The 51270-nt window shown below is 42.5% G+C and carries 41 protein-coding genes, 1 tRNA gene and 1 pseudogene; 5 read left to right on the top strand and 38 right to left on the bottom strand.

Going from position 1 to position 51270, the window contains the following annotated elements:
* The 15 genes from QZZ41_RS14200 to QZZ41_RS14130 all read right to left on the bottom strand — a co-directional run.
* Positions 1-273 (bottom strand): ribosomal-processing cysteine protease Prp (locus tag QZZ41_RS14200; RefSeq protein ID WP_295073568.1); only part of this gene is annotated, 273 nt, incomplete at its 3' end.
* Positions 274-275: 2 nt separating this feature from the next.
* Complete coding sequence (rplU, locus tag QZZ41_RS14195; RefSeq protein ID WP_028515978.1) at positions 276-587, bottom strand: 50S ribosomal protein L21; 312 nt, start codon at positions 585-587, stop codon at positions 276-278.
* 241 nt (positions 588-828) lie between these two features.
* On the bottom strand, positions 829-2031 hold the full coding sequence (locus QZZ41_RS14190; protein ID WP_028515977.1) for a DUF6348 family protein: 1203 nt from the start codon (positions 2029-2031) through the stop codon (positions 829-831).
* A 48-nt stretch (positions 2032-2079) separates the two neighbouring features.
* Positions 2080-3045 (bottom strand): 50S ribosomal protein L11 methyltransferase, encoded by a 966-nt coding sequence (gene prmA, locus QZZ41_RS14185; protein WP_295073563.1) that lies wholly within the window; start codon positions 3043-3045, stop codon positions 2080-2082.
* A 15-nt stretch (positions 3046-3060) separates the two neighbouring features.
* Positions 3061-4263 carry a dockerin type I repeat-containing protein gene (locus QZZ41_RS14180; protein WP_295073560.1) on the bottom strand — a complete coding sequence of 401 codons (1203 nt, stop codon included), beginning with the start codon at positions 4261-4263 and terminating at the stop codon, positions 3061-3063.
* Between the two features lie 21 nt (positions 4264-4284).
* Positions 4285-6597 (bottom strand): transglutaminase domain-containing protein, encoded by a 2313-nt coding sequence (locus tag QZZ41_RS14175; RefSeq protein WP_295073557.1) that lies wholly within the window; start codon positions 6595-6597, stop codon positions 4285-4287.
* A 2-nt stretch (positions 6598-6599) separates the two neighbouring features.
* Entirely contained in the window at positions 6600-7769 is a 1170-nt protein-coding gene (locus QZZ41_RS14170) for a DUF58 domain-containing protein (RefSeq protein WP_295073554.1), read from the bottom strand.
* Between the two features lie 2 nt (positions 7770-7771).
* Positions 7772-8707: a MoxR family ATPase gene (locus QZZ41_RS14165; RefSeq protein WP_037325078.1), complete on the bottom strand. Its 936-nt coding sequence runs from the start codon at positions 8705-8707 to the stop codon at positions 7772-7774.
* Between the two features lie 248 nt (positions 8708-8955).
* The gene (tsf, locus tag QZZ41_RS14160) at positions 8956-9873 is read right to left on the bottom strand and encodes a translation elongation factor Ts (protein WP_072300142.1); all 918 of its coding nucleotides are present in this window, start codon (positions 9871-9873) and stop codon (positions 8956-8958) included.
* Between the two features lie 86 nt (positions 9874-9959).
* Positions 9960-10709: a 30S ribosomal protein S2 gene (rpsB, locus tag QZZ41_RS14155; RefSeq protein WP_295073549.1), complete on the bottom strand. Its 750-nt coding sequence runs from the start codon at positions 10707-10709 to the stop codon at positions 9960-9962.
* Between the two features lie 160 nt (positions 10710-10869).
* Entirely contained in the window at positions 10870-11169 is a 300-nt protein-coding gene (locus tag QZZ41_RS14150) for a YlmC/YmxH family sporulation protein (protein WP_295073546.1), read from the bottom strand.
* Between the two features lie 39 nt (positions 11170-11208).
* A complete protein-coding gene (locus QZZ41_RS14145; RefSeq protein ID WP_295073542.1) occupies positions 11209-12228 on the bottom strand; it encodes a leucine-rich repeat protein in 1020 nt (339 codons plus the stop codon).
* Positions 12209-12376, bottom strand: coding sequence for an LPXTG cell wall anchor domain-containing protein (locus QZZ41_RS14140; RefSeq protein ID WP_295073540.1), 168 nt, complete (start codon positions 12374-12376; stop codon positions 12209-12211). Before QZZ41_RS14140 ends, QZZ41_RS14145 begins: the two co-directional genes overlap by 20 nt.
* A gap of 101 nt (positions 12377-12477) precedes the next feature.
* Positions 12478-13929: a [FeFe] hydrogenase H-cluster radical SAM maturase HydG gene (hydG, locus tag QZZ41_RS14135; protein WP_295073537.1), complete on the bottom strand. Its 1452-nt coding sequence runs from the start codon at positions 13927-13929 to the stop codon at positions 12478-12480.
* Between the two features lie 25 nt (positions 13930-13954).
* Positions 13955-14203, bottom strand: a complete 249-nt coding sequence (locus QZZ41_RS14130; protein ID WP_295073534.1) for a TM1266 family iron-only hydrogenase system putative regulator — start codon at positions 14201-14203, stop codon at positions 13955-13957.
* A 432-nt stretch (positions 14204-14635) separates the two neighbouring features.
* Between QZZ41_RS14130 and QZZ41_RS14125 the strand changes: the two genes are divergently transcribed.
* Both QZZ41_RS14125 and QZZ41_RS14120 read left to right on the top strand, forming a co-directional pair.
* The gene (locus QZZ41_RS14125; RefSeq protein ID WP_295073531.1) at positions 14636-15283 is read left to right on the top strand and encodes a hypothetical protein; all 648 of its coding nucleotides are present in this window, start codon (positions 14636-14638) and stop codon (positions 15281-15283) included.
* Positions 15284-15404: 121 nt separating this feature from the next.
* Positions 15405-15486: transfer RNA gene (locus QZZ41_RS14120), tRNA-Leu, on the top strand.
* Positions 15487-15636: 150 nt separating this feature from the next.
* On the opposite strand, the gene QZZ41_RS14115 is transcribed toward QZZ41_RS14120, so the two are convergent.
* The 7 genes from QZZ41_RS14115 to QZZ41_RS14085 all read right to left on the bottom strand — a co-directional run bounded on the left by QZZ41_RS14115 (position 15637) and on the right by QZZ41_RS14085 (position 24004).
* A complete protein-coding gene (locus tag QZZ41_RS14115; RefSeq protein ID WP_295073528.1) occupies positions 15637-15948 on the bottom strand; it encodes a hypothetical protein in 312 nt (103 codons plus the stop codon).
* Positions 15949-15959: 11 nt separating this feature from the next.
* The gene (locus QZZ41_RS14110; protein ID WP_295073526.1) at positions 15960-16094 is read right to left on the bottom strand and encodes a hypothetical protein; all 135 of its coding nucleotides are present in this window, start codon (positions 16092-16094) and stop codon (positions 15960-15962) included.
* 125 nt (positions 16095-16219) lie between these two features.
* The gene (locus QZZ41_RS14105) at positions 16220-17869 is read right to left on the bottom strand and encodes a dockerin type I repeat-containing protein (RefSeq protein WP_295073523.1); all 1650 of its coding nucleotides are present in this window, start codon (positions 17867-17869) and stop codon (positions 16220-16222) included.
* 416 nt (positions 17870-18285) lie between these two features.
* Positions 18286-20778, bottom strand: coding sequence for a GDSL-type esterase/lipase family protein (locus QZZ41_RS14100; protein ID WP_295073520.1), 2493 nt, complete (start codon positions 20776-20778; stop codon positions 18286-18288).
* Between the two features lie 409 nt (positions 20779-21187).
* Positions 21188-22261, bottom strand: coding sequence for a dockerin type I domain-containing protein (locus QZZ41_RS14095; protein ID WP_295073517.1), 1074 nt, complete (start codon positions 22259-22261; stop codon positions 21188-21190).
* Positions 22262-22436: 175 nt separating this feature from the next.
* Positions 22437-23480, bottom strand: coding sequence for a hypothetical protein (locus tag QZZ41_RS14090; RefSeq protein ID WP_295073514.1), 1044 nt, complete (start codon positions 23478-23480; stop codon positions 22437-22439).
* Positions 23481-23545: 65 nt separating this feature from the next.
* On the bottom strand, positions 23546-24004 hold the full coding sequence (locus QZZ41_RS14085) for a hypothetical protein (protein WP_295073511.1): 459 nt from the start codon (positions 24002-24004) through the stop codon (positions 23546-23548).
* 490 nt (positions 24005-24494) lie between these two features.
* On the opposite strand from QZZ41_RS14085, the gene QZZ41_RS14080 reads away from it, so the two are divergent.
* A complete protein-coding gene (locus QZZ41_RS14080; protein ID WP_295073508.1) occupies positions 24495-25850 on the top strand; it encodes an MATE family efflux transporter in 1356 nt (451 codons plus the stop codon).
* A gap of 284 nt (positions 25851-26134) precedes the next feature.
* On the opposite strand, the gene QZZ41_RS15455 is transcribed toward QZZ41_RS14080, so the two are convergent.
* The 3 genes from QZZ41_RS15455 to QZZ41_RS14070 all read right to left on the bottom strand — a co-directional run bounded on the left by QZZ41_RS15455 (position 26135) and on the right by QZZ41_RS14070 (position 27265).
* Positions 26135-26473, bottom strand: coding sequence for an AAA family ATPase (locus tag QZZ41_RS15455; RefSeq protein WP_367267483.1), 339 nt, complete (start codon positions 26471-26473; stop codon positions 26135-26137).
* Positions 26386-26583 carry an AAA family ATPase gene (locus tag QZZ41_RS15450; RefSeq protein WP_367267482.1) on the bottom strand — a complete coding sequence of 66 codons (198 nt, stop codon included), beginning with the start codon at positions 26581-26583 and terminating at the stop codon, positions 26386-26388. Before QZZ41_RS15450 ends, QZZ41_RS15455 begins: the two co-directional genes overlap by 88 nt.
* Positions 26584-26809: 226 nt before the next feature.
* Complete coding sequence (locus tag QZZ41_RS14070; RefSeq protein ID WP_295073505.1) at positions 26810-27265, bottom strand: hypothetical protein; 456 nt, start codon at positions 27263-27265, stop codon at positions 26810-26812.
* A gap of 362 nt (positions 27266-27627) precedes the next feature.
* Between QZZ41_RS14070 and QZZ41_RS14065 the strand changes: the two genes are divergently transcribed.
* Positions 27628-28770, top strand: coding sequence for a glycosyl hydrolase family 18 protein (locus QZZ41_RS14065; RefSeq protein ID WP_295073502.1), 1143 nt, complete (start codon positions 27628-27630; stop codon positions 28768-28770).
* A gap of 64 nt (positions 28771-28834) precedes the next feature.
* Here QZZ41_RS14065 and recQ read toward each other — a convergent pair whose 3' ends face one another.
* The 13 genes from recQ to gltB all read right to left on the bottom strand — a co-directional run bounded on the left by recQ (position 28835) and on the right by gltB (position 50633).
* Positions 28835-30682: a DNA helicase RecQ gene (recQ, locus tag QZZ41_RS14060; RefSeq protein WP_295073500.1), complete on the bottom strand. Its 1848-nt coding sequence runs from the start codon at positions 30680-30682 to the stop codon at positions 28835-28837.
* 244 nt (positions 30683-30926) lie between these two features.
* Positions 30927-33269 (bottom strand): leucine-rich repeat protein, encoded by a 2343-nt coding sequence (locus tag QZZ41_RS14055; protein WP_295073497.1) that lies wholly within the window; start codon positions 33267-33269, stop codon positions 30927-30929.
* Positions 33270-33460: 191 nt separating this feature from the next.
* On the bottom strand, positions 33461-35323 hold the full coding sequence (locus tag QZZ41_RS14050; protein WP_295073495.1) for a dockerin type I repeat-containing protein: 1863 nt from the start codon (positions 35321-35323) through the stop codon (positions 33461-33463).
* A 26-nt stretch (positions 35324-35349) separates the two neighbouring features.
* On the bottom strand, positions 35350-36282 hold the full coding sequence (locus QZZ41_RS14045; RefSeq protein ID WP_295073492.1) for a hypothetical protein: 933 nt from the start codon (positions 36280-36282) through the stop codon (positions 35350-35352).
* Complete coding sequence (locus QZZ41_RS14040) at positions 36272-36823, bottom strand: sigma-70 family RNA polymerase sigma factor (protein WP_295073489.1); 552 nt, start codon at positions 36821-36823, stop codon at positions 36272-36274. Before QZZ41_RS14040 ends, QZZ41_RS14045 begins: the two co-directional genes overlap by 11 nt.
* A 196-nt stretch (positions 36824-37019) precedes the next feature.
* Positions 37020-38726 carry a dockerin type I repeat-containing protein gene (locus tag QZZ41_RS14035; RefSeq protein WP_295073486.1) on the bottom strand — a complete coding sequence of 569 codons (1707 nt, stop codon included), beginning with the start codon at positions 38724-38726 and terminating at the stop codon, positions 37020-37022.
* 393 nt (positions 38727-39119) lie between these two features.
* Entirely contained in the window at positions 39120-40700 is a 1581-nt protein-coding gene (asnB, locus tag QZZ41_RS14030; RefSeq protein ID WP_295073484.1) for an asparagine synthase B, read from the bottom strand.
* A 71-nt stretch (positions 40701-40771) separates the two neighbouring features.
* Positions 40772-41236 (bottom strand): GNAT family N-acetyltransferase, encoded by a 465-nt coding sequence (locus QZZ41_RS14025; protein ID WP_295073481.1) that lies wholly within the window; start codon positions 41234-41236, stop codon positions 40772-40774.
* A 52-nt stretch (positions 41237-41288) separates the two neighbouring features.
* Positions 41289-42710, bottom strand: a complete 1422-nt coding sequence (gene purF, locus QZZ41_RS14020; RefSeq protein WP_295073477.1) for an amidophosphoribosyltransferase — start codon at positions 42708-42710, stop codon at positions 41289-41291.
* A 14-nt stretch (positions 42711-42724) separates the two neighbouring features.
* Positions 42725-43306, bottom strand: a complete 582-nt coding sequence (locus tag QZZ41_RS14015; protein WP_295073475.1) for an ANTAR domain-containing response regulator — start codon at positions 43304-43306, stop codon at positions 42725-42727.
* A gap of 12 nt (positions 43307-43318) precedes the next feature.
* Positions 43319-44596: a glutamine synthetase family protein gene (locus QZZ41_RS14010; RefSeq protein WP_295073472.1), complete on the bottom strand. Its 1278-nt coding sequence runs from the start codon at positions 44594-44596 to the stop codon at positions 43319-43321.
* Positions 44597-44609: 13 nt separating this feature from the next.
* Positions 44610-46094, bottom strand: coding sequence for a glutamate synthase subunit beta (locus QZZ41_RS14005; protein WP_295073469.1), 1485 nt, complete (start codon positions 46092-46094; stop codon positions 44610-44612).
* Between the two features lie 3 nt (positions 46095-46097).
* Positions 46098-50633, bottom strand: a complete 4536-nt coding sequence (gene gltB / locus QZZ41_RS14000; RefSeq protein ID WP_295073466.1) for a glutamate synthase large subunit — start codon at positions 50631-50633, stop codon at positions 46098-46100.
* Between the two features lie 414 nt (positions 50634-51047).
* On the opposite strand from gltB, the pseudogene QZZ41_RS13995 reads away from it, so the two are divergent.
* Positions 51048-51270, top strand: a pseudogene (locus QZZ41_RS13995) (adenylate cyclase); the annotation flags it as partial.

Genomic DNA, 51270 nt, shown 5'->3' with positions numbered 1-51270 from the left:
CTCTTCCAGTATAGCCTCAAAGTGCTGTTTTAAAACACTCAGCAGACGCGAAGGTATCTCTCCCCCGTCACCGCAGATACATTCGATAACGTTATCCCCCACAGTCACCTGCGGCTTCAAACCGAATTCATCGAGGATATTTGCAGTAAGCTGTACCGCTGATGAAACAGCCGCACAGACAACGTCCTTTCCGCTCTCGGCATAGCCTGAGTGGCCGCTGAACTTAAAACCTGTCAGAAGTCCCTGCTTTTCATAAAATTCTGCGCGGATCATGATCAAGCCTTGATAGCTTCGATCTTGACCTGAGTGTAAGGCTGTCTGTGTCCCTGCTTTCTCTTTTCACCCTTCTTAGGCTTGTAAGTGAAAACAGTGATCTTCTTAGCCTTGCCGTTCTTCAGAACCTTTGCGCTTACAGCTGCACCGTCAACATAAGGTGTACCGATCTTGAGTCCATCGTCTGCTCCGAGAGCTACTACCTTGTCGAAAGTAACTGTCTCATCAGCCTCAGCTGCGAGCTTCTCGATGAAGATGATATCTCCCTCGTTTACCTGATACTGCTTTCCGCCGGTTTCAATAACTGCGTACATATTGTGGCACCTGCCTTTTCAATAAACTCGCTGTTACAGGCGTGTGAGCGCACAACTTTAAAGCCTGTTTACAAGCGGCAATAATATTTTATCACAAAGATACGGCTTTGTCAAGCTTTTTTTGCAATATTCCCTATACAAAATCATTTACTTTCAATATAGCCAAAAGATTTTGGGGCTTATATGTCATTCCCCCGCCTGCGGCGGGGGAAAATGCGTTTTTGCAGCGAAAATATTCAGCTTACCAGACTCTGTAGTTCTCCTCGCCTATCTTATAGCTTGTACCCGGAACATAGAGGTCGTTTGGCTTGATCTCCTTGCCCTGCTCCTTAGCAGTGTCGATAGCTCTCTTGAGTTCTCTGAAAGCGACGCTGTTTGTAACGATACGTGTTACGTTCTCCTGACTCGGGTTTGTGCTGAGATACTCAAGTATAGCCTGCTGGAGGTAGAAATAGGTACGGAGCTGTGTCTTCTTGAACTCGATGCTCTGCTGTGCATCGCCCTCGCCCTCAAGGAGGAAGAGGCTGTCGCCCTCACGGTAGCCCAGTGTGAACTTTGCAAATATCTCGGGGATAAATACTCTTATCTCGCCTGCAAGTCCCTTGTTGCCGCCGACCAGCTCCTCGAGCTTGTCAGCCATTGCAACATACTCGTCGTGGTTGTTTATCTTCTCCATCATGCTGATAGTCTCTCTTGCAGCGTTCATTACCAGCTCCTTGTCGAACGGGCACTGGTCGTCCTCACGCTGAACGAAGATAGCGTACTGCTTCTCTGAAACAAAGGTCTCATCAGCAAACATTTCTTCTTCAACATACTTCTCAAAGTACTTAGGAAGCTCTACAAGCACAGAGCCGTTCATACGCACCTCGATTATCTTCTTCTCCTTGTACTTTGCAAGGTATATTCTCAGCCAGTAGTACTTCTTTGAGCCCAGATACTTAGGTATCTCTGTACTGATGAAGTTAACCAGCATCGTTGGCGGCTTGTCCTTAACGCCTATTCTTACTACAGACTGGCAGTACATATCGAAATCGTAGTGCTGTCTGAGGAAATCAACAGGTACATACTGTGGATTTTTCTTTGCGATAGACTGGTCGAGCGGGTGCCATACGCCGCCGTAGAATATTTCTACAGCCATTTTAGCAGCCTCTGTCTCGTCCTTGCCCTGTGAGTCAACAGGCTCGATAAGGGGCTCGTCGAAGTCGTCATGCTTTACGATAAAGATAGTCTGAAGTATAAGTACACCATCGGTTTCGTCTGCCTTGCCTACCTGAACATCAATGGTAAAGCCCTTTGGCATAATGACACAGTCATCATAGAGAGTACCCTTCAGCTTCTCGTTGAGGTTTTCGAGCACCATGCTCTTTATGTCAGCTCTTATATCAGTATTCTGAACTTCCTCTGTCTTCTGATTATTGTTGTTTTTCTTCTTGAAAATTCCCATTTTCTATTCTCCTTAATTTGATGATATCAATATATGCTCTGCATAATATTAAACTGTGAATTTAACTGCTGCCCAGCCCTCGCGGACTTCGGGCTCAGGATCCTTGAAGCCAACGGACTTCAGCGCGTCTATGACCTCGTCCATACGCTCCTCGATGATACCCGAAACAATGAGGATACCGCCTTTTTTAAGGTAGCGCAGGAAGCTTTCCTTCATGGCGATAAGTACGTCCGCAACGATATTTGCTGCGATTATGTCATACTTGTCGTCTATCTCATCAGCAAGCTTCTCGTCTGTGAGGATATTGCCGAAGTAAGTCTTGTAAACATCGGGCGAAATGTGGTTCTTGACTGCATTTTCAAGGGCAGTTACCGCCGCATTTTCCTCGATATCCACTGCAACAGCGCTCTTTGCGCCTAAAAGCATAGCTCCGATAGAGAGTATACCGCTGCCGCAGCCCATATCCAGAAGCTTGTCGCCCTTATTCAGGTACTTTTCCAGCACCTCAAGACAAAGCCTTGTGGTATGGTGCTTGCCTGTGCCGAAGCTTGAAGCAGGATCAATTTCAAGGATTATCCTGCCGTCGGAGTTGTCATACTCCTCCCATGAGGGCTTGATGACCAGCTTTTCGCCTACTTTGAAGGGCTTGAAGTACTGCTTCCAGTTGTTAGCCCAGTCCTCCTCGCGGATACTTGACATTTCGGCTTCAAGTCTGCCGTAAGCGCCCTCGGTATCGGCTGCCTTCATCTCGGCAAGCATGGACTTGATAGCGATGAGCATTTCTGCTCCCTGACCGTTTGTCGGTATATAGACCGTGACGCAGGTCTCACACTCGGAAAGTCCCATAAGGTCGTCGTCGATATAGTCCCACTGACCGTTCTTGTTTTCAAGGAACTCCTTGAAATCCTCGGGATCCTTTATGGAAAAGCCCTTGATGCCGATGTCTCCCAGCTTTGAGCAGAGAAGCTCAATGCCCTCGGTAGTGGTATAAATGTTGACTTCTGTCCATTCCATTAGTTAAATTACTCCTTAATTGCAAATAAGCATAAGATATAAGAGCACATCATTGTTATCAACAATGCCGTCGCCGCTGATATCAGCAGCAGCTATCTCCGCAGTTGTAAGCACTGAGATACCCTCGGGCAGCTTGCCGAGACTGTTGAGGTACTCGTTTATAAGCGCTAAGTCATAGGTATCGAAGCTGCCGTCGTTATTAACGTCGCCTGCTTCATATTCTTCGGGCTCGCCTGCATATTCAAGCTTTGTCAGCTCAACATAGCCGTTTCTGCCGCCTATTTTCACCTCGCCCACTGTTCCGCTGACGCTGAGCACCCTGACAACGTTTCCGTATGAAAGCGAAGCTATAGCGTCCTTTTGAGCCTTAATGTCCGACCATACCTTTACAGGCACACTGTCGGAGCAGTAATACTCTCCTGCCTTATAAGTCACCGTAGTAACGGCAGGGCGCGGAGTGGTCTGCGCTTTTGTTGTTGTGACAGTTGTTGTTTTGGCTTTAGTCTGCACTGCTGTTGTAGTTGTCAGCGCAGCAGCCGCTGTAGTTGTTATAGAGGAAGTTACTGTAGAAGTTTCGGTATCTTTTTCCGGTATTTCAAGAGGTGTGAAGCCTTTATACGGATTCTTGCCCTTGATCGCCTGAAAAACTGTTATATTCTTGTTATCATATGCCTCAAACATGAGTATCTCGTCCTTGGCAGGATCAGCCATATACACGTCGTCACCGATGATACCGTCGATATACACCCAGTGTCCGCCCACATTGCATATAACGTAAAGTCCCTTGTCGAGATATTCCTTTATCTCAGAAGCCTTTCCGCTCTGAGTATCCGACTTGAAGTTCAGGTTTGCCGTAGCGATGCTTACCTCGGGGATAGCCTTGTTGACGGAGCCCCACGCACTGAGTCCGCCCCACTGATTGAAAGCCTTCATATCATTGAGAGTCTTTGCAAACACACCCGGATCAAAGCTTTCGGTATCCTTAGCTCCCGAAGCAACCGCAGCCATTGCGATAGAGGTTATGTAGCAGCCTGAGCTGCGCACTGTAGAACCGCCGATAGCATAGCTGCCCCAGCGCTCGTCATTCTGTCTCCAGAGTCTGAAGTCGTCGGCTGCATGAGCCTTGTTATTCGTCTGACACGCTCCCGCAAGCATTCCGATAAGGAAAAGAAATGCAAGCAGGACAGAAAATATTCCTTTTTCTTTTACAGTTCGCATAATCCAACCTCCGTATTTACGTTATCGGCTTTTTATGCGTCTCCTTTTTCTGGCTTCTCTGAACTCATCATATGCTCTGATATATTCGTTCATCGCCTTTTCTTTTTCTTGCTCACTCAGAGTTACACTGCCGTAGACCGACCTGTCGAATAACTCAGCAGTATCCGTGATATCTGCGCCCGACATCTCATGTACGAGAGCCGCCGCCTCATTTGAGGTATTGACGTTTTCGATACCATAGACCTTGCAAATCCTGTGCATTACAGCTCTGACAGCGTCATTCGGACTGCGTTTTTTTCCTCTGAAAATGAACCATTTATGTGACAGCATGGGATATACGAATGCAAACAGCAGTACCAGCATTGCGCCTGCCAGTATCATCAGGCCTGCATATGAAAGCATATCCGTAGCAGTCGAGGCTTTTTTATTGCCCGTTTCCACAATATCGGCAACGGTAGGCTCAAAGCTTGCCCAGCCATAGCCCCTTATATAAAGCTCGGGGAAGCCGTGCAAGTCCTTTGCGCGGATCGAATAATTGGTACTGCCCACAAATCTGCCGCCCTCATTATGAGTCATATTGTAGCCCTCGCAGTATCTTGCGGGGATACCTGCGGCACGTGCAAGAAGCACCATTGCAGTGGCGTATTCGTAGCAGACGCCTGTTTTTGTACTGAACAGGAAGTCTTCTGCGTTTTCGCCCTTTTCTTTTTTGTATTTAAGGTTATAGACGTAGTCGTTATTGTAAAAATACCGCTCTATCGCCTTAGCCTTTTCATATTCTGTCTGACAGCCCTTTGTTATCTCGTCGGAAAGAGCCTTTATGTCGCTTTTTCCGCCGTAATCAAGAAGATACTCCTGATAATCGTCATAGAGCATATAGTCTATGTCGATATATCTGCATTTCTGCACATAATCCTCTGAGCTTTCGTCAGTAAGGTTTTCGTCGAGGATAAAGCTTGCGTCAAGGAGTAGCTCCTCATAATCGCATTCTGCCAGCTTATTGATGAATTTGTTGTTTTCAGCGCTCATGAAGAAGGTATCATCATCATAAACAAATGAAAAAAATTCATCTGTGGCAAAATATTTATCGACAGCATAGACCGTACCGCCGCGAAGACGGACTACGTCATGCTTTCTTGTAGAATCAGTCATAGCTATGGCAAACTGCGGTACAGGAGCCATATCCGTGCCCTTGGTTATGCCTGCGCGTCCGAATAAGCTGTAGAATTCAGCCTCTCTGATATCAGGCTCGTCAAGTCCGTTCTCCACAAACTCTGTAAGCCCGTATTTCTCGGCAAACTCACTGTCGATAGAAGCCGCTTCGAGAACAGCGCCTGCGATTCCCATATGACAGCCGATATCAACAGGAACATCGCCTTTCTTGGTGCTGAATCTGCTGTCCATATCCTCAATGCTCCACTTATCGTCCTGATAGCTGTAGGTGGAATGAGTAGCAGTCTTGATCCTCAGAGGACCGTTTGCTCTTACCTCATAGATGAGAGTATCATCGTTATTTGAGCGGAACTGTTCTCCCGTAGTGGTATCACGGAAAATGTCTATCATCGCATTGAGCTTATCAGTGAACTGATCGGCGTCGATGAGAGTTTCGAGGACAGTTCTGTCCGCCACAACAGCAGGCTTCGGGAAAATAGCCGCCGCCGCCGCAAAGATCACGGCATAGACCGCAATTGGCTTCCATGATTTTCTTCTTTCCACGAATACCGTGCTTTCGGTATCCGTAAGCTGTCTGTAGTAGACCATGAGAAGTATATATCCCACAGCCAGAAGAATAATGAATACTGTGGGCATTTTTTCATATTCCTTACCGTAAATGGAGAAAGGAATGATGAATATCAGGAAATTCATGAATATCCTGTATCTTATGCGCGTAAAATAGTAAATTACCGAGCCCATGAAAAGCATGAACAACAGATAAAAGGCAGCCGCATACCAGAAGTTGAAGCTCATGGTATCCTGCGGTGTAAGGAACCAAAGTCCCCATAGGATAGAATAGTCCTTTTTACCTATGTTGATCGCCTCACGGACTCCCGCGCCGAATACGACAACAAGAGCCGCATACATGAAAAAGCCGAGGAAATTATGCTTTTTCATGAAATCAAATATTCTGAACATTATCCAGCCGAGGAAAAAACTGCACATTCCCCAGCCCAGCGCAAAGATATATCCCTGATTATCGGTCTTTGTGGTATCGCGGTTGCGGTAATGATACATGAGCGATGTCATTATCAGGATCGTGTACCACAGCACAGGGTCTGTGAGAGTTCTCAGCAGGAACGCTTTCAAATCGAAATTTTTGTTTTTGGTCTCATTCATATTTATACCAGTTTGAAATTATTATCTTCATCAAGATACCACATTTTAAAGGATGTGGAATTTACAGACGCAATGGAGAGTCCGATAATGCTTGTATTATCAGGCTCCTCGATATAACGGGTAACCTCTGAAAAGCCCGGACCTGCATCGGTAGTAGCAACTACACAGGCACAGAATGAACCTGTATTATAAGAAAGGTCGATACGCTTATCGGGTACAACCTTTATAGCAAGTATTTTCAGCAGGAGCTGATTCGGATAATCGGGATTATCCACGCTTTCGCAGGCAGTCTCGCCAGTGCTGGTGCGGTATACGAAATTGCAGGCGATACCCTGCTTTACCAACAGGTCAAGCAAGCCGAATACCGAGCGGATAAGCTGTTCCTCGCCTCTTACAGCGTTTACGGGCGGGATCGCGCCGTTTCTGTAAAGGTCGAGTATCAGAACAGGCTGTACCGAAGCGGCAGCCTCGTCCAGACGTACCATAAGCTTCTGCTTTTTCGATGAAAGCTTCCAGTTTATGCGTTTCAGCGGATCGCCCTGCTCGTATTCGCGGTGCTCATAGCCTGGAGAGGTATTTGCCGAGAACAGCATGGCTGTATCGTTTTCCTCATCGTCGTCGCTTGTGAGCACAACGTCCGCAATGGAACGGAAAAGCTGAGTTGAGGACTTGACCTCGGGAATTGGCGGTATAACGCCTACGGAAACAGGCTGAGGGAGCGGAGTTTTCACCGCAAACTTCATAAATCCGAGAAATCCGCAGGAATAAACCGCTTTTATACCTATCTCACCGTTTCCGCCCACAAGAGCGTCAACCTCAAATCTGAAGCGGCGTTTGTTCTCATTGAGCATACTTAGCTTGCGCTTTTTTATGTCCTGAGCAAAAATTTCAGTAGCATAGGGGCATATTTCCACTATTGAAACAGGAAATACACCTGTTTTCTCAACTTTTACATCGACAATGAGCTTGCTGCCCTTTGGCACATAGGCGTCACAGCTGAAGCTTACCTTGATGCGATTTCTTGCGTAAAGGGTGATAAAAAGCGACACAAGGGGCGCAAACGCCACGAATGCCAGCAGAATGATACCCATTTCGCCGTCGATATAGAAAGTGAAGATATAGACCAGAAAAGCAACCGCAAGTACGCTTATAATACTCTTGAAATGCTTCATATTCAGCTCATAGCAGGAACAGGACAGTTTTTGAGGACATTTTCCACATATGCCTCGCCTGAGCCAAAGGCAGTTTTGCCCTGCGGTGAAAGTATTATTCTGTGAGAGAGCACCGAAACAGCCGTATTCTTTACATCATCGGGAGTTACATAGTCTCTCTCGTAGATGTACGCATAAGCCTTTGCCGCCTTGAAAAGCGCTATGCTTCCGCGGGGACTTATGCCGAGAACGGTATTTCTGTCCGCTCTTGTTGCCGCAACGATATCAACGATGTACTCCTTGACAGCGTCGCTGACGCGGACCTGCTTTACCTCCTGCTGCATTGCGATGATATCTTCAACGTGCATTACAGGTTCTTCTATATTAACAATAGGATTGTTGAGCTCTGTTCTTTCAAGTATCTGTACTTCCTCCTCCATTGAGGGATAGCCCATAGACAGCTTCATGAAGAATCTGTCCATCTGAGCCTCGGGAAGGTGGAAAGTACCGTAGGTCTCTACAGGGTTCTGAGTTGCCATAACGAGGAACGGCTTCGGGAGCTTGTGGGTAACGCCGTCAAGACTTATCTGACGCTCCTCCATAGCCTCAAGCAGAGCCGACTGTACCTTCGGCGAGGCACGGTTTATCTCGTCCGCAAGGAGGAAATTACACATTACCGCACCGTCGCGGTAAACAAAGTCGCCCTTATTTGAATCGAGCATAGTAAAGCCAGCAATATCCGAGGGCATAACGTCGGGAGTAAGCTGGATACGGTTGAACTTTCCGCCTATGGAGCGTGAAAGAGCAGTTATGAGCTGTGTCTTGCCGACACCGGGAACGTCCTCAAGAAGAACGTGACCTTCACATAACAGCGCGGCTATCAGCTTGATTACCGTGTCCTTTTTACCTACAATGACTCTGCCGACAGAACCTGCGAGTTTACTAATTCTTTCATTCATATTACAGTACCTCATACTTTTGAGCATATTATCCAATTAAAACTATTATAACATATTTTCCAAATTACTTCAAGGGAAAACCATACGAAAAAAAACCTGTATTATTGTAACATCTCACAATAATACAGGTGTTATAATGTGGAAAATTTGTCCAATTAATCGCTATATCTATATAAAAAAGCTGTTTTTTCTGTTGATAAGTAAAAACAGCGGCAGGATTATTCCGCCGCTGTCTGTAAAAGCTTTGATTACTTGATCATGTTAGCGATCTCGTCAGCAAAGTTCTCTTCCTTCTTCTCAACGCCCTCGCCGCGCTCGTAACGAACAACGTCAACGACCTTGATAGAACCGCCGAGCTTCTTAGCCTCAGCGTCAACATAGCCCTGAACTGTGAGCTTGTCGTCCTTAACGAAAGCCTGCTCGAGGAGGCAGTTCTCGCTGTAGTACTTGCCAACCTTGCCTTCAACGATCTTTACGCGAACCTGCTCGGGCTTGGAAGCCATCTTAGGATCCTCAGCCATCTGAGCGAGCATGATCTTCTTCTCGTTCTCGATAACCTCAGCAGGAACGTCCTCTCTTCTTACGTATGGAGCGTTGAGAGCAGCAGACTGCATAGCAACGTCCTTACCGATAGCAGCTACCTGATCAGCAGAAAGGTCTGTGTCCATCTTTACCATAACACCGATGCTGCCGTTGTTGTGGATATAAGAAGCAAGCTTGCCCTCGAGTCTTACGAAACGACGGATAACGATGTTCTCTCTGATCTTCATGCCAGCGAGCTCTGTGAGAGCCTCGCCTACTGTGCCATTGCCGCCGCTGATAGGCATATTCTTGAGAGCCTCAACGTCAGCAGGATTCTTCTCAATGATTGTGTTTGCTACGTTAGCAACGAAGTTTCTGATATCGTCTGTGTTAGCAGCGAAGTCAGTCTCTGTGTTTACTTCGAGGAGAACGCCTACCTCGCCGTTTACAACAGCTGTAACTACGCCCTCAGCAGCAGCTCTGCCGCTCTTCTTAGCCTGTGTAGCAAGTCCTTTTTCTCTGAGGAACTCGATAGCCTTGTCCATATCGCCATCGTTCTCTTCGAGAGCCTTCTTACAGTCCATCATACCAACGCCTGTGGACTTCATGAGTTCTTTAATTTCAGCAACGGATACCTTACCCATTGTAATTACCTCCTATAATGTATTAATCCGCAAAAACCCGAAGGGTTAGTTCGGGTTTTTGATTGTTTTCAATGTTTGTATTATGATTATTCAGCGTCTGCCTCAGCAGCCTCAGCTGTTTCCTCTTCTGCCTCAACAGCAGCTATAGCGTCATCGCCCTGTCTGCCTTCGATAACAGCGTTAGCGATAGAACCAGCGATAAGCTTTACAGCTCTGATAGCGTCATCGTTACCTGGGATAACGTAATCAACTTCATCAGGATCGCAGTTTGTATCAACGATAGCAACGATCGGGATATTGAGCTTCTTAGCTTCTGCTACAGCGATCTTTTCCTTGCGTGGGTCAACGATGAAGAGTGCTGCGGGGAGCTTCTTCATTGTCTTGATACCGCCGAGGAACTTCTCGAGCTTTTCAATCTCGAGGTTGAGCTTAACAACTTCCTTCTTAGGGAGAAGTGCGAATGTACCGTCTTCTTCCATTGTGTGGAGCTGCTCAAGTCTCTTTATTCTTGTCTGGATTGTCTTGAAGTTTGTGAGCATACCACCGAGCCATCTTGCGTTTACATAGTGTGCGCCAGCTCTTGTAGCCTCTTCCTTAACAGAGTCTCCAGCCTGCTTCTTTGTACCTACAAAAAGAACTTCGCCGCCCTGAGCTGCAATGTCACGAACGAACATATAAGCTTCTTCAAGCTTCTTAACTGTCTTCTGAAGGTCGATGATGTAAATTCCGTTTCTTTCTGTGAAAATGTATGGTGCCATTTTCGGGTTCCATCTTCTTGTCTGGTGTCCGAAGTGTACGCCAGCTTCAAGAAGCTGCTTCATTGATACTACTCCCATGGTGTAGTCCTCCTTAAAAATTGGTTATTATTAATCCTCCGCCCTACTTAGCTCAGCAGCAACGCAGACATCTGCGCACCAACCACTGAAAGTACAGGCGTGCGAATTGCCTTAACATTATATCATTTTCTGTCAAATTTTGCAAGACTTTTTACAGCCGCTATTTCAACAAACTTAAAAAACTGTTTTTTCGAGATTTTGTTGATTTTGCACTTTCAGCCAACTTGTCACGTTCAACGAGCACTACATCTTCTCCGACAACCTTTATATCCTTACAGGAAATGATAGTATCATCTTCCCTGCCGAACAGTCCAAGAAGCCTTGCTCCGCCGTATATTACAAGCTTTTCCACGCTGCCGCTTTCCATATCGACTTCAATATCATCTATAAATCCCAGTCTTTCTCCTGTTGCGATATCTATGACTTCCTTCCTGCACAGCTCTTCAAAGCTCAGAAGCATATCGTCACCTCGTATAATCTATTTATACATTATATTATATCATGCAAGGAAAAAGTATTCCTCGGGAGTTCTCATATCACCGCTTGAAGCGTGTGAGTAATACGAAAGGATCAGTGATGCATCAACAGCATCAACAACAAGATCATCATTAACATCTGCTTTAACATCATCTGTTTTAGAAAATGTCGATTTTCCGTTTTCGGTAGATCTTTTTGAGTACTCGGAAAGTACTGCCGATGCATCAACAGAATCTACTTTTCCGTCACTATTCACATCACCGTACCCGAAATCAAATTCATTGAACGGGATACCGTTATCTTTTGCATATCGTTCCGCCTCAGTACCTTTTTTGCCATATATTTCCACATTTGAACAAAGGTTATAATCAGGTGAATAGTAACGATAGCCTACAGCGTATTCCTGTATTTCTTCAACAGAAGGAGGGATTATAATTCTCGAAATCTTATATGAATTCAACGCCGCAGTTTTTTCAATTTTTTTCACTCCATTACAGAAACGCATTACTTCAAGACTGTGCATTCCATGCAGAGCGTGATCACAAATCGTTTCAACAAGAGGCGGTATAGTAATTGTCTTTGCCGAAATACAGAGTTGAAAGGTGTCTCTGTTTATTTTCTTGAGCCCACTGTTAAGCTTTATATCATCAAGAGAATGATTGGTATTGAAAGCATATTCGCCAATATTTTCAAGTGACGATGGAAAATTGATGCTTTTAAGATTTTTGCATTCACTAAAAGCCGATTCACCTATTTTACTGATAGTTGAGGGTAAGGTTACATACTCGATATCAAGATTACCGCGAAACGCTTCCCTTTCAATACTTACAACTTTATATTTGCCAAAAGCAGCAGGGATTTCGACTTTTGAAGCATTACCGTTATATTTAGTGACGGAACAAGTGCCGCTTTCATCGTCCACATTATAAGATATATCATTATCAGTAATTACATCTGCATTAGCCCTTACAGGAACAGAACAGAACAAGGCTCCTATGACTGTAAAAATCGCTGTAATTTTCTTATTCATCATCATCTTCATCGTCATTGCCGCCTTTTTTCTTGGCAAATACAGCTGTACCTACTGCAAGGATAAGGGCTGCAATAATTATTATCAAAATAACGCCTCTTGGAAATGTATCTCCTGTTTGCGGAGAATTTGCTGCAATAAGCATTAATGCGTATGTCATTTTATTGTCCTCCTATAAAATAAGTAAAATACTTTCTTATTGTATCACAGTATCAATGCTTTGTCAAATGAAAAGCCCTGCTTTATGCAGGGCTTTTATCATCAGAATCTGAAATCGCGCTTGCCGTCGTTCTTTATCTCATCAAGATATTCGATAGCACGCTGTCTGCGCTTTTCATCAGGAACGTTCTGTATCTCCTTAGCGATAAGAGCTTCGCCCACCTTCTTAGTCTCGGGCGATGCGTAGTCTGTAAGGTACTCCTGAAGTGTCATAAGAGCATTTGGGTGACAGCAGTTCTGTATCTGTCCCACCTTACAGAGAGCCATGAAACGGTCGCCTGTACGTCCCTCACGGTAGCAGGCTGTACAGAATGACGGGATATGTCCCTGATCCATGAGCCACTTTACAACTTCATCAAGTGAACGCTGATCTGATACGTCAAACTGTTCTGTATCGTGTGGTCTTTCCTCTGGAGTATATCCTGCGTAGCCGCCTACAGATGTTCTTGAACCGCCCGATATCTGTGATACACCAAGTTCGAGTACCTTTGCACGACATTCCTCGCTCTCACGGGTAGAGATTATCATACCTGTATACGGAACAGCAATACGGATACAAGCTACGATCTTTGCAAATGTATCATCGTCAATACCGTTATCAAAAACGCTCGGGTCAATATCAGAAGCTCTTCTTATACGGGGAACACTTATAGTATGAGGTCCTACGCCGTGAACAGCTTCGAGGTGTTCAGCGTGCATAAGAAGTCCTGCAAACTCGTACTTGTACAGATCAAGTCCGAAGAGCACTCCGAGACCAACATCGTCTATACCACCCTCCATAGCTCTGTCCATTGCTTCTGTATGATATGCGTAGTTGTGCTTTGGCCCTGCGGGGTGGAGTCTCTCATAGCTCTCCCTGTGGTATGTCTCCTGGAAAAGGATATAAGTACCTATACCAGCTTCCTTGAGCTTACGGTAGTTCTCAACAGTAGTAGCTGCGATATTTACATTTACACGGCGGATAGCACCGTTCTTGTGCTTTATCGAATAGATAGTGTTGATACATTCAAGGATATACTCGATAGGATTGTTTACAGGATCCTCACCTGACTCGATAGCAAGTCTCTTGTGACCCATATCCTGAAGTGCGATAACTTCCTGGCGTACTTCTTCCTGTGTCAGCTTCTTACGCGGTATCTCCTTGTTCTGGAAATGATAAGGACAGTAAACGCACTTGTTTACGCAGTAGTTAGAGAGATAAAGAGGAGCAAACATAACTATTCTGTTTCCGTAGAAAGCTTCCTTTATCTCACGGGCAAGATCATACATCTTCTCAGTCATCTCAGGGATATCACAGGCGAGAAGCACACTTGCTTCGCGGTGCGAAAGACCTGCACATTCCACTCCCCTGCCTGTTTTTCTTGGCTTTGCCTTTTCGAGTATCTGCTCGATAAGTTCACGGTTGTGCTTATTCTGCTCGGCATATTCAAGAGTAGCCTTTATTTCCTCATCATTTATAAAATCGTCCGCATTCATAGACTTTACATCATACATATTTGTTTCCTCCTGTATCAATAATTCACTTTTTTGAAATAGCTGCTTTCACAGAAACGCCATTTATCTGTCCAAGCCTGCCTGTGAGACTGCTTATAACATCAGGCTCAGCATCAAGAGCAACAGATATAAGTGATATGCCGCGTTCCTTGTATGGGAGTCCCATACGACCGATAATAATATCGCTGTAGTCGTGAAGTACATTATTGACTTCTACTGCCGCCGACTGTTCATCAATAACTATCGCCGTCACCGCTATACGTTTGTTTTCCATTCTCTCCTCCTTTAAAGGCTGGAAAAGCAGTCAATAAAAAATCCGCCCAGCATGGACGGAGAATATCTGCATAGTATTATACAAACTGCCATCCGATAACAGAGTTTTCACCCTGATGCCCGAAAACAATAAATCATTTCACAGCCAAAACCAGAATAAATCCTGCTTTCCGCTTTTAATATCTTATCATATTGTTACATTATTGTCAATGTCACTTTGTTAGCACAAACTAAATGAATATATATATATGTGTTTTATGCTTTATATTTATTGATATTTTCTTCATATGTACTGCTGTAGCCTATTATTGTGCATTTCAAACAATCAAAACAGTATTATTTCAAAAAAATATATAATTTTTCAAAAATCACTGGACAAATTCTTTTATTTGTGATATACTTATTTATAGATTTATTTTTGAGGTGATTATTAATGGGTTTATTCTCATTTTTCCAGGGTGGAGCTAAATATTTCGATAAAAAGATCGACCCTAAATGCGATTACTGTACGTACGGAAAAAGAACAAAGGACGGAAACAGAGTCCTCTGTGAAAAAAGGGGTCTCGTTGAACAGAACTATTCATGTAAAGCTTTCATCTATTCTCCATTAAAGAGAATACCTGTTAAACAGCTTAGATTTGTCGGAAGCATCGCTGATGATGACCTTTACATAGAGTCAAAGGGCGATCGCAGTGAAAAGGAAGAAGCAGAAAAGCAGACTGCAAAAGACGATAAGGCAAAGAATGACAAGAAGCAGACTGCTCCTGCTAAACAGGCTGAACCCGAAAAGAAAGCAGAGCCTGCTAAAAACAATGAACCGGCTAAACAGCCAGAGTCTCCAAAGCCTCAGAATGCTGAAAAGCCAGCAGCTCCCCCTGCTGAAAACAATGAACAGCCTGCCAAGAAGGAAGAGGAAAAAGCTGCTCCAAATAATGAAAAGAAGGAAACACCTGCTCCTGCACAAGCTCCCAAGCAGCAGCCTCAGCCAACACCACAGACTCCGCAGACTGCACTTCAGGCAGCTCAGCAGGCAGCACAACAAGCTGCACAGCAAGCTCAGCAGACAATGCAGAAGAAATAATTCCGCGTATTATAAGAGGAGTGTTTACTGCACTCCTCTTTTTTATCATTTCTTTCATTTTTTTACTTGACAAAATCCAGTTTACAGGTTATAATATTACTTGCTTGTTTAAATATAATATGCGGATGTGGTGAAATTGGCAGACACGTCAGATTTAGGTTCTGATGCCGTAAGGTGTGCAGGTTCAAGTCCTGTCATCCGCACTAAAGCAAAAACGCCGATATTTCGTTTTAAAAGCGATTTATCGGCGTTATTTCGTTTATCTTTTCACAAATATTTGTGAACGATAACCATTGATTTTTGAAGTAAAAACAGTATTATTGAATGAAATTAGACACGAAATTAGACACGCATCATTCATTTTTATACTGAGTTATCATGTTTTTGATCTTAGCTGCCTTGTCAATCTGCTTCTTGTGTTCATAATTGTACACTGCAAGCATTTCGGCAGGCGGTTCGCCGTCTCTTTCACGGACTTGATCAATGAGCTTTGCTACTTCTTCATGTAGCGTTCTTACGTGCCCCATTTCAGCCTCTGCAAGGCTTGCGAATGTATCGGCAAGGCTTGGATGCTCTGTCCTCTCACGTCTTGCCATTTTGATATAATCTTTAGCTCCGCAAAGTTCATCATCAATGAGGTCAACGAGTTTCATAATGATTTTCATAAAAAATCACCTTATGCCGTTGTTGTTGCTGGCTGAAGCGGTGTGAAGTAACCGCCGTTAAAAGTCCACGCATTCGGGAACTTCATCATACCTGCGGTTGCAGCCTGAAGCTGAAGTGCGTTAATCTGTGACTGCATATCAGCCATACGATTACCCATAAAACCAGAGTTTTTTCAAGAAAAAAGATAATAAACAGAAAGAAGCCCCAAGACATATTGCCTCAGGGCTGAACTTCTATATGAGTTTCTTTCTTGGTACAAAAAATTCGTTGTTATTTGATATCAAAATATCCGAGAAGATATTTCTGTATTATGACTGCATCCATATTTGTAACGCCGTTTCCGTCAATATCGGCGCGAAGATTGCCTGCTTCTGTGATATGGTTTTCATCTGTGCCGCTAATACCGTATTTTGAAGGGTTGGCCAGAGACTGCATAATGAGGACGATATCGGACATATCAACTGTTCCGTCATTATTGCTGTCGCCGTTTCCGACATCTGCAAAATTCCAATTCTCAACGTTGTAATCAAGATTTGTTTCAGTTTTACCGTCTTTGACAGAGAAATTGATAGTTTCATCACTGAAGCACTTGTAATCCTTTGAGAATATGGATATGGTTGATGAATAATCACCGTCGGGAAGTTCAAAATCACGGTCAAGTGGGAAAAAGCCTATTGAGTTTCCGTCGCTGTCCTTTATTTCTGCAACACCTATATTATTAGAATCCTCACGTAATCCGCTGTATCTTTCATACAGTCTGAAATTAAAAGTACCGTCGGGCTTAGGCTCCTCTTTGTTGCGTTTAAGTTCAATAGTCCAGTCGGTATTATCATTTTCATTTTCAAATATGAAGAGCTTTAATTCACTGAATCTAAAACCATCTTTGGAACGTGAAATACTTTGTTTATACTCTTTCGGTACTTCCTCAAAACCTATATAATAGTCTTGATCAGGATCAAAATCCTTTTCTGTAAACAGTCTTTCAGAAACATTTGAAGTATCCCACATTGCGATAAGTTCGTCCGAATAAGGGGAGATGTCTCTGTTTTTTTTATCTTCTTTAAACAGTGCTGCCTTGATACCCTTGATACTTTCACCTGTATCCGCATCAACAATGGATATTTTTGCTGTAGCACCCTCAGGTCTCTCTGACTCCACTACAGTAACGGTGAATTCACTCGGGTTTGCAGTAATTCTGTCTTCATAATCGGTATTTGATCTTCGGGGGCTATATTTAATAACGTATTCGCCTGGTCTACTGTTATCGAATTCATAAGAATCCATTCTTTGCAAAGACAATGGAGTCCCAAAATCATCCCAAACACCATAATGTTCATTATCTAAATTACTTTCGATTACTCCACAGCCAATTGTCCAGCTTCCTGCAAGATCAAGCTCTTCACCGATCTTATATTCAAGCTTTTTAGGCGGAGTAAGAGTTAAGGAACCTTCAAATATATTTATTGTGTAATTATATCTTTCCAGTATCACATCATAGCTTTCGTTTTCTTCGCCTTTATAGTAAATATCTCCCGTATCGTCAACAAAACATTCGCCGCGAACATTAGTGGGTTCAATGTAAAAGCTTATTTCGTATCTTTTTTCGTCTGTGAATTTATTAAAAATATCCTTTGGGATCTCAACGCAGATACTGCTTTTATCTTCCGTGTCATAATGTCCGCAGTTAATATTCATATTTTTCTTTTTTTCTTTATCATAAACACCCGCAAACAGATTGAATTGCAGTCCTGTGAATTCTTTGTCAACTTCATTGTCTTTGATATTAAGTATCATCGTTGGATTTTTTTCTGCACTCGTATCTTCAGTTTCGGCGGCAAAAGCTGTAATGACAGGATTGAATAACATTCCTGCACATACAACAGCGGCAAGATTTCGTTTCAGTAATTTTTTTGCATTCATTGTAATTCCCTCATTTCTTTGATTTTATCATGCTTTTTAAGGTAATAAAAACCTTTCTGTAAATTAGACGTTTGAGACTGTAAAAACTCTCATATAATCGCCTTCAATTTTTTTGACATTTTGCAAAGAATTAAAGCTATGCATTCATTTGCATAGCTTTAAATGAATAAATATAGTGAGGTGGAGGGATTATTCAATCCATATTAAGTGTAACATAGTATGCTTAAAATATACTTAAATTGCATTTTTTATACTATATTTTCACCATCAGGAATAAAAAATGACGTGCAGGATTTGGTTTATGATTATTTTATCATTTATCTTCCGCTTATTTTTATATTTTATAAAATACAAAAAGCAGTTCACATTACAATGAACTGCTTTTTGCGACAATACAGATCTAAAAGATTTTTTATTTATTTAAAAGCATATCTCATGAATGTGTAGAGATGAGGCTTTACAGAATCAGCACCGTGTCCGCCGCCCGGAATCGACTGGTATACGTGGTCAACACCGTTTCTTGTGAGAATGTCACTGTAAGACTTAGGGAATGTACCAACAACAGAGTCATTAGTACCTCCTGTTATCATGAATACGTTAGGCTCCGGACCTACGTCTCTGAACTTCATTTCGCTCTCAGTCATACAGCCAGGGTGCTCCATGAACATATCCTTACCAGGTGTGATACCCGGTGCAGGGCAAGCTCCGCCAACGTAAGCGAAGAGGTCGGGACGCATAAGACCTATGTAGATAGCTTCACGTCCGCCCATTGAGAAACCTGTGATAGCGCGGTTCTCTCTGCCTGTCTTAACTGGGTAATTAGCTTCGATGAATGGAATAAGGCTGTCCGAGATATCATAGAGGAAGTTGTCATAAGCTTCGCAGGTTGCCTGATTGATACCGAATCCGCCACCCTGACTGCCGTTCTTGCTTGTGAACTGACTTGGGAGTACGATGATCATTTCCTCTGCCTTGCCGTTGCCAATAAGTCCTGCCATGAGCTCCTGAACACCCATACCGTTTACCATGCTTCCCTCGTCACCGCCGATGCCGTGGAGAACGTACATTACAGGATATTTCTTGCTTGGATCATAGTTAGGAGGAAGAACAACGTTACAGCTCTTCTGTCCGCCTGTGAATTTACAGTTATATGTTTTCTTTTCAACCTTGCAGCCCTTTGCCTCGTTGCCGCCCGGAACTGATGTAGGCATATCCTTGCGGATGTCAGCATTAAGGTTTCTGCCTGAATTTGAAGGAGTAGTAGTGGTTGTAGTACCTGATATTTCTGTGGTAGTTTTTGCTTTTGTTGTAGTAGTTGTCGCCTTAGATGTTGTCTGAGTTATTGTTGTGAAATTATTGGCTGTAATTTGTTCAGATGTATTGACATTCGATGAATAGCTCTCAGGAAGTGTCTTAACGAGACCTAAGAGATACTTCTGGATAGTTAGAGCGTCATTTGAAGTGATGCCGCTGCCAGCTTCATAAACATCTGCGTTATATATGCCTGAACCGTTGAGCTTATACTTATTGGGATTTGCAAGGGACTGCATGATAGCTACAACATCACTCATATCTAATGCGCCGTCATTATTTGCATCGCCCCACTTTGTTACCTTAGCATCGAGCTCTGATTTAAAATCAACAGATGTAGTGATCGCAGGTGTTGTTGTTTTTGTAGTAGTAGTTGTTGTCGAAGTTATAGTTGTAGTAGCTGTTGTTGTAATTGGTTTTGAAGTTTTCAGATATTCATCTATGACTCCTGCCCAGTATTTACCCATTTTTTCGTAGCCAACAGCATTAGGATGAACACCGTCACCAAGATCAGCTGTTCCATTGAGACAGCCGTGGATATCAGCGAATGTTACACGCTTTCCATTGCTTTTGTACTCTTCTGCAACCTTTTTTACGGCTGCGTTGTAGCTTGCGATCTGAGCTGATCTGTCTCCGCCACCGCCAAACATACCACCGCCAAGTTCGGGGATAGTTGAGAGGAATAACATACCGTCAGAAGGCATATCCGTAAGAATATAATCAACAAGATCACGCAGATCCTGCTCGCAGGCACTTGTAGCACGATTGCCGTTCATATCATTTGTTCCTATGATAAGAAGAACTATGTCAGGCTGCGCTTGCTTTATAGCATTCTTTTGTTTCAAAACATCATACAAACTGCCAAAGCCTGAGTTTTGCTTGATAGTATATCCGCTGTAGCCTGCGTGATTATCATCGTAAGTAACACTCTTTCCGTTGTAGTTGAAGCTTGCGCTGTTTTTTCCCTCAGGGCCGACAAAATCAAAATTGTTATAACCTTTTTCTTTCAGGAAATAATCAAGGTACTTTCTGTAACCGCCTGTATCGCCCATTCCGAAAGTAATGGAATCACCTGCAGGCATTATCTTTATAACGTTTTCATTCTTAGAAATGTTGTTTTCAGTATTATCAGAAGACTGCTGCTGTCCGTTGGTGTTGCCGAAGTCAAAGCCGCCGTTGTTTCCGCCCATGTTACCGAAGTCGAAGCCACCGTTGTTTCCGCCCATGTTGCCGAAGTCGAAACCGCCGTTGTTTCCGCCCATGTTGCCGAAATCGAAACCGCCGTTGTTTCCACCCATGTTGCCGAAATCGAAACCACCGTTGTTTCCACCCATGTTGCCGAAATCGAAACCGCCGTTGTTTCCGCCCATGTTGCCAAAGTCAAAGCCACCGTTGTTTCCGCCCATGTTGCCGAAGTCGAAGCCGCCGTTGTTTCCGCCCATGTTGCCAAAGTCAAAGCCACCGCCAACATTTCCGCCTGTAACACTGCCAAGATCGATGTCCCCCTCAGCTGCCACTGTTGAAAACGGTACACTTACAGCGATCATCAATACAGACATTGTAAGGCTGAGGATCTTCTTCATTTTTGAAATTTTCACTTCATTCACTCCTTTGTTTGTAATAGGCAAATTTATGATGTCAGTAATCCCCGTTACTTCTAAAACTATACCAATTTAAAGTATATACCTAATTAGTCTTTCAAAGTCGATCGTTTACTGTAACGAAAACGATACAAGCTAATTATAATTTATACGCGAATATATATTAGCTAATAGAGATCACTTAATCCACTATTAAATTAACATTATATACTTAAAATTATCTTAAAATTATCTTAAAATCAAAATTTTTTAGATAGCCTCTCCATAATAAGCTGCTTGCTCAAAAACACATATGGAAAGCACTGTACTTCTACAGACGTGCAGCACTTTGTCACTGAAGATTCGTTCCAAAGCTAAAAAAGTGGAAAATAAAATTCGAGGCACTAAGCCCCGAATTTATGTTAGCTTATTTTGTTTTTTTCTTCATGAATTCTTCCATAGACTTTGCTTCTTCATTTGTAGTCGAAACATATGCATAGTAGGCAAGAATTCTTGAAGCATCAACCGAGTCGATTATACCGTCAGAATTAACATCTGCAGCCAGTTCCTGTTTTTCTGTAAAACCACCCTCCTGATTTGTTGATATGCGCGCATAATACTTTAGCACAGCCGAAGCATCAACGGCATCTATTATTACGCTGTTATTCACATTACCAAGAGTATACTCAGGCTTACTTATTTCATTATCATTGACCGTTATTTTTAACTGCTTAACGTTATAGTTCTTATCAATTATGGTGATTACGGCGTCTCCTGCTCCGACAGCAGTAACTGTTCCATCACCCGAAACAACAACATCTGTATTACTTGATTTAAATGTTAGATCTCCACGATCTAACGGTATCTTGTATTGTTCACCGTTTTTTATAGATATAGATGTTACTTCCAAAGACAGCGGTATTGTTGTTGTAATCGATGTAGCAGCTGTCGTTGTATTTGTAGTTGTAGATGTTGTGGTAGTAGTTGTTATCGTACTTGTAGTTGTTGACGTTGTAGTAGTTGTCATCGTACTTGTAGTTGTTGAAGATGCAGCAGTAACTTTAATCTTTAAATATTTTTCTGCATTTCCAAAATATGATGTATTATAACCATCTGAAACCTCAAGATAGTATTGCAGTGTTCCCTGTCTGCTATCATCTGAAGGAATTACAGCAATATATTCCCAAGTACTCATATTTTGCATAGGTACACTTTTCCATTTGTTTTCATCTTCGTATTTATACTTCAGAACAGCGGTTATATCACCACTTACATAAATTTCTGCATATGCAAGGATTGTTTCATTAGCTTTAGCTTCTGGTATGAATAAGTTTAATATCTTAGGAACATTAACATTAGTGGTAGTGGTGGTCGTAGTTGCAATGGTAGTTGTTATTTGAGTAATTATTGCAGAAGAAGTAATTTTAATAATACATGGATTACTTCTGCTTCCGTAATTTGCCTTATTAAAACTATCAAAAGCCTCGATATAGTATTCCAAATTACCTTCTTTAACTTTATCTGACGGAATTACTGCTTCATATACATAACTGCCATTGTTTTGCATATTTATAACGTTCCACGTATAGCTTGCGTCATACTTATAATAAAGCGTCATATTTTTGAAATATGTATCATTATCAACGTCAGCTGTTATTTTAATATCATCGCCCGTTTTAGTTCCTGTTACAGTTACTTTGTTTATAACAGGCTTTTTTCATTTTCAATGGAACACATTCAATAATATTTGAAGGTTTTGACTCCGTAAAATCTGTATCAACAGAAGTAAAATAGTAATAATACTTCTGACCTGTAATTACATCAGTATCAACGTACTGTAAATCCTCATTTGAAATGAGCGACTTATTGATTTTCAAATAAACATTTGAATCGCCTATTGAACGATATAGATTATAGTCTGCGACGGTTTGGGTTACTCCTTGAGTTAATGTAAGCTTATTTCCGCCTGAAACACCTTCTCCTATTAATGTATAAGATTGAATTGTTGCAGGTTTTACAACATTAATACCAAATCTTCCTACGTCATTGCCCGTAACAAGCCATCGGTCATCAGCTGCAACGGCACCCTCAGAACGAATATATATCATCCCCTCTCCAGCTGAATCATCCAGTATAATTTTTCCTATCCACTCCCTTGGTGATACCCAACTGCCTAAAACTTTATAGTCCATATAACCGATTTCATCTGAATAATCTATAAAGACAGGGAAATCTAAACCATTTATTCTTTCAAAACTATCATAATACTTTACTGCTGTTACATCAGGCTGAATATCCGTTGCCATATCACGATTGAATTTCACATGAACCATTAATGTCTGCCCAGGATAAGCGTTTTCAATACGTTCGCCCTTTTCATCAGTAACATAAGCTTCTGTCATAAAAGGATACATTTTTTCAATTTCAGGCGAGACAAGTGTAAGGTATGAATCGCTTGATAATTGTTTCAAATCTTCCTCATCATAATTGGCACCAAACTGAGGATTATCTGTTCCATAATAATTCCTTATTCCTTTTTTACACATTTGATATATGTTGACATTCTGCGGCTCAACAAATAATATCGCATTATTATTTGATGTTCCATTTAAGCAAAAATTTCTATTAAAGGGATAAGAAAACATATCAAAAAACGAATCCCTGATATAGACATTATTTTTTTGCTCACTATAATAATTTGCATTTAACCAATTAAACAAACAGTTTTCTGAATTATAATATGTCTCAAATGTATCATAATCACATCTATAAGTAGGACAGTACACTATAAAATTTTTTGTTCAATTACATTTCTATGTGTTCCATAACCACGTGAAAATATTTTGCAATGATCACAGTAACTGACATCAAAATCAAGAGATACAATTTCTGTATATATAAATTGAGACGGAGGGTCTAACAATGCACTTCCTACTTTTGATTCTTCAATCAAATTCCATCCCATTCCACCACTAATCATTCCATATCCAAATAATGAAACTGGATCGTTATCAGTGCCTTTACTAATAAGCAAGCCATGATCAGCATTTAATGTACTATAATTCTTAAATTCAACCTGTGTCCCAGGCTTTATGATCATTATTACGCCCTCATTAAGTGTCACATCACCATCAATTATCCAGTATCTTGACCTATCAAGAGTAATATCCTTTTTTATCTTTCCTCTGATATATTGAATATTCTGCGTTTTCTCATATAAATTCCCCCTTAATTTATACAGCAAACTTATTGCTTTATTTAATCATAACATCACATTTGAAAGATAGTTTTAATTGTTTATTAATATCGCACATTTTAGAATTATATTAGTTATTTGATACAAATCATCATGTATGATTTGTGTAAAATGCCGATAGTATAATCAATAATATATCAAATATACATAGATAAAAAGAGAGCAGCCGAAGCTGCACGTTTTATTATCTGTTCAGTATGTTTTATATCATCACTTTAACTTTATACTTCTGATACTTAAAATGTATTATACACTTTCCAATTCATCGGTTGCTGATCGTTGTCAATAGCAGAATAACCGCTTTAAGATGATTTGTCTGAGTTAGTATGAATATGCTTATGAATAAATAATATTGACATTTGCGTTTATATGTGGTATAATGCTGCATCGAGGGCAAAGCATTTAAATGTAATGCCGGATAAGACTATAGGCTGAAACGTCTGCTGTTTTGTCCGGCTTTTTTTGTGGAGGTATATGAATGAAAACCAACAGCTTCACTGATGGAGCGATACTTTCTAAGCTTCTGAGATTCATGCTGCCTGTACTTTTTGCGATGTTTCTTCAATCGCTGTACGGTGCAGTTGATCTCCTTGTGGTAGGTCAGTTTGGAACAGATGCCGATGTATCTGCGGTTTCCACGGGTTCACAGATACTTCAGACACTGACCAACCTTATTGTCAGTTTCTCTATGGGCATCACGGTCTCAGTCGCTCAGCGTATAGGACAGAAACGTCCCGAAGATGCTGCTCAGACGATTGGAACAGGTCTCATCATCTTTGCAATAACAGGAGCAATATTCACTGCCATCAGTGTAACAGGTGCCGGAGGACTTGCAGCTATCATGCAAGCTCCCGAGGAGGCGTTTGACCTGACTAAAAGCTATATCAGGATCTGCGGCGGAGGCTTTCTCATCATCACAGCCTATAATCTGCTCGGCAGTATATTCAGAGGCCTTGGAGATTCCAAGACACCGCTTATTGCAGTCGGTGTCGCTTGCGTGTTCAATATCATAGGTGATCTTGTGTTTGTTACTGTCTTAAACCTCGGCGCGACAGGTGCTGCGCTTGCAACAGTCATGGCGCAGCTTGTCAGTGTTATCATTTCATTCTTTATTATCAGGAGAAAGGAACTGCCTTTTGTTTTTCACAGAACGAATCTGAAAATGGAAAAGATCCACGCTAAAAACATTATCCGTATCGGTACGCCTATAGCATTACAGGATTTCCTTGTTGGTATTTCGTTTCTTGTAATACTTGCTATTGTAAACCATATCAGCGTTACAGCATCAGCTGGTGTAGGTGTTGCAAATAAGGTTTGTGCTTTCATCATGCTCGTTCCGATAGCCTTTATGCAGTCCATGTCCGCATTCGTTGCTCAGAACTACGGTGCAGGACACACAGACCGTGCCGTGAAAGCTCTCAAAAGCGGTATTGCAGTATCACTACTGTTCGGTGTTGTTATGTTCTTCCTTGCGTTCTTTCATGGCAATTTGCTTTCGGGAGTATTCTCCGACAATCCTGATATAGTTGCCGCTGCATGGGATTATCTGAAAGCCTATGCCATCGACTGCCTTTTTACCTGTTTCCTATTCTGCTTTATAGGTTTCTACAACGGTATTGAAAAAACTAAGTTTGTTATGATACAAGGTATATGTGGAGCTTTCCTTGTGAGGATACCAGTTGCATTCCTTATGCAGCAGACAGGAAACTGTTCTCTGTTCAGGATAGGCCTTGCAACTCCGTGTTCCACAGTTTTGCAGATCATCATGTGTTTTGCAGTATACATACATTTCAAAAAAACAATGCATTTTACAAATAAAACTACAATAGTTTGAAAAATATTATACGCTCAATAAGTTTGTCAGAGCATAAGTATCTTATCCGATGTTTGTATCCGCATTGTATGTAAACAGCTTCAAATAGCCAAGGCTTCCTCATTTCGGAGAAGCCTTTTTTCTTCTATTTGCAGCTTGTATTTGCTCAATAGCTGCTCAATACGAATTATCTTCGTATTTTTCAAAATAATGGCATTTCTTTTTCAGACAGTCGTGACTTTTCAAAGTAGTTTGGTGATACTGCCTTTATGTTCGGGGAAATGACAGTATCCGACAACTTGCTATCAGCTTACAAATATGCGTTTACCAATGATAGGTTTTATTTCAATATACAGATTATCGGGTATGGAAAATTGTTCTGTATTGTATACAAGAGTTACAGTCTCGCTGCGGTAGTCCTTTTCAATGAGCATGAGCAGTTCACCGAAAATCTTGCTGAGATTGCCGCGGTTAATCTCATCGATGATGAAGAAATAATCACGTTCGGGATCTTTTTCGGCTTTATCACGGCAGAACCGATAGAACACGTCCTCTTTCAGCTCAAATGAGCCATCATCATTCGGACGATAGCCCATGATAAAGTCCTCGTATGAATAGCTCTGGTGGAACTGGATAAACTCGATACGGCTATCATCTTTCTCGCCATGAGCGAATACGCCAGACGCTTAGCGGTAAAGGTCTTGCCCACGCCCGGAGAGCCTTGCAGGATTATGTTTTTCTTGTATTTAAGCAAGGCGGCAAGGGTGTCGTACTGTTTTTTCGGTTATGTAAACTTGCGAAAAGAAATCTTTTTTTGTGTAAGTATTGTCTTTTTCTGTTACAGTTAAAGAATCTATTGTTTCATCACTCTTATCAGTCTTATATCCGATAAGCCCCCATACGCCTTTACCTATTCCATTAACAGAATAAAACAATTCTTTATTTCCTTCTTTAAAAGTTTGCGTATCTCTACAATGGCTCTATAAAGAGTTGCTAACTTGACGCTGCCAATTTTGATTGGTTTTAATATAAGGTAATTTATTCCTTTCAAGAATTTTGGCATTGATTTCAGACAAATGAGCACTGCCGCCTAATTCTTTCAAGCTTTCAATAATTTCACTCAAATATGATACCTCATTACTTATCTGTTCTTTTTCTAAAACAGTGTTAGCTTTATTTACATCACCTACATTTACACTTAGAAAATCATCAATATCCATGTAACCAATCTTTTTGAGTTCTTTTTCAACAAAAGTATTAAAAGCTGAACTATATCTTTTCTTATATATTATTTCTATTCCTATTTTACTTTTAGGTAATTTAGCTTTTCCGCCAAAAAGATTGTATTCTAAAGCATACTCTTTTATTTTTTCAATGCCAATTTTATTACATATTGATTTAAACTGCTTAAATGCCAATTGTGATAAGGATCGCATTTCTTTTTTCCCTCCATACTATTCTAAAACATTTTATATGTTATTATCTCCTTAATCAGAAATCCACAAAGTAAATGCCAATACTTATTTGCGGAAACTCCCCTTTATGTTGATATTACTTACCTATACAGATAACAAAACACCTTTTATAGGTATATTTTACCACATTTCACTTCTCAAATCAACACATTTCAGCAAATTATACCAATTCTTATGTGGCCAAATTTTAATATAATTATCATGATAACCTCAAACCAAACGTTGTTATTCCCTTTTTATACTTCTTACCATTTTCTGTGGATTGACAATTATACATCGGTCGCTTATAATAGAAATAACATGATCACGGGGAGGATCTCAGCATGAAAGCTCACAGGATAATTGCAATATTCGCCGCGGCATCTCTTGCCGTACCTACATATTCAGCGGTAGCGGAAAGTAAATCTCAGCACAGGATAGTCGGTTATCTTCCCGACTGGAACTACAGACCATTCAGTAACCTTGACCTCAGTCAGCTCACGCATATCAATATAGCGTTCTGCAATCCTGACGAAAACGGAACGATATACTGTGATATTCCCGAAGATGAGCTGAAAAGTATTATTGCAAAGGCACACAGTCACGATGTAGAAGTCTTTGCAGCATTGGGCGGCGGCGGTGGCTGTGACGGCTACTTACAGCACCTCGATACTCCCGAGGAACGTGAAGCGTTCAACACGAATATTATGGACTACTGCGACAGCTACGCCTTTGACGGTATTGACCTCGACATCGAGCTCGGCTCAAGTAATAATATATGGAACTACTATGGGGACTGGTGTGCGGAGCTGCGCACTCTCTGTGACACAAGAGATATGAAGATGTCTACTGCTACAGCTCAGTGGGTAGCCGAGAAAGTATCTCCCGAAACCTTCGCACTCTTTGATTTTGTGAACGTTATGGCTTATGACAATGACGAGGACAAGTACTCCCACGCTTCATACGAATACTCCGTCGAATGCCTTGACTATTTCTCCCAAAAGAAGAAAATCCCAAGCGAGAAACTGGTTCTCGGTGTTCCGTTCTACGGCAGAGGCTACACCTCGGACGGTGAGCTTGACTGGAACTCATATATGTCCTTTGGGGATATTGTCAGCAAGGGAAGCGAATACTACAGTGCGGACAAATATAACGGAATTACCTACAACGGAGCCGAAACTATTGCAAAGAAAGCCGAGCTTGCAAAGAACTACGGCGGAATCATGATATGGGAGCTGACTCAGGACGCAAAAGGTGAAAAGTCGCTGCTGAAAGTGATAAATGATACTCTCGGCAATGGTACTGCCGTTGCAGGTGATGTTAATTCTGACGGCAGCTTCAATGTCTCTGACCTTGTACTTTTGCAAATGTGGCTGCTTGCCAAACCAGATACTGAACTGAAAAACTGGCAGGCTGGCGACCTATGCAAAGACGACTGGCTTGATGTGTTTGACCTGTGCGCTATGAGGAAAAAGCTGATTGAATAACGAAAAATCTCCCCGAGCAATTCGGGGAGTTTTTTACATATTAGGAAAAATATAGAATATCATTTCAATCATATTTTTTCTTGTCAGGATGAGAACTCAGGTGCGCACTGATAAGGCGGCAGAACTCATCACTGTATTGCTCTGCTTTTCGCTTGCCAACTCCCGATACATTCAGGAACTCATCGCGTGTTACAGGATGCAGTCTGCACATATCCATTAAAGCCGAATCAGAGAACACAACATACGCAGGTACTTTTGCCTTTGACGCAAGCTTGCTGCGAAGTGATTTGAGCTTCATAAACAGCAGGTCGTTCACGCCTATCTGTTCATCTGTAAGTCGTTTGCTTCTTGGAGTTTTCTTCGGCAGCTTCATTTGTACAGGTATTCGCTCTTTCAATATTTTTGCAGACAACGACGTCAGCTCAATGACAGGATACTCGTCATCAGTACAGCAGAGATATCCGTTTGCAGCAAGATAATCGATCTCCGCACGGATAGTTTGTACAGTTACATCTTTCATGATACCGTATGTTGAAAGCTTGTCAAAGCCGAGAGAGATCAATCTGTCATTTTCACTGCCGCGAAGAACATCTATCACCATGCTCTTTCCGAAATAGCGTCCTTTTTGCTTTATTCTGAATACGCACGAGACTATTTTCTGCGAATCGACAGTAATATCAACGTCCTCAAAGCCGTTAACGCAGTTAGAACAGTTACCGCAGTAAGAGTGCGCTTTATCGCCGAAATATCTGAGCATGAATTCTCTAAGGCAGCCTGTCGTTGTCGAATAAATAGTCATATCTTTCAGACGCTGTCTGTCGCGTTCCAGCATGATCTCCTTCTCTTCATCGGAAAGGTCATCATTCTCCTCGCGGCTTTTTTCTATCATGAAGTTATTTGTGCGAACGTCCATTTGTCCGTAGAGCAGGATACACTGAGCGGGACTGCCGTCACGTCCTGCACGTCCTGCTTCCTGATAGTAGCTTTCGATATTCTTAGGCATATTGTAATGTATGACGAACGACACATTTGACTTATCTATGCCCATTCCGAAAGCATTGGTCGCTACCATTATCCTCTTGCGGTCGTATATGAAATCCTCCTGATCAGCACGTCTTTCAGCGTCTGCAAGCCCTGCATGATATCTGGTGGCAGAGTAGCCGTCTGCGTTTAGCTTATCGCAGATCTCCTCAACATTTTTGCGTGAAATGCAGTATACTATGCCGCATTTGTCGCCGAAGCCGTCGAGCAGTTTTTTCAGCTCTGCATACTTGTTCTGCGGCTTCAACACGGAAAAATACAGATTAGCACGGTCAAAGCCTGTAACTAAGGAGAACGGCTCATAAAGTCCAAGCAAACGAACTATGTCCTCTTTTACTGTATCCGTGGCAGTTGCCGTAAAAGCACTGACTATCGGACGCTGCGGCAAGCTTCTGATGAATTCGGTGATATGAAGATAGCTCGGGCGAAAATCCTGTCCCCACTGCGAAACACAGTGTGCTTCGTCGATAGTGACCATAGCTATTTTTATTGACGAGACAAGGTGCTCCATTTCCTGTGTGCCAAGACGTTCGGGAGCAACATATATCAGCTTATATTCGCCGCGGCAGGCGCGGTGCATGACTTCGTAGTATTCCTCAGGCATAAGAGAGCTGTTGATACAAGCAGCACTGATGCCTGCCGTTACAAGTGCACTGACCTGATCCTTCATAAGAGAGATTAGCGGAGATATAACTATTGTAACGCCGTTCAGCATAATAGCAGGCACCTGATAACACAAAGACTTCCCTGCTCCTGTCGGCATGATGCCGAGCACATCGCCGCCGTCCATAATATGGTCTATAAGCTCCGATTGTCCGCTTCGAAACTCCCTGTGACCAAAATATTCATTCAATACCGTTAGTTTGTCCATATGCACCACCTACCGATGTTATTATTTTTATTATAACATCACAGCTGCAAAAATGCAAGAATATTACTGATAATCGTGAATTATCAGATATCCGATTTTATCAAAAAGTGCCAGACAGCCGCATAAATATGTACTGAATGGAATGTCACACATATATAAGACCGGCTGTCACAGCCGGCCTTATCATACTCTTTTCTATTGCACCATTTTACGTTTACACATAATTCGTTATCGACTCTTTGTGTTACGAGAAATTTTCCTGTCCGAGGAGGTACTTCTGTATCTTTAGTGCATCGCTTGAGGTGATACCGTTACCGTTGCCCTCAACGTCAGCACAGTCTATACCCTTTTCTGTTATATGGTGCTCGTCAGTACCGTTAATGCCATATTTGTTAGGATTTGCAAGGCTCTGCATTACAAGCACAACGTCGCTCATATCAACACCATCATCGCCGTTAGCATCGCCGAAAGCATAAAAATCGACGCCGTTGATCTTTGCAATTTTTTTCGCAGTTGAATCTGCATATCCATATATCTTTTCAACCTTTTTCAGGTCAATGGAATTTGAATAGAGATCACAATTGGCAGAATAGATCTTGACTATGACTTTTTCTTCAGAAGCATCATCTTTCCATGTAAACGAATCTACACCGATATTTTTTACGTTTTCAGGAATAATGATAGTTTTCATATCTGTACCATTAAAAGCATACCAGCCTATTTCGGAAAGACTATCCGGTAAGCTGATCTCTTCAAGTGCTTCGCAGCCTTTGAATGAAGAATTTCCTATTTCCTTTAATCCGTTGCCAAACTTGACCTCTTTTAGGTTAGTACAGCCGCTAAAAGCTTTATCTTCTATTTCTTTTAATCCATTGCCTATCTCGACCTTTTTAAGGTTAGTGCAGCCACTGAAAGCAGAATCATTCATTTCTATGACATTGTCATACAGTTTCAGCGAAGCAAGTTTTTCACAGTTTGCAAAAGCCTCGTTTCCTATATATTCAACGCCTTCTCCGCCTTCAATGCTTTCAAGATTTTTGCAGCCACTGAATGTTTCTAAAGGAATAACCTTTAGATTTTTGCCGATAACGACTTTTTTGATCTGTTTCTTTACTTCACTTGGTATAAAATTGCTCCTGTACGACGGGTAGACATAAACTGAGAGAGTGTATCCCTCACTTTCAGTTGATGAAGCCAGCTTTTTTGTACCTGCTGCGTTTAAATATGCTACAGGCATACCCTGTACTTCATCAGGAATTACCAGAGTTCCGTCTTCTAAAGCACTTTCACTTATGTCTGTAATAACAAGTTCACCTTCGGACTCGTCAAATTCCATGCCGTATGCAAGTTCACTTAAAAAGTCATCACAGGGATTGAATTTAATATTCCTGATATTATCACTAAATGATATGCTTTTAACTTTATCAAGCCTTCCAAATGCGTACTTACCTATTTCTTCAAGGCCTTCACCGCCCTCGATCACTTCGAGATTTCTGAACTCCTCAAATCCACGTTCAGTTATTCTCTTTACGTTTTTTCCGAGAACTATTTCCTTTACATCTTCTGCAACTCTGCTATTTATTCTTATATATTGTATTCCTTCGGTATACATTCCGAATTCAACAACAGGTATGCCGTCAACCTCATCAGGAATGACCAGTGTTCCGTCTTTTACCATAGGTATTTCCTCTACCTTGAGACCACCATTAGTCTCTTTAAATGACATACCGTAATCTCTTAAAGTTATCAGAGGATCAAGCGCTGACAATTCCTGTTTATCGTAATCCCCATTTTCAAACTGCTCAAAAGTACACCAGTTCAATTTATAACGTTCTGCCTGATATCTTGCATTGGAATTTTCATCACAGACTATAAGTGTATTTTCCCAACGAGTTTCATCACAGAGTTCACATTCCGGATTCTTTATTTTAACGATACCGCAATACTCCTTTGGAATATCATAAGAAACAAAAACGTTTTCGGCCTTTTCAAATCTTTCAGGAACTTCAAAGACTTCAATACCTGTTCTTTGAAAAGCTCCACTTTGTATTTCTTCTACACTTTCGCCTATCTCAAAGCTCTTCAGATTTACACACAGGCAAAAAGCATCTCTTTTGATTTCCTTTAACTTGCTTCCTGTTTTGACCTCTTTTAAGCTGAAACATCCGCTGAAAGCATATGTACCGATAGATTCAAGTTCATCGTTAAGAGTAACAGTTTCAAGCTCATAACATTCATCAAAAGCTTGAGAATCTATCTTTTTTACATTTTTTCCAAGAACCACTGATTTAATATGCCGACAACCTGAACTACTCGCATCAAAAGCGCAGTAGCCTATCGCTGTAACAGGACAGCCGTCCACCTCATCAGGTATTACAAGATCAACGATAGAATCGTCTTCTGCCCCACTGACAATCGCTTCACCGTTGCTTATTTTGTACTTGATACCGTCCTTTACTACCTCGGCAGAAGCCTCGGTATCGGCTGCGCAAACGCTGCTGATAACGTTTTTCCCCTCTGTAACATTGCAGGCTCCCCCAACGAGCACAAGTGCTGTTACAGCTGCGATGATTTTTTTGATTTCCATAGTTTTTCTCCTTTGATTATATCATTTGCCTTTTACGGCATATTTATATTATATCATTAAAACTCGGACAAAACAATATTCCTATCTCAAAATTTACAATTTAGAAAATTTTACACTGAAAAAACTTCAAAAGAAAGGCTGCGCAACCTCTTAGTCACACAGCCTTATTTGAATACATGCTGATCCGGATATTATAAATTTGCGCCGTTTGTCGATACAAAGCCATAATCGAAAGATGTTGAAGCTAAGCAATAATATAAAACATTTTCAATAGATAATGATTTGAACTCCTCGGAAGTCACTTTTATGATTAGTTCATCAGAAGCTTCACTGTACTCATATCTGATGTTCTGCTGTTTGAGCTGCTCGATCGAGTCCTGTATCATAGATTTTTTATAAGCCTTGAGAGCTTCCGCTAAAGCATTATGAGGAGCGTTGCTGAAGTTCTTGATATCAGCTTCGACCTTATCTCTCAGGAATTCGCCGTTTATGATATACTTTGCAAGGAATTCATCTCCGTAAAAACCGACTCTCTGCTCATACAATTCCTTTGCCCATTTTTCGCCGTCAGGAGTTCCTGTTGTGTACAGCAGCTCTCCGTATTTCAGTTGGTCGCCGTCTTTGAGTATCTGGTGCAGCTTTTCATCAAGCAGGTTATTGCTGCTTACATCTTCGCTGTACTCTGCTATAGTCTTGCCATTATATTTATAGTTCTCGCTGCTTTTGAACTGCGGATATACAAATATAACAGTATTCTCATCTGTAGTATTGTTCAATACCGTGTATAATTCATAAGAAACAGGCTTTCCGTTCCATTTCTGACCAAATCCTACGTCCTGACTTACAACGTTATTGTTCTGCTCTTTATCAGTACTCTGACTGCTGTTTGTATCATCAAGTCCGAGAAGCATTTTCTGTAATGCCTGAGCATCACCCACTGTGAGTCCGTCACCGTCCATGTCTGCATTTGCCTTGCCCTGTGCGGTAAGATGATATTCGTCTGTACCGTTTTCGCCGTACTTGTTTGGATTTGCAAGAGCCTGCATAATAAGAACGATATCAGCCATGTCAACTGTTCCGTCGCAGTTAGCGTCACCCTTGACTGTGGCAAGAAGTGTTGTAACACTTGTAGATGTTGTCGTGATTTCTGTAGGCTGGCTTACAGTTGTAACATTAAGATCATAAAATTCGCCGAAATCGGGTAATTTTTCAAATTCATACGGGATACCGCTTTTATCAAGACCTATTTTTGAAATATAAGCTCTCAACTTTGCCTCATGGTCACCGTGAAAACCAATAGACAGTTTTTCATCAGATACATCTCGCGAAACAACGCCCTGTATATCGTTATTAGCCATAAAATCGCAAATGGCTTCAGCGTATTTCTGTGCAGCAGTTTTCTCCTTGCCATAATATGGTACAGCATCATCAACTAACAGCTTATCGACATCTTTTCTCAGCTGCAGGTAATTCAGCGCTGCATTACGCATAACTGCGCGTTTTTCCCCTTCGGGAAGTTTGCATCTTATTTCGCAATCACAGGCTATCTTATTTTTATCTGTACTGTCTGCACCTTTAACGATGACGCGTTTTTTTAATACAGTAACTTCAAAATACTCCTCAGGCAGAGCAAGAGCACTTACTATCCTGTCTTCATCCCATAAACTTTCACCTTTATCGTACGAGCAGTCACCGTGCTGATACGGAATATAATCAGTTAAGATCTCCTCCACAGTCCTGTCAGAGAGGAAATCCTCAGAGAACATACAAACGTTCCAACTGGAGCAATATACATACTCTGCATCGTCACCCTGACCGTAAACATAATAACCATTATCCTTGGTCAATCCTTTTTCTGCGAATAGTGAAATTACTTCTTCCGTTGTCATGGCATAGATATCATTGAAGGTGTATTCTATGAATTCATTTTCGGAAGAAGACAGCAGAGAAACGTTTACCGTTTCTTCGACTGCATTTGCTGATATAACAGCAGATGAACTCATTGTCATAAATGTTGCCGTTACAGCTGCAATTATTCTCTTGGTTTTGCTCATAAATAATCATCCTCTCGTTTATAATATTATTCCGCTGGGGAAATAAGCTCTTTGATAGTATCTATAGTCGTATCATTATTCCTGTAAAGGTAATACCCCTCGTCCTCTTCAAATTTTACCGCGATAGCAATATCTTGATCTATGTTTTTGATCTTATAAGCCTTGGCATAATATATACTTAACTGACCTCTCATTCCTACTGTGCCTATATAATCGCCTACATTATCAAAGGATACTCTGTACGTATTTCTGTACAATGTCATATCTCCATCAAAAATTCCAAGGGGAAATTTTTCGTTCATAGGCAGTGACGGAACGCCACCGTTACCGCTGTTATCCGTAGTTGTTGTGACAGACGTCACTGTAGTCAACGTTGTTTTCGATACAGTTGTGATCGACTGAGGCAGCGTATGAAAAGCCATATCTTCGCCGCCAAAACCGCCGAATTGCGTAGTCACGCTTGTGGAAGCTTCTGTGGTGTGCTTTTCGGTAATAGCTGTTTGTTTAGCTGTTTCTTTAGTAACAACTGTTGTGGTGATCTGAGTCCTTGCAGCAGCAGTAGTATGTATAGTCTGAACGGTATTCTGAGCATATGTCTGAGCTTTTGTAAATGCTGTATTTACAGATGTATTGCTGTGGGTAGTACTGTCTGGTTTTTTTTGCGTCTGAGCTGCTTTTGTTGCAGCTGTATTTGTTGTAACTGTAGAAACGTTCCCTGTGATCGACGATGTACTTGCTTGCGATGTAGTTATGGCTGTTACATCAATAATTTCGGGATCTGACGGAATTATCGGCATTTTATCAACGTGCTTCCAACCGAGTACCAAAACAACGGTTAAAACAAAACAAGTCAGAACAGGAACGGTTCGCTTGATAATACGAATTCGCCGTTCTTTTCTCAGGCGATGTTCATTTCGTTTGGAAAGAACACTTTGATACATCTCATAATCATTCTTCATATTCAAAGCCGCTCCTTTCCAATTCAGATCTTAACGTTTGTTTAGCGTTGTATAGCAGAGATTCTACCTGCCGTTTAGTCTTTTTCATAATCATGGCAGTTTCTGCATTACTGAATTCTTCAAAATAGGAAAGATACAAAACCTGTCGATATTCCAATCTCAGGCTATGCAGAGCTTTATGAACAATTCGCTTTTGTTCGCTTTTTATGTAATTGCTTTCGATGTTTTTTTCGTCAGCAAGGTGCTTTTGCGATTCCAGCGGAACGATGCTGAGTTTAGAATGTTTGCGCAGATATTTTATAGTTATATTGCGTCCGATAGCGTAAAGCCACGTCTTGAAGGAACTTTTCTCCGAATACTTAGGACAGTTGACTGCAAGTTCCGCAAATGTGTCCTCAGTAAGCTCCTCAGCCGTGTGAATATCCTGTACAAAGCTATTCAGATACAGCATCAATCCTTTACGGTATCCCTTTATTAATTCATATAAACCTTCATCATCGCCTGCAAGGAAACGGTGGTAGCTACTTGCACCGTTATCCATGGAGAGATTCCTCCTCTCAGGGGCTTGTACTTTGCCCTATATTATATTAGTACCACTTTTTAGGAAAAACTCAAAGCAAATCAAGTAATTTTTTATTTTTAACTATTATATCACGGGGCATCGGCAATTACAATAGATATCAAGTCTTCTCCTGATAAAAAACGCACAGCAGTCATACGGCTGCTGTGCGCATTTTTTAATCTTCAAGTTCTGCGGAGATCAGTTTTTTGTATTCCTCTTCTTTCTGGATCCTCTCCTCTTCCTCACGCTTCTGTCTTTCTATTTCTTCTTTTTCAAATTCAGCCATGCCTTTTTCTTTGTCGCCGACATAAAGAGTGATGACCTTGTCTATCTCGCCGTCCTTTACTGTGAACTTTGCCATATCCGACTTGAATGCTGCTCCGTCAGCAAATACATCAGTCTCCTCTGCAAGTTCCTGACCAAGTTCTGAGTTTATCCATGCGCCGCAATACGGCTCATCACCATATGACTCAGCATAGAGCATATATTCTCCGTCCTTGATACCGAACAGCTCGCCTGATTTTATACCTGACAGAACGACTGAATTGCCCTGCATTACAGTATATGTACAATCGCCTGTGTATGGCTGTTTATCAGGCCATGTGAGAACGTTGAAGGAAAGATTTTTCTCGCCTTCGTAAGGTGTGAAATAGAAGTCAAAAACAGTCGAATAGTTATATGCATAACCAAAACCGACTCCCTGATCTCTTGAACTCTTTATGTAGCCTTCGGGAACTTCATCGACCACGACTTTATAGCAATCGTAGCCTGTACGATAAAGGTCGGTGAATACCTTGGTAGTACCGTCTGAAGTCCAGCTCGTTTTCTTAGCGTAGCTGTAAGGAGCTTCAATAAGTGAAAGCTTAACGCCCTCAATTGGCTTTCCAGTAATGCTGTCATAGCAATTGACATTTATCGTATTGCCAGAGTTCTCCAGCGGACCAAAGTTCAGGAAAAGTTCCCTGTCAGGCTTACCATTCACTACTGAGAAGTCAATGCCGTTTGTAAGGTCTTCAAACTGAGCATCGGGATAGTTTTCCTTGACCATTTCAGCAAAATCACTGTCAGGATCAACGAAAGTAACAGGGTAATCAAAGAAATTGAACTCAGCATGATAATCACCGTCAGGAAGTGCCATTTCTCCGGTATACTGCCTCTGATAGTAATAATTGCCGTCCTTGTCGGTAATAGTGAGATTGCCGTAGCCTATATTCTCTCTGCCCTGACACCAGTCCATATGTGTGAACTTGACATTATTCTCTGTATCATCAGCTGCTACTCTTACAATCAATTCCTTCTCAGCTGTACCTGCTTCGATATCGAATATAACTACCTGATCCCATGTCTTGTATGCAGTATCGTAGCCCTTAGGAAGCCCATTTACTGTAAGAAAATACTTATAATCCTTATCATCAGGAAGTCCGTAGTAATTTATTTCCTCGCCGTTAGTAGGAATATCGCTGCCGATATTATACAAATAATTTTCCACCATCTCGTTAAGACATATATCAGCATCAAGAGGTTCGCCGGACATCATATCCACGACCTTGACGCTGAGCTTTGTACCCGCAGGTTTAATTTCAGAGACAAGCTGTTTTCGCAGGTATACCATGTCATAAACGTCAATAACACCGTCAGCTAAAAGATCAGCATTCTTAATATTTCCCAGCTCGCCGATACGTCCGAGAAGATAGCGGTTAAGCTGAACTGCGTCTGAAATACCCACGTTTCCGTCAAAGTTTACATCTCCGAAAAGAGTGAGGACCTGTGCATTTTCGACTATGTAATCCTCAGCCGAAGCTGAAGAGATATTCATAGCCACAGGTGCCGCAGCCATAACAGCTGCCGTTAAAATTGCCTTGATCCGATTTCTTATGTCCATTGCTTTTTACCTCCTGTCATTTGTAGAAGTCACTAAAACTCCCCTTACACTTTTAGTCTATCATAATAAACAAATTTTGTCAATATTTGTGGTAAACAATATGCTTTAAATACACCTTTCGTTTAAAAAAATAAAGTGCTGCCCTGTGACAGTGCTTGTTATAATAGTTGTTATGCTTGAGATTGTTGATGTTGTCGAGGTTAAAGATGCAGCAGGTTTTACATTGAGACTGCATGGCTTTCCGTCGGATGCCCTGACATTGATCACAGCCTCGCCTTTGATAGGTGCAAATTCAAAGCGATATAACTTAAAATTTATCACACTAATTGAGTGGTATAATAAAAATCAAGCCGCAAGGAATTTCCCTGCGGCTTTCTTACTTTATTATGTTTGTTACTTTCCGCTTTCACCGTAGTTTGAAAGTACTCTTGCGGAAGGATCATTTACGTTACAGCCTTCCCACTCCTTGTTAGGCATCCAGAAATCAACGATCATTTCACAGTTGCCATGATAATATTTATCAAATATCTCACGATAAAGGAGCGATTCCTTTGTGAATGGTTTTGCATGAGCATACTTTGTGCAATCAAGTTCAAATTCCTCATCTGAATAGTACTTTTCGGCATACTCCTTGAGGTAATCTACCATAGAATGTCCTACTGCGTCAGAGAATGCAGCCTTTTCACGATAAAGAATATCATGCGGCAGATAATCTCCCTCAAAAGCATGACGAAGAAGATACTTGCCCTTGTTGTACTTGTTGAGCTTCATCTCAGGATCAACTGCCATGACATATTTCACAAAGTCAAGATCGCCGAAAGGCACACGGGCTTCGAGAGAATTTACCGATATACAGCGGTCTGCACGTAGAACATCATACATATGCAGCTCATGTACACGCTTGACGGACTCCTGCTGAAAAGCCTCTGCGGAAGGAGCAAAGTCTGTATACTTATATCCGAACAGCTCGTCAGATATCTCACCTGTGAGAAGTACACGGATATCTGTCTGCTCGTGTATAGCCTTACAAAGCAGATACATACCCATACTTGCACGGATAGTCGTGATGTCGAAAGTTCCAAGAAGGTGGATAACATCTTCAAGTGCTGCTATAACATCGTCCTTGGTTATGATAACTTCTGTATGTTCGCTGCCGATATAATCAGCTACCTGCTTTGCATATTTAAGGTCGATCGCATCAGTGTTCATACCGATAGCAAATGTGCGGATAGGCTTGTCGCTCTCACGCTGTGCAATAGCACATACAAGTGATGAATCAAGTCCGCCTGAAAGCAAAAAACCAACTTTTGCATCTGCGTCAAGACGTTTTTTAACGCCTGCAACAAGTTTATCGTGGATATTCTTGCACACTGTGTCAAGGTCATCGTGAATGACTTTATCAACAGCTGTGATATCACAGTAGCAGTGGAATTCGCCGTCCTTGTAATAGTGTCCAGGAGGGAAAGGCATTATCTTTTTGCAGAGCTTTACAAGGTTTTTAGGTTCACTTGCAAACACCATTGCTCCGCTGTCGGATTTACCGTAATACAGCGGACGTATGCCTATTGGATCACGGGCAGCTATGAATTCGCCGTTTTTACCGTCGTATAACACGCAGGCAAACTCTGCATCAAGCATGGCGAACATATCAGTGCCGTATTCCTTGTAAAGCGGCAGAAGTATCTCGCAGTCACTGTCGCTCTTAAAGGTGTATCCCTTTGCTTTGAGCTCGTCACGCAAAGCCTTGAAGCCGTATATCTCACCGTTGCAGACAACATAATTGCCGTCAAGCTCAAATGGCTGCATTCCTTCGGGAGTAAGTCCCATTATGGACAGTCTCTGAAAACCGAGTACACCGTCCTTTAATCCGATTATCCTTTCATCATCAGGTCCGCGTGAGACTGTTGCTTTAAGTCCCTCTGCGACCTCCTCTGTACTGCCGCCTTTGCCGCAGTAGCCCATTATCGTACACATTTTCTATTCCTCCGAATTAATGATGTAATAAGACCATATATCGCCATTGAAATACAGTTTTGTGTGATTTCTCAGATAAGATCCTTTGCAAAGCAGACTGCACCTTCAAGCCTGTCATACGGCGGATAGTTATCTATCTGATAATATCCTCGTCCCTTGTACAGACTGACGGCAGCCGTCATTATTTCTCTTGTCTGTAGAATAGTTCTGGCAAAGCCTTGCTCAGCTGCCATTTTCTCCAACATATCCATCATAGTGGAAGCTATATGCATTCCACGGTATTCATTCTCGACCCACACGCGCTTTATCTCAACGTCACAGTCAGAATATCTTTTCAGCCCTGCACAGGCAGCAGCTGTATCATTTATATAAACTATCAGCACATCGTGAATGCTGTCTGACAGATTGTACGGAATAAAACCGCTCCTGTTGCACTGACCGCCGACAAGACTGTTATAGTATTCCTCTGTTATGAGATAAAACCGTCTGAAATCAGCGTTTTCAGCGTCTGTCCACTTATATCTGATATTTTTCATAGTACTTTTAATGTGAGCCTATGATAATAACAGGCTCATACAATTTTAAGCTCTATTTATGTATTTTTTCATCGAATTTGTTTTTGCTTCCTGCACCTGAAATATCCACAGGATAATCACCTGTAAAACACCCCTTGCAGTAACCGAAACGATTATCCACAAGCTCGCCGAGACATTCAACAGGCAGGTATCCGAGACTGTCCGCACCGATATACTTTGCTATCTCTTCCGTAGAACTGCACTTTCCTGCTATGAGGTTTTCCTCAGAGTCGATATCAGTACCGAAATGACATGTATGCAGGAACGGCGGCGATGAGATGCGCACATGGACTTCCTTTGCCCCTGCTTCACGAAGAAGCCTTACGATCCTCGCGCTTGTCGTACCACGGACTATGGAATCATCTATCATTATGACGCGCTTGCCCACAACGCTCTCGCGGACAGCGTTGAGTTTTATCTTTACTGCATTTTCACGCTGATGCTGTTCGGGCTGAATGAAGCTGCGTCCGATGTATTTGTTTTTTATGAAGCCTATACCATATGGTATGCCGCTTTCATTTGCGTAACCAAGAGCCGCATCAAGTCCAGAATCGGGAACACCGATAACTATATCTGCTTCTACAGGACTGCTCTTTGCAAGCAGCTCACCTGCTCTCAGACGTGCATGGTGTACCGAGATACCGTCAATAACAGAATCGGGACGTGCGAAGTAAATGTACTCAAAAATGCAGATATTTCGCTTGTTTGTGCAGTTGGTACGTATAGACTGCATACCTTCCTGACCAATGGCAACTATTTCTCCCGGCTCTATATCACGCAGGAACTCAGCTCCAACTGTCTCAAGAGCGCAGGATTCCGAAGCAACTACATACGCTCCGTCAGAAGTCCTGCCGATACACAGTGGACGGAAGCCGTCAGAATCACGAAAAGCTATGAGCTTTGTAGCTGTCATAACTATGCATGAATACGCACCTTTAAGTCTCGGCATTGCTTTCTCAACAGCTTCTTCTGTAGAATTGCTGCTGAGACGTTCACGGACTATCTCATAGGCGATCGCCTCCGTGTCGGAAGTGCCGTGGAAGATAGCTCCCGACATCTCAAAGGAGCGTCGGAGCTCCGCTGCATTGACGAGATTTCCATTGTGAACGAGAGCCATATTACCTTTGATATGGCGAATTACAAGGGGCTGGATATTATTGTGATTATGTCCGCCTGTTGTGGAATAGCGAACGTGTCCAACCGCCATATTACCGCTGCCGAGCTTATCCAGCTCTTCTCTGCTGAACACCTCCGAAACAAGACCGTCTGCACGTTTATGTCTGAATATACCGTCATCGCAGACTGTTATGCCGCAGCTCTCCTGACCTCTGTGCTGTAGCGCATAAAGTCCGAAATAGACCGATGCAGCAACATCAGAAGTCTTGGTCTCGTATATACCGAATACACCGCATTCCTCATGAATACTGTCAAACATTTCTTACGCCTCTCTCATAAGTATTGCTCACTCAGCTTATCGATCACTGCCAGTGCTGCAATACTTTTCTTCTTACGCTTATTCATGGCATACTGTTCAAGATAAGCATGTGCTTCCTCCTCCGTCATGCCCTTGTACTGCATGAGCATGAACTTTGCCTTGTCCACTGCCTGTATCTCGTTTATCTTTTCTTCAAGCCTGCGATTTTCCTCATACAGCTTTAAAGAACGGTTAACAGCGATATCCAGCGTTTTCACCAGCTGATAGAGCAGGGTTCTGCTGAACGGCTTTCCGACAATGATAATACCTGTCTTTTCAGCACGTCCCGCTATCTTTTCCGTCTGCTCTTCCTTTATCATAAAGATACAGTTTGCAGTCGTATTTTCAATGATGTATTCCGCAAGCTCAAAGCCCGACTCGTCCATAAGCGGAGAATTTATAACTGCCAGTTCCACAGACGGATCAGCATCGAAAACTGTTTTTGCCTGATAAGCCGATTCAACAAGTTTCGGAGTACATCTGAACGAATCGCGGAGGAAATTCACAAGAGCTTCAGAGGCTGTTTTATTACTTGAAACTACAAGAATTTTTTCCAAAGCTTACCTCCGTCAGAGACTGTAAAAATAATGTTTTTCCTCGAATGCTTCCTTATTATATGCGGAAGAATATTCAGCCCATTCTTCATGGCTGAATTTCAGCAGCACGTCAAGTATATTTGAAGGCACGTATTTTTTCACGAATTCAGAACTCTCTGTGCAGTTGATGGCTTCCTCAAGTGTGGAAGGGAGACGCTCTGTACCCTTGTTCTTTTCTGAAAGCGGAAGCTTTTCAACTATGCCGTCAAGTGCAGAATATATCATAAGACCGAGAACGAAATACGGATCACATACACAGTCCGCAGCACGTAACTCTATGCATGGGTTATCGCTGTCAGGATTCATACGTATAAGCTGTGAGCCCTCTTCGTCCGACCATATAATATCACGGGGAGCTGTAAACTCGCCCAGTCTCTCATAGGAATTCACGTTTGAATTTGTAAAGAGAGTAAATTCACGGATATGCTTCATTATACCTGCTGCGGCATTCTTTATGATATCACCGCACTCGGAAGTTCTCTCCTCCATAAAATCATTGTCGGGAAAAACTGTAAAGCTTATATGCATTCCGTTTCCGCAGTCATCATGCAAAGGCTTGGGCATGAAGCTTGCGTGTACGCTATGAGATTCAGCAACTGATTTTACCGCAGATTTGAAGCTGAGAAAAGTATCTGCCGCTTTGAGTGCAGATGAAGTATTGAAGTCTATCTCATGCTGACCGCAGCCGCTCTCGTGGCGTGAGGATACAGGGTGTATCCCCATTTGCTCAAGTGTGAGACAAACATCGCGGCGGATATTCTCTCCCTTATCATCAGGAGCAACATCACAGTATCCTGCATAATCATGCGGAGTTTTAGTCGGGATACCATTATCGTCCTTACGGAAAAGTGTAAACTCGCATGATGTTCCGAAACGGAAGCAATAGCCTGCTGAAACTGCCGCTTTCATAGCCTTTTTAAGGAAGTATCTTCCGTCGCCCTCAAAGGGAGTACCGTCTGCATAACGGATATAGCAGAACATTCTTATTACTCTGCCCTGCTGAGGTCTCCACGGAAGAACGGTCATAGTCTGAGCATCAGGGAAAAGGAAAAGGTCTTTTCCGTTTGCGGCCTCAAAGCCTGCTATCTTTTTTGCTGTGATGCGCACTCCGCGCTCAAAGGTAACTGCAAGCTCTGATGAAAGGACAGAGATATTTTTCAGTCTGCCTTTCAGATCAGAGAATGTCAGTTTGACGAACTTAACATCATTTTCTTCTATATACTGCAATATCTCATTTTCTGAATATATCATTTTAGCCTCCGTATCATAGATTGGTGTAACCTATAAGGTATTCGTCCACCTCTGCCGCAGCATCACGTCCTTCACGGATAGCACGGACTACAAGAGACTGTCCGATATGCATATCGCCTGCGGTAAATACCTTATCAACATCTGTAGAATGTTTGCCAAGTGCTGTTTTTACGTTTGTGCGCTGGTCAAGTGATACGCCGAATGCATCTGCAATATACTTCTGACAGCCGAGGAAACCTGCTGCAATAAGACATAATTCGCATGGAATGATCTCCTCGCTGCCCTCTATTTCATTCATGGTACGTCTACCTGTTTCGGGATCTGTTCCGAATTGGAGCTTAACTGTTTTTATAGCCGACAGCTTACCGCTTTCGTCCTTGATGAATTCCTTTACAGTTGTGCAGTAAATACGCGGATCGTGTCCGAATACCGCAATAGCTTCCTCCTGACCGTAATCAGTCTTACAAACTCTCGGCCACTCTGGGAAAGGATTGTTCTCGGCTCTCTCATCAGGGAGCTTAGGCATCATTTCAAGCTGTACCACAGACTTGCAGCCGTGACGGACAGAAGTTCCAACACAGTCATTACCTGTATCACCGCCGCCAATGATAACAACATTTTTGTCCTTTGCTGAAATGTATTTGCCGTCTTTAAGTTCGGAGTCAAGCAGGCTCTTTGTTGTAGCTTTGAGGAAATCCACTGCAAAGTATATTCCCTCTGCGTCACGTCCCTCGGCTTTGATATCACGAGGATTTGACGAGCCGCAGGCAAGTACAACAGCGTCATAGCTGCTCATTATCTCATCAGCGGAAACATTTTCGCCTACATTGGAATTAGTTCTGAACTCTACGCCCTCAGCTTTCATAAGCTCTGTGCGGCGTTCGATGATATGCTTTTCAAGCTTCATATTCGGGATACCGTACATAAGCAGCCCGCCAACACGGTCGGAACGCTCGAAAACTGTAACATTGTGACCGCGCTTGTTGAGAGTATCAGCTGCGGCAAGTCCCGAAGGACCTGAGCCTATAACAGCTATACGCTTTCCGCTTCTTACTGCGGGTATCTGAGGCTGCATAAGACCGTTTGCGAAGCCGAATTCGATTATGGAATTCTCGTTCTCCTTAGTAGTTACCGGCGAATCGTAAACTCCGCAGATACAAGCCTTTTCGCAAAGTGCGGGACATACTCTCGATGTAAACTCGGGGAAATTATTGGTCATAAGCAGACGGCTCAAAGCCTGTTCCTTCTGACCGTGATAAAGCAGGTCGTTCCACTCGGGAATGAGGTTGTTCAGCGGACAACCTGACATCATACCACAGAGCATTTTTCCGTTCTGGCAGAATGGTACTCCGCAGTCCATACAGCGTGAAGCCTGTTCCTTACGCTTTTCTTCCGAGAGCGGTACGTGGAACTCGTTAAAGTCCTTTATACGCTCAAGAGGTTCTTTTGCAGCTGTTTCTGTTCTTGCATATTCAAGAAATCCTGTTGCTTTTCCCATGGCTCACGCCTCCTTTCTGATGAGCTCGAATGCTTCTATCATAGCCTGCTCGCTGCTCATGCCTGTTTTTTCAAGTTTTGTTACTGTCTTTTGTATCTTCGCATAATCGTGAGGTATTATCTTCTTGAAGCATGGCAGATAACGCTCAAAGTCTGCGAGTATCAGTTTAGCCTTTTCAGAGCCTGTAGCCTCTTCGTGCTCGGTGATGATAGCTTTAAGCTCGGCGATGTCCTCTTCCTCAGTAACAGTTTCAAGTGAAACAAGTGCCTTGTTGAGACGTGTGTAAAGGTCATGCTCCTCATCGAGAACATATGCTATACCGCCTGACATACCTGCGGCGAAGTTCTTGCCTGTACGTCCGAGGATAACTGCGCGTCCGCCTGTCATATATTCGCAGCCGTGATCGCCTACGCCCTCACATACGGCGGTAGCTCCCGAATTTCTTACGCAGAAACGCTCACCTGCAACACCGTTGATAAATGCCTTGCCTGAGGTAGCTCCGTAGAGTGCAACGTTACCCACGATAATATTCTCATCAGCCTTGAATGTAGAAGCCTTTGGCGGATTAAGTACAAGCTTGCCGCCTGAAAGACCCTTGCCGAAATAGTCATTGCTGTCACCGCTGAGCTCGAGAGTGAGTCCCTTTGGTATGAACGCACCGAAGGACTGTCCGCCGCTGCCTGTACATTTAACTGTGAATGTATCATCAGCAAGTACGTTTTCACCATGGATACGTGTTATCTCCGCACCTGTGAGAGTTCCCACAGAACGGTCTGTATTCACAACATCAATGGAAATAGACTTGGAAGTTCCGTTTTTCAGCGCACTTCCCAGCTTCTTTATTATAACACAGCGGTCTATGGTGTTGTCAAGTTCAAAATCGTAAACATCTTCAGCATCAAAATGCTTTTTGCCGTCAACTGTGCTGTTTGCAAGTATATTTGCGAAGTCGATATTCTTTTCGGCTGCACTGTCCTTGATACGGAGAAGGTCTGTGCGTCCCACAAGCTCGTCAACTGTGCGTATACCGAGCTTTGCCATATATTCACGGAGCTCCTGTGCTATGAAGTGCATGAAGTTCACAATGTATTCAGGCTTACCGCGGAAACGCTTTCTAAGCTCGGGATTCTGTGTAGCTATACCCATAGGACAGGTATCAAGGTTGCAGACTCTCATCATAACGCAGCCCATTGTTACCAGCGGAGCTGTTGCAAAGCCGAATTCCTCTGCACCGAGAAGTGCTGCAACAAGTACGTCACGGCCTGTCATAAGCTTGCCGTCTGTCTCTATGCGGACTCTTGAACGAAGTCCGTTGAGCATAAGTGTCTGATGAGCTTCGGCAAGTCCAAGCTCCCAAGGAAGTCCTGCATTGTATATGGAGCTCTTCGGAGCTGCACCTGTACCGCCGTCATATCCTGAGATAAGTATAACCTGTGCGCCTGCCTTTGCAACGCCTGCTGCAACAGTTCCTACACCTGCTTCGGATACGAGCTTTACTGAGATGCGAGCCTGATCGTTGGCATTTTTAAGATCGTATATGAGCTGTGCAAGATCCTCGATAGAATATATATCGTGATGAGGCGGAGGTGAGATAAGTCCAACGCCTGCTGTTGAGTGACGTGTCTTAGCGATCCACGGATATACCTTTCCTGACGGAAGATGTCCGCCCTCGCCCGGCTTTGCGCCCTGTGCCATTTTTATCTGTATTTCCTGTGCGGAAACGAGGTATTCAGATGTAACGCCGAAACGTCCCGAAGCAACCTGCTTGATAGCTGAACATTTATCGGATTTAAGACGCTCGGGGCTTTCTCCGCCCTCACCGCTGTTAGACTTTCCGCCGATACTGTTCATAGCCTTTGCCATGCACTCATGTGCTTCCTGAGAAATAGAACCGTATGACATAGCACCTGTCTTGAAACGCTTGCAGATGCTCTCGACCGACTCTACCTCGTCAATAGATATCTCAGCGGAACTGTCGAAATTGAAGTCAAGGAGACTGCGGAGCGTAAGCTCGTTGTCCTCACGATTAAGAGCTTCGGAATACTTTTTAAATGTATCGTAGCTGCCTGTCCATGCTGCCTGCTGAAGAAGATGAATCGTCTCGGGAGTGTAGAGATGCTCGCTCTTTCCGCTGCGGAGCTTATGACTGCCTGCGCTCTTTACATCGCTGCTGACGTAGAGTCCGAGAGGATCGTAAGCAGCTGTATGGAGAGCTTCTGTACGACGGCTTATATCAGCAAGTCTGATACCGCCGATACGGCTGACAGTACCTGCAAAATATCTGTCGATAAGCTCCTGAGAAATACCCACAGCCTCAAAGAGCTTGCTGCCCTGATAGGACTGGATAGTGGATATACCCATTTTTGAAGCTATTTTTACGATACCGTGAAGAATAGCACTGTTGTAATCGTCCTCAGCAGCGTAGAAGTCCTTGTCAAGCGAGCCGTCCTCAATGAGTGAACGGATAGTTTCATGTGCAAGGTATGGATTGACAGCACAGGCACCGTAGCCTAAAAGTGCTGCGAAGTGGTGTACTTCTCTCGGCTCTGCACTTTCAAGTATCATAGCAACTGCTGTACGCTTCTTTGTGGAAACGAGATGCTGCTGGAGTGCAGAAACTGCAAGGAGCGAAGGTATCGGACAGTGATACTCGTCAACACCGCGGTCGGAGAGAATAAGTATAGATGCTCCGTCACGATAAGCCTTGTCAGCGTCAATGAAGAGACGCTCAATAGCCTTGTCAAGTGAAGTTCCGATGTAGTATGTTATGGGGATAACTGCGCATTTAAGTCCATTCTGATTAAGAGACTTTATTTTGAGCATATCAGTCTCTGTAAGGATAGGATTTTCGATCTTCAGAACATGGCAGTTCTCTGGACGCTCCTCAAGGATATTTCCGTCCTTGCCGATGTAAACGCTTGTGTCTGTAACAACTTCCTCACGGATAGCGTCAAATGGAGGATTTGTTACCTGTGCGAAAAGCTGGCGGAAATAGTTGAAAAGAGGCGGTGCCTGCTTGTCCAGTGGCGGAATCGGGATATCACTTCCCATAGAAGCGATAGGCTCTGCACCTTTTTCAGCCATTGGCAGGATAGATGTACGGATATCCTCATATGAATAGCCGAATGCCTTGTGAAGTCTTGCAAGCTCGTCCTTTGAATATGTCTTTACTCCCTTGTTCGGGATATGAAGATCGTGGAGACGAACGAGATTTGCGTCCAGCCATTCGCCGTAAGGCTGGCGTGAAGCATACATTGACTTCACCTCATCATCCTCGATGATACGACCCTGCTTTGTATCTGCAAGGAGCATCTTACCGGGACGGAGACGGTCTTTCTTAACTATCTTCTCAGGTGCGATATCTATACAGCCTGTCTCAGATGAAAGAATAAGGAAACCGTCATTGGTTATGCAATATCTTGACGGACGGAGACCGTTTCTGTCGAGGACTGCTCCCATAACGTCGCCGTCAGAGAAAAGTATAGACGCAGGACCGTCCCAAGGCTCCATCATAGTTGCGTAATACTGGTAAAAATCGTACTTTGCCTTGGATATTGTCTTGTCGTTCTTCCAAGGCTCGGGAATAGTTATCATAACTGCCAGAGGAAGCGGCATACCTGACATTATCATGAATTCAAGAGCGTTGTCAAGTCTTGCAGAGTCCGAACCTTTAACATTTATAGCAGGAAGTATCCTGTGCATATCATTTTTCAGTGTCTCACAGGTCATAGTCTCCTCACGGGCAAGCATCTTATCAGCATTGCCTGTGATAGTATTTATCTCGCCGTTGTGAACAATGAAACGGTTTGGGTGAGCCTTCTGCCAGCTTGGATTGGTATTAGTTGAAAAACGTGAATGTACCATTGCTATAGCAGATGTAAATTCATCACTCTGAAGATCAGTGTAAAATCTTCTGAGCTCATCAACAAGGAACATACCCTTATATACGATTGTACGGCTTGAAAGTGAGCATACATATGTGTCATCGTTGGACTGCTCGAATTCGCGTCTTGCAACGAAGAGCTTGCGGTCGAAGTCAAGTCCCTTCGGACATTCATCAGGACGCTTCACAAAAGCCTGCATGATACATGGCATACTGTCAAGTGCCTTGTGACCAAGTATTGAAGCTGAAGTTGGTACTTCACGCCAGCATACGAATTCCATGCCGTTATTATCTATTATCTTTTCAAAGAGCTTCTTTGCACGGTCGCGTCTGAGCTCGTTCTGAGGGAAGAAGAACATTCCAACACCGAAGTCCCCTTCTTCTCCGATATCCTTGCCAAGCTTTTTTACTTCATTAATAAAGAAGCTGTAAGGCATCTGTACAAGTATTCCAACACCGTCGCCTGTTTTCCCCTCGGCGTCCTTTCCTGCACGGTGTTCAAGCTTCTCAACGATGGTGAGAGCATTTTCAACAACATATCTTGACTGTTCGCCATTGATATTCACTACTGCTCCGATACCACAGTTATCATGCTCAAAACGAGGACTGTAAAGTCCTTGCTGCTGGTAAGGAGCTTCCTCTCTAAAATTATCCATATCATTCACTAACCTTTCAATAATCCGAGCACCATTGATCGGATTATAATAAAAAGAACGTTTCAACAGACAGATAGCCTGCTAAAACGTCCTTGTTTTCTTAACTATCTTATCACGTTAAAGCGGAAATGTCAATAGGAAAATCAGGATTTTTGCCGTTTCGTTAAATTTCAACAGTTATTATGCGCTAACAGCACTTAAAAAATATGCGATACGCCAAATTTCAAAAAAGCTATTGACAAATCTCTTGCAAGGGACTATAATTGCAATGTAAACAGCAAGGGAGCTGCGGATATGGAATCCGTAGCTCTTTTTTGTTATTAGTACTAATTCCATACACGAAGGGGTGTATGAAGTCTGAGGACTTCTTCACCCCTTTGATATTTATGCTGTAACAATTTAGGAGGTAGTTTTATGGACTCTCAGACAATTTTACAACAAGCCATGGATGAGACAAACGGTCTTGTCTTCGGTGTATGGTTCCTTATTGGTGCTGCTCTCGTATTCTTTATGCAGGCGGGATTCGCAATGGTGGAGACAGGCTTCACCCGTGCAAAGAACGCAGGCAATATCATCATGAAAAACTTAATGGACTTCTGTATCGGTACAGTTGTTTTCATTCTCATAGGTTTCGGTC

It is taken from the genome of Ruminococcus sp., assembly GCF_016283395.1.
Note: the sequence above shows the minus strand (reverse complement) of the source record. Positions and strands in the feature narration are given on the sequence as shown.

What these genes read in the sequence shown, in the direction of transcription:
- rpsB (WP_295073549.1), bottom strand. Translation starts at nt 10,709, where the DNA reads ATGGGAGTAGTATCAATGAAGCAGCTTCTTGAAGCTGGCGTACACTTC.
- QZZ41_RS14035 (WP_295073486.1), bottom strand. Translation starts at nt 38,726, where the DNA reads ATGGACATAAGAAATCGGATCAAGGCAATTTTAACGGCAGCTGTTATG.
- QZZ41_RS14050 (WP_295073495.1), bottom strand. Translation starts at nt 35,323, where the DNA reads ATGAGCAAAACCAAGAGAATAATTGCAGCTGTAACGGCAACATTTATG.
- tsf (WP_072300142.1), bottom strand. Translation starts at nt 9,873, where the DNA reads ATGGGTAAGGTATCCGTTGCTGAAATTAAAGAACTCATGAAGTCCACA.
- rplU (WP_028515978.1), bottom strand. Translation starts at nt 587, where the DNA reads ATGTACGCAGTTATTGAAACCGGCGGAAAGCAGTATCAGGTAAACGAG.
- QZZ41_RS14025 (WP_295073481.1), bottom strand. Translation starts at nt 41,236, where the DNA reads ATGAAAAATATCAGATATAAGTGGACAGACGCTGAAAACGCTGATTTC.
- asnB (WP_295073484.1), bottom strand. Translation starts at nt 40,700, where the DNA reads ATGTGTACGATAATGGGCTACTGCGGCAAAGGCGGCAGTACAGAGGAG.
- QZZ41_RS14190 (WP_028515977.1), bottom strand. Translation starts at nt 2,031, where the DNA reads ATGGGAATTTTCAAGAAGAAAAACAACAATAATCAGAAGACAGAGGAA.
- QZZ41_RS14125 (WP_295073531.1), top strand. Translation starts at nt 14,636, where the DNA reads ATGGGTTTATTCTCATTTTTCCAGGGTGGAGCTAAATATTTCGATAAA.
- QZZ41_RS14165 (WP_037325078.1), bottom strand. Translation starts at nt 8,707, where the DNA reads ATGAATGAAAGAATTAGTAAACTCGCAGGTTCTGTCGGCAGAGTCATT.
- QZZ41_RS14080 (WP_295073508.1), top strand. Translation starts at nt 24,495, where the DNA reads ATGAAAACCAACAGCTTCACTGATGGAGCGATACTTTCTAAGCTTCTG.
- QZZ41_RS14115 (WP_295073528.1), bottom strand. Translation starts at nt 15,948, where the DNA reads ATGAAAATCATTATGAAACTCGTTGACCTCATTGATGATGAACTTTGC.
- purF (WP_295073477.1), bottom strand. Translation starts at nt 42,710, where the DNA reads ATGTTTGACAGTATTCATGAGGAATGCGGTGTATTCGGTATATACGAG.
- hydG (WP_295073537.1), bottom strand. Translation starts at nt 13,929, where the DNA reads ATGTATGATGTAAAGTCTATGAATGCGGACGATTTTATAAATGATGAG.
- QZZ41_RS14170 (WP_295073554.1), bottom strand. Translation starts at nt 7,769, where the DNA reads ATGAAGCATTTCAAGAGTATTATAAGCGTACTTGCGGTTGCTTTTCTG.
- QZZ41_RS14145 (WP_295073542.1), bottom strand. Translation starts at nt 12,228, where the DNA reads ATGAAGATGATGATGAATAAGAAAATTACAGCGATTTTTACAGTCATA.
- QZZ41_RS14140 (WP_295073540.1), bottom strand. Translation starts at nt 12,376, where the DNA reads ATGACATACGCATTAATGCTTATTGCAGCAAATTCTCCGCAAACAGGA.
- QZZ41_RS14070 (WP_295073505.1), bottom strand. Translation starts at nt 27,265, where the DNA reads ATGCGATCCTTATCACAATTGGCATTTAAGCAGTTTAAATCAATATGT.
- QZZ41_RS14105 (WP_295073523.1), bottom strand. Translation starts at nt 17,869, where the DNA reads ATGAATGCAAAAAAATTACTGAAACGAAATCTTGCCGCTGTTGTATGT.
- recQ (WP_295073500.1), bottom strand. Translation starts at nt 30,682, where the DNA reads ATGGACAAACTAACGGTATTGAATGAATATTTTGGTCACAGGGAGTTT.
- QZZ41_RS14175 (WP_295073557.1), bottom strand. Translation starts at nt 6,597, where the DNA reads ATGAATGAGACCAAAAACAAAAATTTCGATTTGAAAGCGTTCCTGCTG.
- QZZ41_RS14130 (WP_295073534.1), bottom strand. Translation starts at nt 14,203, where the DNA reads ATGGAAAACAAACGTATAGCGGTGACGGCGATAGTTATTGATGAACAG.
- QZZ41_RS14065 (WP_295073502.1), top strand. Translation starts at nt 27,628, where the DNA reads ATGAAAGCTCACAGGATAATTGCAATATTCGCCGCGGCATCTCTTGCC.
- QZZ41_RS14150 (WP_295073546.1), bottom strand. Translation starts at nt 11,169, where the DNA reads ATGCTTCTGAGCTTTGAAGAGCTGTGCAGGAAGGAAGTCATAGATATC.
- prmA (WP_295073563.1), bottom strand. Translation starts at nt 3,045, where the DNA reads ATGGAATGGACAGAAGTCAACATTTATACCACTACCGAGGGCATTGAG.
- QZZ41_RS14180 (WP_295073560.1), bottom strand. Translation starts at nt 4,263, where the DNA reads ATGCGAACTGTAAAAGAAAAAGGAATATTTTCTGTCCTGCTTGCATTT.
- QZZ41_RS14055 (WP_295073497.1), bottom strand. Translation starts at nt 33,269, where the DNA reads ATGGAAATCAAAAAAATCATCGCAGCTGTAACAGCACTTGTGCTCGTT.
- gltB (WP_295073466.1), bottom strand. Translation starts at nt 50,633, where the DNA reads ATGGATAATTTTAGAGAGGAAGCTCCTTACCAGCAGCAAGGACTTTAC.
- QZZ41_RS14040 (WP_295073489.1), bottom strand. Translation starts at nt 36,823, where the DNA reads ATGGATAACGGTGCAAGTAGCTACCACCGTTTCCTTGCAGGCGATGAT.
- QZZ41_RS14005 (WP_295073469.1), bottom strand. Translation starts at nt 46,094, where the DNA reads ATGGGAAAAGCAACAGGATTTCTTGAATATGCAAGAACAGAAACAGCT.
- QZZ41_RS14110 (WP_295073526.1), bottom strand. Translation starts at nt 16,094, where the DNA reads ATGGCTGATATGCAGTCACAGATTAACGCACTTCAGCTTCAGGCTGCA.
- QZZ41_RS14045 (WP_295073492.1), bottom strand. Translation starts at nt 36,282, where the DNA reads ATGAAGAATGATTATGAGATGTATCAAAGTGTTCTTTCCAAACGAAAT.
- QZZ41_RS14010 (WP_295073472.1), bottom strand. Translation starts at nt 44,596, where the DNA reads ATGATATATTCAGAAAATGAGATATTGCAGTATATAGAAGAAAATGAT.